Origin of the sequence: Pseudomonas peli (assembly GCF_900099645.1) — a bacterium.
GTDB lineage: Bacteria > Pseudomonadota > Gammaproteobacteria > Pseudomonadales > Pseudomonadaceae > Aquipseudomonas > Aquipseudomonas peli.
Genome location: NZ_FMTL01000002.1, coordinates 1,093,114 through 1,150,784 on the forward strand (window position 1 = coordinate 1,093,114; position 57,671 = coordinate 1,150,784).

The following is a 57,671-nucleotide window of genomic DNA, read 5'->3' on the forward strand; positions in this document are numbered from 1 at the left end:
TGGCAGCGGTTAGCTGTCAGAGGGGCCCGGCGTTGCGGGCGCAAATGTAGACAGGCGCGTGGAGTTTCTCAATCACTCAAGGGTTGCAAGTTATTTCAATTTTAGATGGAGCAGTTGAGTTCAAAACGTCCAATGACAGGCGTTGAATAACCCCGGGTTACCAGGAGAGTTCAAAAAATCGTCGCCAGGCCAGCACACATGAACAGCCACCGACGCTCAACTTGGAAGCGTCGTCCCCGATAAGATGTCATTGCTAAGGCATGACCACTTATCGGGGAAAGGCTGAATATTTCTAAGTGCTTTCGTTACGTATTGGAGGCTGCCGGTAGCACTCGTTTGAGGATATCGGCCAGCGTTACAACGCCAAGCAAGCTATCCGCGTTCATGACTAAAGCGAGTTGAACGCTGGATTTTCGCATTTGCGCAAGTGCTTCGTAGACGGGAGTTTTTGCGTCGAGCACAAAGGCTACCCGCGCAAGCTCATGCGCCGCGCGAGTTTCCGGCTCAAGCAAGGTGTCGCGGACGTGAACCACCGACGGCTGAATACCCTCGGCGCCCAGCACAAGAATGCGCAAGTGCCCAGACTGGATAGCCGCGGCACGAACATCTGCAACTGTTGCGTCCCGCGTAACGTGAACCAGCTCTTCACCTTCGACCAGCAAGGCTTCTACGGGTAGCGTGCCGAGGTCGATCAAGCCTGAAAGCTGCTGCTGCATCTGCGGCATCAACGTCCCGACCTTTGCCGAATGCTCAACCAGTTGGCGGATCGTCTCAATATCCTGGCCGCCCACTGCCGCGCTTTCGACGGGCTCAACACCCGAAGCCTTGACGAGACGGTTGGCGATTCGGTTTACGCAGCTCAACAGCTGACGCAGCGGCCAGATATACATGCGCGAGATAATGCCAATTGCCAAGGCGGATCTTTCCGGGTGAGCAATGGCCCAAGACTTGGGCGCCATTTCACCGACCACCAAGTGCAGGAATGTCACCAGGAACAGCGCAAGGCCAAAAGCTGTGCCTGCCGCAGCCCAATCGGGCAAGCCCCAGGCGATAAACACAGGACCGAGCCAAAGGTCGACCGCAGGTTTCGTCACCGCACCCAAGGCAAAGGTGCAGAGGGTTATACCCAGCTGAGCACCAGCAAGCATCAAGGTCAGGTCATTCATGCCGCGCAGCGCGGCTCGAGCGGACAGACTGTTGACTGCCAGCTCTTCAAGTCGGTGCCGGCGAGCGCCGAGCAACGCGAACTCAATGACTACGAACAAAGCGCTCAGCGCGATCAGTACGACTGTCGCGATCGTAACTATCAGCGGATCATTCATTGCTCTTCCTCCGCCATAGGCACCTTGACCAGTCGCACGCGAACTTCAGTCGGTACGTGTCGTTCAATGCGCAGAACATCGACTTCGAGTCGATACATCACCGGCTCGTCGGAGATCAACTCGCTAGGATCGATAGGCAGGTCAATGGTAACGGTGTCGCCTTCCGCTGGCAGTGCGCCAAGCTCAGCGATGAGCATGCCGGCAACCGTCTCGACATCAACGCGCGGCAGGTCATGGCCAATTATGCGTCTGACCTCGTCGAGGTGAACGTCGCCTTCCATAGTCCAGGTGTCGTTACCCTCGGAGACGATCGCATCGCCGACTTCAGCATCATGTTCATCGGTGATTTCACCAACGATTTCCATGGCGAGATCTTCGATGGTGAGCACTCCAGCGAAACCGCCGTACTCATCGATAACGCAGGCCAACTGGTTGGTTGTTTGCACCAACTGGTCAAGTGCGTCCGGCAGGAGCATCAGTGTTGGCAGTACCTTGGCAGGCCGCATCAGCGACGCAACGGTCTCCTGACCGTTGCCCGCATCGAGGCGCGCGAGCACGTCGGCGAGATGGACAACGCCGACTGGAGCATCATCGTCATCAATCACCGGGTAGCGGGTGTGGGCACGCGCCATCAGGCCGCGCAGCTCTTCGAGCGTCGTATCGGGCTCGACCCAGTCAACTTGGGAACGGGGCACCATTGCGTGCTCGACGTTGCGCTGCGGGAAATCGAGGATGCGATCCATCATGAGCGAAAGCTCAAGTGGCAGATCGCCGCTGTCGCGAGAGTCAGCAATGATGTGCGGCAGATCGGTAGCCGAGGCGCTCACGTCGAGGTCATGAATAGGCTCGATACGCAGTAGCTTCAGGAGCAGGTTGGCCGACTTGTCGAAGAAGCTGATCAACCAGCCGAAGGCCGACATGTAAAAGAGCGTCGAGCGGGCCAGCCCGAGCGACAGCGGCTCAGGGTTGGCGATAGCCAGGTTTTTTGGGTAAAGCTCACCCACGATCATTTGGATAATCGTCGCCGCTACCAGCGCTATACCGGTGCCGACTGCCACTCTGGCTTCAACCGGAATAGCGGTTCCTGCGAGCAGGACGCCCAAAGATTCGCCTACGAGCGGCTCAGCGACATAACCCACAAGCAGACCGGTGACGGTAATGCCCAGCTGGGCACCCGAAAGCATAAAGCTTGTGCGATTCGTGACGGCCAGTGCACGTTTTGCCGACGTATCACCGGCAGCAGCCAAGGCAGCAAGCCGTGTGCGGTCGACCGCCATGTAGGCAAACTCTTGTGCAACAAAGTAGCCATTAGCCGCGATGATCGCGAGGATGACCAGAATGCCAAGAAGAAGGGTAATGATAGGTTCGATCATTTGGCTGCAAGACCAAATTCAGGAAAGGTAAAGCGGCTGTATGTTGCGGGGTCGGGGTCCACGAAGGAGTCCATGCGAATAAGGGACAAGGAGAATACGGGCGATCCTAGAAACCAGTAGTCTTCGATACACGACAAATCACTGAAGCATGCCAAGAGACTAAAGCTCTATGGGTGTTTCAAATCAAACGGCCGCTTTTGGCCCGATCGCTGCCCTCCTCGCCAGCGACTGTGGGTCCAACCCACTCCCTTCGGGCCAAATCTTTTGTGTTCTTACGCTCAACTAGCCTGCACACAACTCGGCTGCCCAGCCGAGTAGCGCACGCCGGGGCTGACGGCGGCGTTGAATTCTTTGAGAGCAGTCGAGCCGATCAGCAGTGGGTATTCAAAGGCACTGCGGTCGGTCAGGTTAACCTCAATGTTCTTCAGTTCATCGCCCACGCAGATGTCCATCTCAACCACCGGGCGCTCGGTGTAGAGCTGCTTGTCACCCGGCTGACGGTCATCGGCACGGCGTTTGATATAGCTCATGCGCGCAAGTGGCTTTTCAATGACCTGTGCGTGCGGAGCGTCTTCCAGGCCAAGCTGAAAGCGCACCCACTCGCCTCCATCACGCTTGAACACCTCGATATTCTTGGCACTGAGCGAAGCCGTTTCGGCGCCCGTATCAAGCTTGGCGGGCAGTTCCAGGTCCAGTTCCTGCAAAGAAACCTTCTCGTGCAAGCCGTAGATTTGCGGCTCGCTGGCCATCGCACCGCTAGCAAACAGTGCAGTGCAGAGTGCGACGGCGGCCGGGACCTGCTTGAACGGTAGGAAGGCGAGGTTCGACATACGGTGACTCCAATAACATGTAGAAAGTGACGCTACGTTAACGTCGCTGGCTGAACTCAAACTTAATCAGGCACGTATAAAAACTTCGCCCCGCCAGGAATGACCATGGCGGGGCGAAGTGGTTTCATGGGAGGTCGTTCAGACCTCAAGGCGGATCATTTGAGATCGAAACGATCCAGGTTCATCACCTTGGTCCAGGCAGCCACGAAGTCCTGCACAAACTTCGCGGGTGCATCGCTGGTGGCATACACCTCAGCCTGAGCGCGCAGCTGGGAATTGGAGCCGAACACCAGGTCAACCTGGGTGGCGGTCCATTTCAGGTCGCCAGTTTTACGGTCGCGGCCTTCCAGTACACCTTCGCTGGCAGACTTCTGCCACTTGGTGCCCATGTCGAGCAGGTTGACGAAGAAGTCATTGCTCAAGGTTTCCGGACGCTTGGTGAACACGCCATGCTGGGCTTTGCCGGCATTGGCATTGAGCGCGCGCAGACCGCCGATCAGCACGGTCATCTCCGGCGACGTCAGTTCCAGCAGCTGCGCCTTGTCGACCAGCAACTCGGCCGCAACGTTTTCGTAACCCTTGCGGGCGTAGTTACGGAAACCGTCGGCCTTGGGCTCCAGCACCGCGAAGGACTCGACATCGGTCTGATCCTGCGTGGCGTCAGTACGGCCTGGGGCAAACGGCACCACGGCATCTACACCGCCCTTCTTGGCAGCAGCTTCCACCGCGGCAGAACCGGCCAGAACGATCAGATCCGCCAGGGAGACTTTCTTACCGCCAGCAGCCGAGGCGTTGAAGTCTTTTTGGATGGCTTCCAACGCTGCCAGCACCTTGGCCAGTTCAGCCGGCTGGTTAACTTCCCAGTCCTTCTGCGGAGCAAGACGAATGCGCGCGCCGTTGGCACCACCACGCTTGTCGCTGCCACGGTAGGTGGATGCTGATGCCCAGGCCGTATTGACCAGCTGAGCAATCGACAGGCCGGACGCCAGGACTTTGGCTTTGAGGCCTGCGATGTCCTGCGCGTCAACCAGCGCATGATTGACCGCCGGAACCGGGTCTTGCCAGATCAGTTCTTCCTGCGGCACCAGCGGGCCGAGGTAACGAGCACGCGGGCCCATGTCGCGGTGGGTCAATTTGAACCAGGCGCGGGCAAAAGCATCAGCGAATTCCTGCGGGTTCTGGTGGAAACGGCGAGAAATCTTCTCGTAAGCCGGGTCCATGCGCAGCGACATATCCGCAGTGGTCATCATCGGCGGGTGTTTCTTCGCCGGGTCGTGGGCATCCGGGATCAAGTGCTCGGGTTTGACGTTTTTCGGTGTCCACTGATGGGCACCGGCCGGGCTCTTGGTCAGTTCCCACTCGTAACCGAAGAGCATGTCGAAATAGCCGTTATCCCAAGTGGTGGGGTTGGGTTTCCAAGCCCCTTCGATACCACTGGTGGTGGTGTGTACGCCTTTGCCAGTGCCTAGCTTGTTGATCCAGCCCAGGCCTTGCTCTTCCAACGGCGCGGCTTCCGGCTCAGGGCCAACCAGGGAAGGATCACCGGCGCCGTGGGCTTTACCGAAGGTGTGACCGCCGGCTACCAGCGCCACAGTTTCTTCGTCGTTCATGGCCATGCGGGCGAAGGTTTCGCGTACATCGCGGCCCGATGCCAGTGGGTCAGGATTACCGTCCGGGCCTTCCGGGTTAACGTAGATCAAGCCCATCTGCACAGCGGCCAACGGGTTTTCCAGCTCGCGATTACCGGTGTAGCGGCTGTGCGGTTTGTCGCTGGTGGCCAGCCACTCGGTTTCCGAACCCCAGTAGGTGTCTTCTTCCGGCTCCCAGATGTCCGGACGGCCGCCGGCAAAGCCGAAGGTTTTGAAGCCCATGGATTCCAGCGCAACGTTACCAGCGAGAACGAACAGGTCAGCCCAGGACAGTTTGCGGCCGTACTTCTGCTTGATTGGCCACAGCAGGCGACGGGCTTTGTCCAGGTTGCCGTTATCCGGCCAGCTGTTGAGCGGCGCAAAGCGCTGATTGCCGGTGCTCGCACCGCCACGGCCATCGTGGATGCGGTAGGTGCCGGCAGCGTGCCAGGCCATACGGATCATCAGACCACCGTAATGTCCCCAGTCGGCTGGCCACCAGTCTTGCGAATCGGTCATCAACGCAGTGAGGTCTTTAATAACGGCATGCAGATCAAGCGTCTTGAATTCCTCGGCGTAATTGAAGCCTTCGCCCATGGGGTCGGACTTGGAGGAATGCTGATGAAGAATTTTCAGGCTGAGTTGGTTAGGCCACCAGTCGGCATTCTTTGGGGCGCCACCCGCCACAGTGTTGGTTCCGGTAGCACCCGAGAATGGGCATTTCGCATCATTTGACATGTCTCTCTCCTGTTGTTTTTCACCTAACGGGGTGGACTCAGCTTGGTAGCTGGACTGCGAACGAGCCAATAGGATTTGGGTATGACCTTTATAGTAGTCCGGGTATATGTCGCCGTGACTATAGAGTCAATGCCGCAAAACAGCTGATAAAGTAACGGCCATCGGCGTCCTATTGGCGCCTTGATAGATCGCATTTATTCCCCCCTATTGAGTGTCGATTCGTGGATGAGACCCGCCAAACAATTGATGCCAGCGACGCCGACGTGCTGGCTTTTATGCAGCGCCAACTGCGCTCTGGCCGAGTAAAAACCAGCGTATTGGTGAGCCTGACGCAAAAGGAATTTGCCGATGTCAGCCATGAGCGCATCGTGCAATGTTTCAATCAGCTGGATTCCACCTTGCTCAAACGCTAAGTGCAAGCCAACGCCGAACAGTGCCCTGTTTGACTTAACCCTCGCTTGCCCGCTCGACCCGACACTGGAAGCAGTTGAACTTGGAGCGGATATGCACGTAGGCCACGTGGGGATCGCTGAGAATCTGCTGACAAACTGCTGTTAATGATTTGCCGGGCACCACCTGACCGGTGTCGTAGCGAATCCAGTCGTCACTGCCATAGCCACGCACAATCGCCGGTTCCAGAAACGCAAACCAGGCAGGCAATGTCGCCTGCTCATACCGTTCACAGGGTTGCTGATGCAGAAAGATCGGCCCAGTTTCGGCATAGGGTTGCAGAGCGGCAAAGGGCCGGTGAGCCAACACCAGCTTGGTTGCACCGGGTGTGATCAGGCTCAGACAATGCCGGCAAGGATTAGCCAGGCCTTCAGCCGGGCGCTGCACCGGTAACTGGCCGTTGGCATCCAGCCCGCCTTGCCAAATATGCATAGCCTCGGCATGGGCTATGCCGTGAACGCGTAACGCAATTGGGGCGGTATCAGTGGGTAAGGTCATCGCAACAACTCCTTGAGTGGGGTGTGCGACACACCTTAGGCAGCCGACGAGGTGCTCGCGATGCAATTCTGACTTTCAAATTTAAGGGCTTTTGTTCAATGTCGGATGCGCCGTTATGCTCGCGGCGATCCAACCCGATTCTGCAGGGAGCGTTAGCCATGCTTGGCAAATTATTAGTAACTCTCGGCATCGTGTTTTATGCCGTGGTGGTGCCGATTTTCGAGTTGAACGACTCGCACGTGTTTAACCCCAGCTGGGAGGCACATGCGCGTTTGCATGAGGTCTGGCAATTGGCGACCAACTGCGCGATTGGTGCGTTCTCGTTCTGGCTGGTGTGGTTTAAAGCCAACCTACGGCTGAGCAGCCTGATGACCTTCTTCGTCACTGGCGGCTTCCTCTTGGCCTATGCCTTGCGTGGCAGCTACGGCGGCTCGATGGTGTTGTCCGATGGTTCGGAAAAAATGATTCTGGGCATCAACCTAGGCTTGTTTGCCTATACGCTGGCAATCATCCTTGCGCTGCTGGCCCTGTATCTGGATCGTTCACACCGGCCTGCAACTTAAATTTGCGCCGAGTATCTGATGCCTCGGCCCAATGTCTGCGTCAGTAAATGCGAACGCCCCTTCCGGAGATTCAGATGTCCCGCACCCCCTCACTCAAGCCCTTACTCGCCCTGATTGCCCTCGCCTGCTTTGCCATGCTCGGCGGCGCCTTGCTGCTGCAGCACCTGGCAGGCTGGGAGCCGTGCACCTTGTGCATTCAGATTCGCCTGTGGCTGCTTTGTGGGGGCGCTCTCAGTTTGCTGATTCTGGTTGCAGAAGCCCTTGGCCTGCGCTGGCTGACCTTGCCGTCATGGCCGTTGCTGCTGGCTGCGGCGGGCATGGCGGTGTATGACAACACGCACTTGGTGCTGATCGAAACTGGCGTGCTGGAAAGCTCCAGTTGCTCGCCCTTCCCCTTCTATGCCTTTTACCTACCGCTGCATGATTGGTTGCCCCGCGTGTTTATGAGTGCAGGTGTGTGCGGGGAGAACGACTACAGCATTCTCGGCCTGTCGTTTACGTACTGGACATTGCTCAGTGTTGCCTTGCTCTTGGCGCTGTGCCTGCTAGCTGCCTGGCGTGCAGTGCGCCGCTGATCCTTTAGCGCAGATCTTTTGCAGGTGGCGGTAAAACGCCACTTGCTCTCTCATAAGCGGCTTTCTGCCGATTTTTGCCCAGAAATGGCGAACTATCGCCACTCACTGTGCGTTTGATCACGCACGTTTTGTGGTTGAACCAGCCCTGCAGCCCTGCTGCCACTCTGGCATACGCATTGCGATATAGCCGGTGCTCTGCGCACAACAACTGAATGTGTCGCCGAATTAATCTGACACGAATGCCAGCCTGCTAAGCCCCATCCTGGCTCGCCGTCAGCACCACAACATAAGAACAACAGGACCATCGCTATGTTGAAGTCGATCTGCGCCCTCGCCGCTGGCAGCCTGCTACTGGCGTCTACCACGCTTCACGCGGCAACCGACAAGGGGCCAATCGTGATCAAGTTTGCCCATGTGGTTGCAGACAACACCCCTAAAGGCCAAGGCGCATTGCTGTTCAAAAAATTGGCCGAGGAGCGCCTGGGCGACAAGGTAAAAGTTGAGGTCTACCCCAACTCCAGCCTGTACGGCGATGCCAACGAGCTCGATGCATTGGCTAAAAACGAGGTGCAACTGCTGGCGCCGTCGCTGGCTAAGTTCGAGAAATACACCAAGCAATTGCAGGTGTTCGATCTGCCTTTCCTGTTCGATGACCTGGACGCCGTCAATCGCTTCCAGAAACGCGCAAAAGGCCGCCAGTTGCTGCGTTCCATGGAAGACCACAACATTGTCGGGCTGGCTTATTGGCACAACGGTATGAAACAGCTTTCGGCAACCAAAGCGCTTCTGGTACCGGGCGACGCAGCCGGTTTGAAGTTCCGTATCCAGCCTTCATCGGTGCTGGAAGCGCAGTTCAACCAGCTCGGTGCCACGCCGCTGGCCATGCCGTTTGCCGAAGTCTTCGACGCGCTGAAAAGCGGCAAGGTCCAGGGTGCGGAAAACCCCTGGTCAAACATTTACAGCAAGCAATTGCACACGGTGCAGCCGTTTATCACCGAGACCAACCACGGCGTACTCGACTACATGCTGGTGAGCAACCCACGTTTCTGGTACGGCATTCCGCACCAGATCCGCATGGAGCTTGAAGGCATTATTGATGAGGTGACCTACGAGGTGAACCGTCAGGCCGAAGCCGCTAACCAGGCTGACCGCGACCGTATCGCAGCGGCTACCGGTACCCAGGTGATCGCATTGAGCGACGAGCAACGCGACGCCTGGCGTAAAGCCATGCAGCCGGTGTGGCAACAGTTTGAAGGGGTTATTGGGGCTGACGTGATGAAGGCCGCCCAAACGGTCAACCGCAACAGCCATAACTGACCCTGCGGTTGACGCTTACTCTCACCTTGCCGCGTCACCAGGCTGCTGGCGGTTGCTGGAAATCCGCCAGTAACTGCCAGGACTCAAGCGCTGTGTCAGTACCAGCATCACAATGATGCAGATGAGCATCAGCAGCCAGGTTGCGGAAAAGCCACCAGTGTATGCCCGCAGCCAGCCACCGGCGGCGGGCGCTAATGCGTTAATCAGGAAGCCAACCCCCTGTACAAAAGCCGCCAATTGGCCAGCGGCAATCGGCTCCTGCACATGATCCAGGCTGAGGAGCAGGCAGAGGGCAAAGCAGGCCCCCAGGCCAAAGCCGATAAAAGCGATCCAAAGACCGGGCAGCTGTTGCGGCGCCAGTAACAACCCGGCAAAGCCTAATAACTGCGCCATCAGGCTGATACTCAGCAAACCACGGCGCTCGCGCATGTGCTGGGCTAGCGCGGGCATGCCCAAGGCGGCGATCACCTGAAATAGCGTCATCCACGCCAGTAACAGCCCACTGTTCTGGCTGCTCCAGCCCAAGTGCTGGTAGTACGCCGGGAGCCAGGCCACCACGGCCATGTAGCCGCAATTGCTGAAGCCGAAATACACCGCCAAGGTCCACGCTCGTTTGTTACGTACAAAACGGCTCAAACGGTGCTCTGCCGGTAATAGCTGAGCGGCACGCCAGGGCGTTCGCACCCATAACAGCAAGCCGATGAGCGCCGGCAGCGCCCATACCTCCAGGCCGATTTGCCAATGGCCAAAATGGCTGCTGAGTTGCGGGCTAAACCAGGCTGCAAGCCCTCCGCCACTCATTAACGCAGCGGAGTAAATGCCCATGGCCAGTGCCACGCGCCCTACAAATCGGCGCTTAATCAAACCAGGCATCAATACCTGAATAAGCGCTATACCCACCCCACTGATTAACGCCGTGAGCAGCAGCACCAGGCTGCTGTGAACCATTCCGCGCAGCGCGCAGGCCAGCAGAATGCACAACAAGCCGAGCGCGATGCCCCTGCCCTCACCCAGGCGGGTCTCTACCTGGGCACTGAACAATGCCAACACCCCCATGCACACCACTGGCAACGTGGTGAGCATCCCCGCCATTTGGAAACCCAGGCCGACGGCGGCGCGAATGTCATTCAGCAAAGGGCTGATGGACGTCAAACTCGGGCGCAGGTTGAGCGCCACGAACACCACAACGCACAGCCAGGCGCCGGTGCGCCAACCGGGACTGACATGCCGTTCAGACCAGCTAAACATGTTGCGCATGCCAGCGTTGATAGAGCGCTGGCACGGCATGGTGCGCCATGTGCTCAATGCAGATGCGTTGTTCTGCCAGTGGCAAACATAGTTGCTGATACGCGTCTGTTGTCGATAAACCTAAAGGCTCAGCGTCTGCGTTGGCGGCGGCAAACACCACCCGGCTGATGCCGCACAGGTGCATCGCGCTCAGGCACATGGGGCATGGTTGCCCGCTGGCATAGATCACACACCCGGCCAAGCGGTTGCTGGCCAGAACCTGACTGGCCTGGCGGATGCACAGCAGTTCTGCATGCGCGGTTGGGTCGTAACTCAGGTGCATCTGGTTGCTGGCTGCGCTGATCAGCGTGCCTTCACGGACCAACACCGCGCCGAAAGGCCGACCGCCCTGCGCCAGGTTGGCAGCAGCCAAGGCGATGGCCTGCTCAAGAAAGTTGCGGTCATTACACACGGCGTACTCACCAGCGCAGGAATCGTGGCGAGGATTATCCTGAGCGGCACAGGTATGCTGAAATTAAATATAAGCATGCCAATCAGTTGATTCAGGAATACCCGAATGCTTGATCTCCTGCTTTTGCGCAGTTTTGTCGCCGTGGCCGACTGCGCCAACTTCACCCGTGCGGCCGAGCGCCTGCACCTTACCCAGTCAACTGTTAGCCAGCAGATCCGCCGCCTGGAGGACAGCCTTGGCTATCGCCTGTTCGACCGCAGTGTGCGGCAGGTGTTGATGACTGCAGAAGGCGAACAACTGTGCAGCTATGCCCGACGCATTCTCGCGTTACACGATGAGGCTGAAGATGTGCTGCGTAACCGACAAAGTGAAGGCGTGCTGCGTTTGGGTGTACCCGAAGACTTCGCCGCCGAACGCTTGATGCCGCTGCTCGCCGACTTTGCCGGCCGGCAAACCAGCGTGCGCTTGGAAGTCAGCAGCGGGCTCAGCCCTGAACTACTGCGGCAGTACCGTGAAGGCCAATTTGATGTGCTACTTAGCAAGCAGATGAACCCCGGCAGCGATTGCCTGGCGGCCTGGCCGGAACCACTCTGTTGGCTCGACAGCCGGCAGCATCCGGCGCTGCAGCGCAATCCTGTGCCGCTGGTGGTATTTGCTCCCGGAGGGCTGTATCGCCAGGAAATGATCCAGACCCTGGAGGTACAAGCTCGGGCTTGGCGCATCAGCTATTCCAGCAGCAGCCTGGCCAGCGTCTGCGCCGCAGTCGCTGCTGGGCTGGGTATCAGCTTGCTGCCGCAACGGGTACTGCAGGCGGATCATCAGCGGATCGACAGCCTGCCGGCAGTAGAAGGTATGCACCTGACGCTCTATGCACGGCACAACCTGGGGCCAGCGGGTACAGCCCTCAAGGAGCGGTTGTATCAGCTGTGCCAGGAGCAGACGCGCTAGCACTAGCTGGTTGCTCTTCCAACAACAGCTGTTGCTGCCAACCACCCCCAAGGGCCGCGATCAGCTGCACGCTGGCGGTCAGACGATTGCCCAGCAAGCTGAGAGTGGTGCGTTCATTGTTCAGCGCCGTGGCCTGCACACTGACCACGCTGTTGAAGTCCACCGTGCCGGCGCGGTACTGGTTTTCGATCAGGCGCAAGGATTCGCGGGCGGCGTCTAGCGCTTCCTGCTGGATCACGGCTTCCTGCTGCAGCACACGCAGTTGCACCAGGTAATCCTCCACCTCGCGGAAGCTGTCGAGCACCGATTGGCGGTATTGCGCCACGGTCTGGTCGTAGGCCGCTTCGCTGCGATCCAGCTCGGCGCTGCGCGCGCCGCCATCGAACAGGGTCAGCGCCAACTGCGGACCGAGCGACCAGAAACGGTTGGGCAGATCGATCCAGTCGGCAAAGCTGCTGCCACGGTAGCCACCGCTGGCGGAAATGGTCAGGTCCGGGTACCAGGCGGCTTCGGCGACGCCAATCTCGGCATTGGCGGCGATCACCCGGCGTTCCGCGGCAGCGACATCGGGACGGCGTTCCAGCAGTTGCGACGGCAAAGCCACGGGGATTGCTGGCAACGCGGGCAACTGCTCGCGTACGGCAATACTCAGCTCGCTCGGCGGCACGCCGATCAGTACGGCAATCGCATGCTCCAGCTGCGCACGCTGCCATTTCAGGTCGATGGCCTGAGCCTGGGTGCTTTTCAACTGGGTCAGCGCCTGGCTGACATCGGACTTCGGCACGATGCCAGCGTTGTACTGGTTTTCCGTGAGCTTCAGCGAGCGTTCATAGGCCGCCACAGTGGCATCAAGTAGGCGTTGTTGATCATCCAGCACGCGCAGTTGCAGGTAGTTCTGCACCAGCTCGGCCTGCAAGCTGAGCTTCAGTGCCGCCAGGTCGGCAGCGCTGGCCTCATAGCTGGCGCGGCTGGACTCCAGCGAGCGGCGCAACTTGCCCCAGATATCCAGCTCCCAGGCGGCATTCAGGCCCAGTTCATAACTCTTGCTGATCCCCCCCGCGCTGCTTGTGGTGCTGACGCTACTGGTATTGGAACCGTTGCCCTGGCTGCTGCGAGTAGCCCCAGCGCTGCTCGAGAGGCTCGGGTAGAACGCCGCACGCGCGCCGCGCACCAACGCACGAGCCTGGCGGTACTGCGCCTCGCTGGCGGCCAGGTTCTGGTTGGAAACATTCAGCCGCTCGACCAGAGCATTCAGCTCGCTGTCGCCATACAACTGCCACCAGCTGCCGCGCTCCAGCACATCACCTGGCTTGGCCTGGGTCCAACCTTCAATCTGTTTGAACTGCACCGGGGTTTGCAGCGGCGGGCGCTGGTAATCCGGGCCAATGGCACAGGCGCTCAGGGCCAGACTCAACGCCAGCAAGGTGGGTAAACGATAGGCAACGAGGGCTTTCATAACGGGGTTTCCAGGGCAGCGTCAGTGCGCACTCCGCGCCAGCGGTTGACCCGGTGGCGCAGGCGGTCGAAATACAGGTAGATCACCGGTGTGGTGTAGAGGGTCAGCAACTGGCTCAATACCAGCCCACCGACAATGGTGATGCCCAGCGGCTGGCGCATTTCCGAGCCTTCGGCGCTGCTCAGCATCAGCGGCAATGCGCCGAGAATCGCCGCCAGGGTGGTCATCATGATCGGTCGGAAACGCAGCAGGCATGCCTGGCGGATCGACTCGTGCGGGCTCATATGCTGCTGACGTTCAAGCTGCAGGGCCAGGTCGATCATCAGAATCGCGTTCTTTTTGACGATGCCGATCAGCAGGAACAACCCCAACAATGAAATCAGGCTGAACTCGATGCTCATCAGCTCCAACGCCAGCAATGCGCCGACGCCGGCCGATGGCAAGGTGGAGAGAATGGTCAGCGGATGGATATAGCTCTCGTACAGTACGCCGAGGACGATATACACCACGACCAGGGCCATCAGGATCATCCATGGCTGATTCTGTTGCGTCTGCTGGAAAGCACCACCGGTACCACCCAGCATGCCTTGAACTTCCGTGGGTAACGCAATGCGCGCAATGGCCCGATCAATGGCCTGGCTGGCTTGATCCAAGCTGACCCCTTCGGCCAGGGAAAAACCGATATTTTCCACGGCAAACTGCCCTTGGTGACTCACCCGGTCTTCTTCCAGGCTGCGCTCCCAGCGGGCAAAGCTGGACAAGGGCACGCGCGCGCCCTCGCTGGTAATCAGCTGAATCTGGTCGAGGGTTTCCGGGTACTCAGCGAACTTCGGATTGATCTCCATGACCACGCTGTATTGATTGAGGCTGTCATAGATGGTCGACACCTGGCGCTGGCTAAAGGCGTTATTCAGCACAGCGGTAATCATGTTCATGTCCACGCCCAGACGCTTGGCCACATCGCGGTCAACCACCAGACGAATCTGCTGAGTGCCTTCAGCCTCTTTGGCATCGATATCGGTCAGCTCTGGCAAGGCTCGCAACGCTTCACGTACGGGGGGCAACCAGGTGCGCAGGGCATCGAGGTCGCCTGACAGCAGCATGTACTCGTTTTCCGAGCTGCGCCCTTCCCGCCCACCGATCTGCAGGTCCTGATCCGGCATCAGGAACATCCGCCCGCCCGGCACTTTCGGTACTGACTGACGCAGGCGGTTGATTACTGCCTGGGCGTCGACCTTGCGCTCAGTAACTGGCTTCAAGCGCACGATCATAAAGGCGTTGTTGATGCCGCCACTGCCGCCAATAAACCCGGCCACGCTTTCCACTGCAGGATCGGCCAGCACGGCACGGCGATAAATCTCCATTTTCGGCTGCATGACCTGGAATGACAGACCGTCATCGCCGCGAATAAAGCCGATCAATTGGCCAGTGTCCTGCTGCGGCATAAAGGTTTTCGGCACGCTGACAAACAGGAAGATATTCAGCGCGATGGTGGCCAGCAGGCTGAACAACATCAGCAGTGAATGCTTGAGAGCCCAGTCCAGCCCCCGTGCGTAAAACGCCAGCACACGTGTCTGCACGGCCGCACCCCAGCGTTGCATGATGCTGGGCGGGCGTTCAACGGTGTCGGCCTTGAGCCAGCGCGCACAGAGCATCGGCGTCAGCGTCAGCGACACCAGCAGCGAGATCACGATGGCCATGGCCAGGGTGATGGAAAACTCGCGGAACAACCGCTCGACGATACCGCCCATGAACAGGATCGAGATAAACACCGCGACCAGCGACAGATTCATCGCCAGCAAGGTGAAGCCCACCTCGCGCGCGCCCTTGAACGCCGCCGCCATCGGCGTTTCGCCGGCCTCGATATGCCGCGAAATGTTTTCCAAAACGACGATGGCGTCGTCCACCACCAGGCCGGTGGCGATAATCAGCGCCATTAGTGACAGGTTGTTCAGGGAGAAATCCAACAGGTACATCACCGCAAAGGTGCCGACCAGCGACACCGGCACGGCCAGGGCCGGAATCAGCGCTGCGCGCCAACGGCCAAGGAAGGCGAACACCACCAGTATGACCAACACCACGGCGATCAGCAGGGTTTGCTCGGCCTCATGCAGGGTGGCGCGAATCACCGGCGAACGGTCCATCGCCACTTCCAACTCGATACTGGCGGGGATCACCGCGCGCAAGGCCGGCAACTGCTCGCGAATGCCAGCAATGGTTTCAATGATATTGGCCCCGGTCTGCCGGTTGATGACCAGCAGCACTGCCTGCTCATCGTTGAAGAAACCGCTGTTGTAGCGGTCCTCAACGCCATCGGTGACGCTCGCGACATCTCCCAGTCGCACGGCTGCGCCGTCCTGGTAGCGAATGATCAGCGGCAGGTAATCGGCGGCTTTCTCCAGCTGATCGTTGGCCTGTACTTGCCAGTGCCGCTCGGCATCTTCCACCGCACCTTTCGGCCGTTTGGCGTTGGCCGCGCTGATGCTCTGGCGCACCTCATCCAGGGCGATGCCGTACTGATCGAGCAAGCGTGGCTCCAGCGCCACACGCACGGCGGGCAAGGAACTGCCGCCGATCTGCACTTCACCCACACCGGTGACCTGGGCGAGCTTCTGCGCCAGGATGGTCGAGGCTACGTCGTACAGCTGGCCCTTGTTGAGCACGTCGCTGGTCAGCGACAGCACCATGATCGGCGCTTGCGACGGGTTGATCTTGGCGTAGGTCGGCATGCTACGCATGCCACTGGGCAGCAGCTCGCGTGAAGCATTGATGGCCGCTTGCACCTCGCGGGCGGCGGCGTTGATGTCCCGATCCAGGTCAAACTGGATCATGATCCGCGTGCTGCCCTGGCTGCTGCGGCTGTTCATCTGGCTGATGCCAGCAATGGTGCCGAGTGAGCGTTCCAACGGTGTGGCCACACTCGACGCCATGATTTGCGGGCTGGCCCCCGGCAGGCTCGCCTGCACGGTGATCGTGGGGAAATCCATCTGCGGCAGCGGCGCAACCGGCAGCAAACCAAAGCTGACGCCGCCGAGCAGCAGAATCGCCAGGCTCAGCAGCAAGGTCGCCACCGGCCGGCGGATAAAGGGCGCGGAGAGGTTCATCGGTTGACCACTAGCCCGGCTGCGCTACGGCCGCTAATGCGCCGCGACAGGCGATCGAAGTACAGGTAAATCACCGGAGTGGTGAACAACGTGAGGATCTGGCTGAGCAATAACCCGCCGACCATCACCAGGCCCAGCGGCTGGCGCAGTTCAGCGCCGGAGCCGGTGGCCAGCATCAGTGGAATCGCGCCAAACAGCGCGGCCAAGGTGGTCATCAGAATCGGCCGAAAGCGCAGCAGCGCCGCCTGGTAGATCGCCGCTTCCGGCTGCATGCCCTGGTTGCGTTCGGCGTCGAGGGCGAAGTCGATCATCATGATCGCGTTCTTCTTGACGATGCCGATCAGCAGAATGATGCCGATGATCGCAATCAGCCCCAGCTCGTTGCCGCTGATCAGCAACGCCAGCAGCGCGCCAACCCCCGCCGAGGGCAAGGTGGAGAGGATGGTGATCGGGTGGATGTAGCTCTCGTAAAGCACGCCGAGCACGATGTACATGGTGACGATGGCCGCGAGAATCAGCAGCAAGGTGCTCGACAAGGACGCACGGAAGGCTTCAGCCGCGCCCTGGAAGCGCGTCTGCACCGCCGGAGGAATGCCGATCTCCTGCTCGACCCGCTCGATCACTGCCACCGCCTCGCCCAGCGATACACCGCTGGCCAGGTTGAATGATAGGGTCGCGGCCGGGAATTGGCCGATATGGTTGATCAACAGGCTGGCGGCACGTTCCTCGACTTGGGCTAAGGTCGACAGCGCGACCTGCTGGCCGTCGGCGGCCTTGACGTGAATCTGCCGCAACGCCGCCGGGCCGATGCTGCCGGCGTTCTCACTCTCCAGCACCACGCGGTACTGGCTGGACTGGGTGTAAATAGTGGAGATCTGCCTCTGACCGAAGGCGTCGTAGAGTGCATTGTCGATATCGGCAATGCTCACGCCAAGGCGCCCTGCCATATCGCGGTCAATCTGCAGAAACACCTGCAGCCCACGGTTCTGCAGGTCGCTGGCTACGTCCGTCAATTCCGGCTGCTCGCGCAACGCGCTGACCAGCTTGGGCACCCACTCTTCGAGCAGGCTGATATCCGGCGACTCCATGCTGAACTGGAACTGCGTGCGACTGACCCGATCCTCAATGGACAGGTCCTGCACCGGCTGCAGATACAGCTCAATGCCAGGAATCCGCGCCAGTTCCGGCCTTAGCCGTTCGATAATCTGGCTGGCACTGACATCGCGCTCGGCCCGTGGCGTCAGGTTGATCAGCAGACGGCCGCTATTGAGTGTCGGGTTGTCACCGTCCACGCCGATGTAGGACGACAGGCTGGCCACGGCCGGGTCCTGCAATATCACTTCGGCCAGGCGTTGCTGACGCTCGCTCATGGCGCGGAAGGAAATCGACTGCGGCGCCTCGGAAATGCCCTGGATCACCCCGGTGTCCTGCACCGGGAAAAAGCCCTTGGGCACGACGAGGTAGAGCACTACGGTCAGCGCCATCGTGCCGATGGCTACCAGCAGGGTCAGCGGCTGATGCTTGAGCACCCAGGTCAGCCATACGCCGTAACGGGCGATCATCCCGTCGATTACCGCTCCAGCGGCGCGGTAGAAACGCCCTTCTTCCTCGGGCTTTTCCGCCTTGAGCAAGCGCGCGCACATCATCGGCGTCAGGGTCAGCGACACCACCAGGGAAATCAGAATGGCCACCGCCAGGGTGATGGCAAATTCGCGGAACAAGCGCCCCACCACATCGGCCATAAACAGCAGCGGAATCAGCACGGCAATCAAGGAAATGGTCAGCGACACCAGGGTAAAGCCGATCTGCCTGGCGCCTTTAAGCGCCGCATTTAGCGGCGTTTCACCCTCTTCCAGGTGGCGGGCGATGTTCTCCAGCATGACGATGGCATCGTCCACCACAAAGCCGGTGGCGATGGTCAGCGCCATTAGCGTCAGGTTGTTGATGGTGAAACCGGCCAGGTACATCACACCAAAGGTGCCGATCAACGACAGTGGCACGACGATGGACGGGATGATGGTCGCCGACACCTTGCGCAAAAACAGGAAGGTCACCAGCACCACCAGGGCAATGGCCAGCAGCAATTCATGCTGCACACCCTTGACCGCTGCCCGGATGGTTTCGGTACGGTCGGTCAGTACACTGACTTCCACGCTGGCCGGCAGGCCCTGGGTCAGATGGGGCAAAAGCGTCTGGATGCGGTCGACCACATCAATCACGTTGGCGCCGGGCTGGCGTTGCACGTTGACCAGCACCGCCTCATTACGGTTGGCCCAGGCGGCCAGGCGCTGGTTTTCCGCGCCGTCGATAATCTCGGCGACATCTTTAAGGCGCAGCGTGGCGCCGTCCTTGTACCCGAGGATCAACTCGCGGTATTCGTCGACGGATTTCAGCTGGTCGTTGGCATCCAGCTGCGACACCCGTGTCGGGCCGTCGAAGTTCCCCTTGGGCTGATTGACGTTGCTGGCGGTGATCAGCGTACGCACATCGCTGAGGTTCAAGCCATAGGAAGCCAGCGCTTCCGGGTTAACCCGCAATCGCACGGCCGGGCGTTGCCCACCGGCCAAGCTGACCAAGCCAACACCGCTGGTTTGCGCGAGCTTTTGCGCCAGGCGGGTATCGACCAGGTCAAACACCTGCGGCAGCGGCAAAGTGTTCGAGCGGATGGCCAGGGTCAGTATCGGTGTGTCGGCCGGGTTGACCTTGTTGTACACCGGCGGCGCGGGTAAATCGTCGGGCAGCAGATTGCTTGCGCCATTGATCGCGGCCTGCACTTCCTGTTCGGCGACATCCAGCTTCACTTCCAGGTTAAAACGCAGGGTGATTACCGAGGCGCCGCCGGAGCTGGTCGAGGACATCTGTTTCAGTCCGGCCATCTGACCGAACTGACGCTCCAGCGGCGCAGTGACTGCACTGGTCATCACGTCCGGGCTGGCGCCGGGATAGAGGGTCATTACCCGGATGGTCGGGTAATCCACCTCCGGCAGCGCCGAGACGGGCAGCAATCGGTAGGCAATCAGGCCGCTCAGGAAGATCGCCAGCATGATCAGCGTGGTGGCGACCGGGCGCAGGATAAACAGGCGAGAGGTGTTCATTGGGCGCGCGGTGCTCGTTTGCCTTCAGGCGTGGCCGGCGCGCTCTGGGCGGCGACCGGTGTGTCGCCAATCACCTCGACCTTATTGCCGGAGCGCAAACGGTCAGTGCCTTCCAGCACCAGGCGATCACCTGCTTTGAGGCCCTGCTCGACCACGCTGAGCTGGCCGTCGCTGGCGCCCACGCTGATCGGCGTCAGCTGCACCTTGTCTTCAGCGTCCACCACATAGGCGAAGGTGCCGCTGGCGCCAAACTGCAGCGCAGCGGCTGGCATCAGGGTGACGTTTTGCAGGGTTTTCACCCGTAGGCGCACGTTGACGAACTGGTTGGGGAAGAGCATTTCTTCAGCATTGGCGAAACGCGCCTTGAGCTTGACCGTGCCAGTGGCGGTATCGATCAGGTTGTCGACGCTCTCCAGCTCGCCTTCGGCCAGTTTGAGTTTTTCACTGCGGTCCCAGGCCTCAACCGCGAGGGTTTCGCCTGCGCGCAGCTGCTGCACCACCGCCGGCAACTCGGCTTCGGGCAGGGTAAACATCACGGCAATCGGCAGGGTTTGGGTAATCACCACCAGCGGCAGTGCATCGCCACTGCTGACCAGGTTACCCACGTCGGCCTGACGGATGCCCAGGCGACCGGTTATCGGTGCACGAATCTGGGTGAACTCCAGGTTCAGCCGCGCGGTGGCGACATCCGCTTGCAGGCTCTTGATACCGCCCCGGTACTGGTTGACCAGGGCTTCCTGAGTGTCGAGGGTCTGTTTGGCAATAGAATCTTCGGCGTACAAACCGCGGTAACGCGCCAGGTCCAACTCGGCATTGCGCAGTTGCGCTTGGCTTTCCTGCAAGGCGCCCTGGGCCTGCTGCAAGGCGATTTCATAGGGACGTGGGTCGATAACCGCTAGCAAGTCGCCGGCTTTGACCTGTTGGCCGTCCTTGAACAGCAGCTTGACTAGCTCACCTTCGACCCGGCCACGCACATTCACTGTGTTATAGGCGGTGACGGTACCCAAGGCCTTGAGCTCAACCGGGAAATCACCTTGCGTCACGTTGGCAACACGCACGGGCACCGGCCCACCATCGCGCCACGGCCCACCGCGTGCGGGCGCTTCCGGCGGGCTGGGCCAGAACCACCACAACAGTAAGGCCAGAACTACCAGCGCAAGCGAGCCGACCAGCCATTGGCGCGACAGGTTACGAGGACGAGTGGTGAGCTGTGTATCAGGCATGGCGACAATCACTTCCTTGGGGAGCGTGAACGATATTCACTATCAGCCACCCTGCAAAGCCTCTTTACCGCCTATTTACCTTTTCCTTACGTAACTAAATGTCTGATCCGAATAGAAAATTGCCGGAACAGTAGTGAACGCTGCGCGGCGATGGCCCGTAAGTGATGGCAGGCAGAAATAAAAACGGCCTGCAAAGCAGGCCGTTGGCACAACGTAAACAGCTGTTACTGAAGTGCAGCCATCGCAGCGGCGTAGTTCGGCTCGTCAGCAATTTCGCCAACCAGCTCGCTGTGCAGCACCTTGTCGTTTTCATCCAGCACCACCACAGCACGGGCAGCAACACCCACCAGCGGACCGCTGGCGATGGCCACACCGTAGCTTTGCAGGAAGTCAGCACCACGCATGGTGGACAGGTTGATCACGTTTTCCAGGCCTTCAGCACCACAGAAACGCGCCTGGGCAAATGGCAGGTCAGTGGAAATGCACAGCACCACGGTGTTGGCCAGTTTGCTGGCACCGGCGTTGAACGTACGCACGGAGGTGGCGCAGGTTGGGGTATCAACACTTGGGAAAATGTTCAGGACTTTGCGCTTGCCGGCCAGGCTGGCCAGGCTCACGTCGCTCAGGTCGCCGGCAACCAGGCTAAACGCCGGGGCTTGCTGACCAACCTGCGGCAGTTGACCGGTAACTTCAACCGGGGAACCTTTGAGGGTGATTTGTGCCATTGGAAACGATCCTTATCAGTGGATTTGAGGGGCGGTGAACAAGTAAGGGCGCGAACCGGCCAAATGGCAAGCACGCGCCCCTGCAAAGAGGGCAAGCAGAGCTGACCGTTGAGTCAGACTACCCTGCGCGCCCAGGCGACACATCAATTTTTTGCGAAGTGATCCTTGGTCAGCTTGACCACGATCGGACTGAGCAACAGCAGCGACAACAGGTTAGGAATCGCCATCAGACCGTTGAGGGTATCGGCCACCAACCAGGCGAAGTCCAGCTGGGCAATCGCACCAAACGGCACGGCCAGCACCCAGAGCACACGGAACGGCAGGATTGCCTTGGTGCCTACCAGGTATTCCCAGCAGCGCTCGCCGTAGTAGCTCCAGCCAAGGATGGTGGTATAGGCAAAGATCACCAGGGCGATGGTAAGGATATAACCGCCGACGCCAGGCATGGCCGACTCGAAGGCCGCTGCCGACAACGCCGCCCCGCTGGCACCGCTGGTCCATACGCCTGAGCAGATGATCGCCAGACCCGTCATCGAGCAGATGATGATGGTGTCAATAAAGGTGCCGATCATGCCGATCATGCCCGAGCGCACCGGGCTATTGGTGGTGCCGGCCGCCTGGGCGATACCGGCAGTACCCAGGCCCGCCTCGTTGGAGAAGATGCCGCGCGCCACACCGAAACGAATCGCCGCCATAACTGCCGCGCCGGCAAAACCGCCAGTGGCCGCAGCAGGGCTGAAGGCATGGGTGAAGATCAGGTCGAAAGCACCGGGAATCGCGTCAGCATGCACCACCAGCACAACGATCGAGGCAATGATGTAGGCCACGCACATAAACGGCACCAGCGACGCCGCCACCTTACCGATACGCTTGATCCCGCCAAGAATCACCAGACCGGTGATCACCATGGTTACCACACCGGTGACCCACAGCGGGATGTTGAAGCTGGCTTGCAGGGCCGATGCCATGCTGTTGACTTGCACCATATTACCGATGCCGAAACCGGCAAAGCCGCCGAAGATGGCGAACGCAGTGCCCAACCACAGCCATTTTTTACCCAGGCCGTTCTTGATGGCGTACATCGGACCGCCGACGTGCTCGCCGCGCTCATCCTTCTCGCGGTAATGCACCGCCAACACCACTTCGCAGTACTTGGTGGCCATACCGACCAGTGCGGTACACCACATCCAGAACAACGCACCGGGGCCGCCGAGGAAAATCGCTGTGGCTACACCGGCGATATTGCCGGTACCGACAGTGGCGGCCAGGCAGGTCATCAGGGCCTGGAACGGGCTGATTTCACCGCTCTCGGCATCACCTTTCTGACGGCCTTGCCACATCAGTTTGAAGCCCGCGCCAATCTTGCTCAGCGGCATGAATTTCAGACGCAACATGAGGAACAGACCGGTGCCGAGAATCAGCACCAGCATGGGCGGGCCCCAGACCACGCCATTGAGTTGATTGACCAGGGTGTTGACGAATTCCATGCTCATTTCCTTATTCTTGTAGTGAACGCGAGGTGGGTAGCCTTCTCTTGTCCGATTGCCGGGTAGGCCAAACTGATGAACAGAACGCGAACCGGGTTGGCGCGCCTGCTAACAGCGGATCGGGCTATACCAGCCAGCACAACGACTGCCAGGTATCAGCGGCGGTCAGTATATGAAGACTGTGATAGTGGTTTTCACTGTTTAGATTTCAACGCTCAGACGTTTTGAGCGAGGGGCGCAATTTAAACGCGAATTAACAGGCTTAATCCAGCGTCCTCCCGCAGAAACATGGCCTAGAAATCGCGCCGATAGAACAAATCCAGAGAGCTCGCCAACCCGCTGGCAGCCTCAAGGTAGAGCCGTCGGCTCAGTTCATAGCGCAAGGCGATGGTATTCGCTGGTTCGAACACCCCCACGCCGTAGCGCAGGCTCAATCGCTCCGAGAGATTGCCGCTGGCGACCACGCTGGTGGTTACCCCAGAGCCCTGGGTGTCGAGTTGAAAATCACTGATACCCAAGCCCTGCGCCAGGTTATTGACCAACGGTGCACTGCCGGCCATCCCCAGGGCCAGCGCAGCTTGTGCCAGCATCGTATTGTCACCACCGCCCTGCCCCAGTGGCCGCCCCATAACCAGGTAAGACAACGCCTGCTCCTGACTCATGGCCGGTTCGGAAAACACCGTACTGGTCGGTTGCGCGGCATTACCACTGAGGCGTAAACCAGCCGTCACACCATCGACCTTGCGCACAGCCTCGATATCAAGAAATGGCTGATCAATCGGCCCGGCGAACAGCAGGCGTGCGCGGCGTATATTCAGGCGCTGGCCGTAGGCGCGGAAACGGCCCTTGTTCAGGCTCAACTCGCCGCGGGTGTCCAGGTCATTGCCAATGTGTACGCGCCCCAGCAGCTCGGCATCCAGTCCAAAGCCGCTGAAGGTGAGGCGCTGTTGACCCACTTCAACGTCAACATCCATGGCGATGGCCGTCGCCTGCTGCTGCGGGCTATCGCGCCCTACTACCTGGGCATCGCTGGAAACCTGCACCGTTGAAGGTGGCAGCTCGCGCACCTCAATCTTGCCGCTGGGGATCAGCACCTTGCCGGCCAGCGACAGCTGCTCATCACGCAGGCTTAAACGCAGATTCGGTTCGACCTCCAGCGCGGAATAGGGCTCAACAGTGACCGGTAGACGACTGCCTCGCAGCTGCATGTTCGCCACCAGCCCATCGGCCCAGCTCAGCTCGCCATTCAGACTGCCCTGCCCTTGCTCACCGCTGCGCCAATCGCCCTCCAGCAGCAACCGCTCGCCTGCGATCTGCGCCTGCAATTGCAGCTGCTCGATGTTCATCGGTAGTTCAGCGCCGCTTATTTCGCCATTCAGCACGCGCAGGTTGCCGTTGATCTGCGGTACCAACAGCCCGCCCGACAATGTGCCCGTGCCATTCAGTTGCCCAGCGATACGCTCGACCATCGGTACAAACGGGCGGGCCAGGGCCAAGTCCAGGCCATTCAGGCGGAAGCTGCCAGACAACGGCTTGCTCGCCGGGCGCGGATCCAGTTGAGCCTGCAGCGACAGCTCGCCAATGGTTGGGCCACGCAGCTCCAGCAGGCTATCGATGCGCTGCGGGCGCAACTGTGTACTCAGGCGCAGGCTGTCGTAGGCAAACTCCAGCCACTGCTGCTGATCACGAATGCGCCAGATGCCGCTGCCGGCATCCAGTTCCAGGCTGCCATTCGGACCGCTGGCCGGCATATCGAGCTGCAGCCGACCATTGAGCTCACCCTGCCAGCTGAAATCCTTCGGCCACAGCGCCGCCAAGCTCTCCATGGGGAAGTTGCTCAGCCGGTAGTTGAGCTTGGGCTGCGGCAGCAGGCGCTGCTCCGTGCCGCACAGACTGGCCTCGCCAGAACGCCAGCAATGCGCGCCCAGGCTGAGGTGCCCATTGGCCAGCCGCACCAGCGTGGCCGGCTGTTGCAGGCGCCAATCTTGGCCACCGCTTTGCACCTCGCCACTACTCAGGCTGCCGCGCCAGTTACCCTTGTCCAGCTTGCCGGCCAGGGCCAGCTGGCTTTGCAACAAGGGACCTTGCAGGTGCAGCTCAAGACTTTGTTGCTGCTGATCACCAGCGGCAGTGACATCCAGGCGCCCCAACTCGGTTTCACCCAGCTGAATACCCAATGCCTCAAGGGTGATTCGGCCACGCTGGGCACTGTTCAGGCTGGCGTCGAGCTTGAGCTGTTGCAGACGTTGATCGTCATAGGCCAGGCGCTCACCTTGCAGCTGCAACTGGCCCTGGGGTGCTTGCAGACTCCCAGCCAGGTCCAGCTGACCATTAAGGTGCCCCTGCAAGCCTGGCCAAAGCTGCCCCAATCGCGGCATCGCTAGTAATAACCGGCCGCTCAGCTGTTGCTGCAAGGCGGCCTGACCGCTGATGCGGTTATCACCCAGGCGGATATCCAGGGCACTCAGCTCGCCCTGCTCCAGGTCACCGGCAAACTTCGCCAGCAGCTTGGCCGGCTGACCACGCAGGCGGCCGGTGAGGTCGATGTCGGCGTTAAGGTTAAGCTGCTGATTGATCAAGCTGCCTGAGCTGTTCAAAGGGCCCGCCAGGCTGCCGGGTAACTCGGCCAGCCAGTAGGCTGGATCAAGCTGACTCAACTGCAGGCGCACATCCCAACTCAGCTGCTCGGCAAAACCCAAGCTGACCTGGCCTTCGGCGCGGCCTTGGCCGGCCTGCATACGCAGCTCTGGCAGATACAGCTTCTGTAGATCGCCACTCAGCGGGCTTTGCAGGCTAAACGCGCCGGCAGGGCCATCCAGCTCGGCAGCGAAATGCCCGAGGTAGTTGCCATCCTGATAAGCCAGCTCGCCATTAAGCACCCGCAACGCCACAGGCGCTGGCTCGTCCAGCGGATAAAGGCGCTGCCAGGGGAAGCTCTGCCAGTTGAAGCGGCTATACAGGCTCAGACCTTGCTGCCAGTTCAGCTCGCCGCTGAGCTGTACCTGCTGCTCCGGTTCGGCGGTCAAGCTCAGGTTGCTGATGGCCGCGCCGTCAGCCTTGAGCAGCCCCGCCAGCGCCATAGCAATAAGCCCTTCAGTTGCTGGCAGGCTGGCACTGCCGATGATCTGATAGCCGGCCTGCAAATCGCCCTGGGCATTTAGCTCAACCTGCTCAAGGTTAAGGGTGTCGGGCAGCTCAGCGCTGGCTTTGAAGCTGGCGACCTGCAAGCGCAGTTGCGCCGGCAGGTGTTCAGCCAAAGGCTGTACCCAACCGCTCAGTTCGCCGGTCAGATAGCCGCTGCTTCTGGCTGTCAGTTGCACCTGCTCGCGCAGCTCACCGTTGAGCTGCAGCGCCACCGGCCAAGCCTGCTGCTCGGGCGCCGGCAATTGCAGTTGTCCGCTCAGTTGCAGCGGCCAGTTGCCGGAGGTTTGCACCTGGCCCTGCAACGCCACCTGCAGATCGGCGGTAGCCAGGCTGAGGTTGTCAATCTGAATACCCTTTGCAGTCCAGCGCGCGGCCAGCTGCAAGCCTTGCAACTGTTCGACGCCATTGAGCTGCAGGCTGTCGATCTGCACCTGCCCCAGTTGCAACGCCAGCGGCAGGCTCAGGTCCGGCAGACTGAATGGCTCGCTGCTGGGCTGTTCATCATCCGGGAAAACCAAGCTGATCGGCCCGCTGCGCAGTTGCTCGATACACAACGTCAAGCGTAACAGGCAGGTAGGCGACCAATCCAGGCTAGGCGCCATTACCTCCACGCTATTCTCGCCTTGTTGCCAGCGCAGCTGTGTCGCGCTCCAGCTACCGCCTAGGCGGCCATCGAAGTCGTCAACCTGCAAGCCCGGCACCTGCGCCAATAACCAGCGGCTGCCGCCCAGGGTGCCCAGTAGCAGGCTCAGGCTGATTGCCAGCACAAGCAGCAGGCCCAGCAGACTGAACAGCCCATAACGTAACCAGCGCATCACAGTTCCGGCCCCATGGAAAAATGCAGGCGCACGCCGCCCTGGTCATCCAATGGATGCGCCAGATCCAGGCGCAACGGTCCGAGTGGTGATACCCAACGCACGCCCAGACCCACGGCACTTTTCAGCGACGGAAGCTGCAGCGAGTCAAAGGTATTGCCCTGATCGAAGAAGCTCGCCAAGCGCCAGCGCTCAGTCAGGCTGTATTGGTATTCCAGGCTGCTGGTAAAGAGGTAGCGCCCACCGATCTTGTCGCCGGCGCGGTTTTCCGGCGACAGGCTCTGGTAGTCATAGCCGCGCACGCTCTGGTCACCACCCGCGAAGAAGCGCAGGGACGGCGGCACCTTGGCAAACCCATCGGATTCAGTGCCACCCACCTGCACCCGCCCCAGCAGTCGATGGCGCTTGAATACGGTGGTCAGACCCTTGAGTTGGATATTGCCGTGCAGCACATTGGCATCGGACAACAACCCCTTGGCCGCGCCGGACAGATCAAACTGCAGGCGGTAGCCGTGGTTGGGGTCGATCTGGTTATCACTCTGCAGGTAGGAATAACTCAGGCCTGGCATCAGCAGCGTGCTGGTCCCCGCGTCATCGCCCAGGTCGTACTGCTCGTGCTGCCATTTCAGCGACAACACGCGCTGCCAGCCGCTGTCGAGCTTGCTGTGCCATTCCGGGCCGACAGTCAGCAGACGGCTGCTGCTGTCGGTATTGGCCAGGTCTTCGGCCTGATAGCCGCCGGCCACCCGCAATTTATCGGTCAGCGGCGGATCGAGCGGCACGTCATACCACAGGCCAACATTCTGCCGCGGCGCTGACAGTTCGAATTCTGCGCCATAGCTATGCCCTTGTGGATTGGCCCAGTGCCGCGTCCAGTTGGCCCGGCCACGCGGCCCCACGTCGGTGGAAAAACCCAAGCCCAGGCCCATGCTGCGTGGCTTGCGCGCCTGCAATTGAACCTGCACAGGGATCTGTTCACCACTGGCAGTACTGGGGTTGGCATCCACCTGCACCGACTCGAAATAACCACTGGAGCGCAGCGCCTGATACAGCTCGGCAATCAGTGCCGAGTCATAGGGCGTATCCGCCGGGAACGGCACCATGCGCTGCAGCAATTGCTCATTAAAGGGCGCATCGCCGACAAAACTCACCGCGCCCAATTGATAGCGTGGGCCGCTGAGATAGATCAGTTCGATATCGGCAACCCCGGCCTCGGGGTCGATTGTGAGTTTTTGACGACTAAAGCGCCCGGCGAAGAAGCCATAACGCGAAGCCTGATTCTGAATTTCGCGCTTCGCGGCGTCGTACTGACCGTGGTTAAGTTGTGCCCCACTCCGCAATTGCGGGTCATAGGGCGTTCGAAAGGCGCGCAGTTGCGCCGCTGGGCCTTCGACGCGCACCACCACATCACGCAAACGCACCGGTTCACCCGGCTGAATGCGTACGGTCAGGCGCGGTGTTGCGCCCTCGCTGACTTCAGTCGTGATCTGCGCCTGGTAGAAACCCAGAGCATGGGCGGCTTTCTCTGCCTGGTTTTCGGCGACCCGACGAAAGCGCTGCAAGGCTTCGGCATCACGCTCACCCAAGCTGCCGATGTAGCCCTCGATATTGCTTTTCAGCGCGCTGTTGGCAGGCTCAACCCGCACACGCAACTGTGCTTCGGCCAGGGCCGTAGCACTCAGCAGCAGAAGAAACAGCGCGGTGAAAAGGTGGAGAGAAACAGGCATGAGGGCGATGCTAGCACGAGCTCAGGGCCGACTTAGAGCACCAGTGCGGGCAAATAGTTGCGACTCGATGTGTCTGTAGACACACCGAGCAGGCCGTTATCAGGCACTGGCCTTGATTGCCAGTTGCGGACTTGGATGGAAGAAAACGTGCTCGATAATCGGGCCGATGGCCACTTCCCCAATCTCTTCGTACCCCTGGCGCTTATAGAAATCCAGGTAATGCGAATTTCCGGTATCCAGCACCACGCCCTGGGAACTGGCGTCTTCGGCGCACCAGTTGTGCAGTGCTTCAAGCAGTTGCTCGCCAAGGTTTTTGCCCTGGTATTCCGGATGAATGCCCAGCAGCGGCAACACGTGGTAGGGCCCCGGCGGCAGGCAGGCGATCACTGCATCGTGGTATTCCAGATAGCGCTTGGTGCAACGGAAGCCGGTGGTCAGCAGCATGCGCATGCGCCAGCCCCAGCTTTCGGTGATGTCCATGCGCCGCTGTGGCGGAGCGATCAACGCCATGCCGATCAGTCGATCGTCGATAAGCAAGCCAATCGCCGGCAGGTCTTCGGCAAAGTGCTGCTGCACCAGCTCACGTACCGTGGCGCGTACGCGCTGGTCATAGCCTGGCCGCTCGGCTTCAAACAGGTAGGCAAAGGTGGGGTCGTGACGATAGGCGTGATACAGCAGCGAGCGTGCTTCTCGGGCATAGCCACTATCGAGCATACGTACTTCGGCGAGACTGTTGGGCATCGAATTGACCTCTGTTGTTCTTGATTTACTGGGCCTGCAGCCACGTTAGCACCGCGCACTCTGCGCCGCCACAGGCTGGCCGGCAGGGCCGCTAATCGGCTAGCATCGCGGGCTTTCCAGAGCCACAGCCAGGACTGCCGCCCATGAAGATCGTCTCCTTCAATATCAATGGCCTGCGTGCACGCCCGCATCAACTGGCAGCATTGATCGAGAAACACCAGCCGGATGTGATCGGCCTGCAGGAAACCAAAGTTGCCGACGAGCAGTTCCCCGAGGCGGATATCCGTGAGCTCGGCTACCACGTGCACTACCATGGCCAGAAAGGCCATTACGGTGTCGCCCTACTCTCGCGCCAGGAACCACTGAGCCTGCACAAGGGCTTTCCCGGCGACGCCGAAGACGCGCAGCGACGTTTTATCTACGGCACCTTCGCCGATGCCCAAGGCAACCCGGTGACGGTGATGAACGGCTACTTTCCGCAAGGCGAAAGCCGCGAACATCCGACCAAGTTCCCGGCAAAACAGCGTTTCTATGCCGACCTGCAACAGCTGCTGCTGAGCCAGTTCAGCCCCGAGCAGGCGCTGGTGGTGATGGGTGATATCAATATTTCGCCGGAAGATTGCGACATCGGCATTGGTGAACCCAATCGTCTGCGCTGGCTGAAAACCGGCAAATGCAGCTTTCTGCCAGAAGAGCGCGAGTGGCTGGCCACCCTAAAGAACTGGGGCCTGGTTGACAGCTTCCGCCACCTCAACCCCACAGTGAATGACCGTTTCAGCTGGTTCGATTACCGCAGCCGCGGCTTCGAAGACGAACCCAAGCGCGGCCTGCGCATCGACGTGATTCTCGCCTCTCAGGCGTTGCAGGCGCGGATCAAGGACGCCGGCGTCGACTACGACCTGCGCGGCATGGAAAAGCCATCGGACCATGCCCCCATCTGGCTTGAATTGGCTCAGTAAGCCTGCAATAGAGCCTTTATATAGATAAGTGACTGTCATATTGCAGTCACTTTTTTGTCTTATCGTCGCGGCACTTTCACTCACCCATATAAGGTGTTTGCCGCATGCTGCGCGCCTCCTCTGCCTTCGAACGTGACACCTGGATTCGCACCGTCAGCTTTTTGCTGCTCGGCTCCATCTGCTACGCCCTGCCCTGGTCAGTATTTGCCGCCCTGCCAGTCCCAAGCGACAACAGCAGCGTATTGCGCATACAGGGCTCAAACACCATTGGTGCGCGGTTGGGCCCGGCATTGGTCAAAGGCCTGCTCGAGGAACAAGGCCTGAGCGCAATCCGCGTCGAAGCAGGCAATGCAGAAAACGAGCAGACAATCATCGGCAAAACCACCGATGGCCGCAGTGTGAGCATCGAGGTAGCGGCCCATGGTTCGGGCACTGGGTTTACCTCACTGGCCGACGGCAGTGCTGAACTGGCGGCCTCGTCCCGGCCGATCAAGGACAGCGAAGCCACTAGCCTGCTGAACTTGGGCGACCTGAAAAGCGCCAGCGCCGAGCAGATCATCGCCCTCGATGGCCTGGCTATTATCCTGCACCCGAATAACCCGCTGGGCGCGCTGAACACGGCACAACTGGCACAGATATTCGCTGGCGAGATCAGCAACTGGTCGCAACTCGGCGCTCCGGCTGGCGCCATCACCCTGTACGCCCGAGATGACAAGTCCGGCACCTTCGACACGTTCAAGGAGCTGGTGCTGAGCGCCAACGGTAAAGCCTTGGCGGCCAGCGCCAAACGCTTTGAGTCGAGTGAAAAACTCTCCGACGCGGTCAGCCAGGACCCTAATGGCATCGGCTTTATCGGCCTGCCGTATATCCGCCAGGCCAAAGCGCTGGCGATTGCCGCGGGTGATTCGCAACCCATGCTGCCAAGCCTGACCCTAATCGCCACCGAGGATTACCCGCTGTCGCGACGGTTGTTCTTCTACAACCAGCCAGAGTTGAACAACCCTTGGGGGCGCGCTCTGGTGCAGTTTGCTCATAGTCCGCGCGGCCAGGCGATCGTTGAACAGAGCGGATTTATTGCGCAGACCGTTCAAGCGGTAAAAATCCCCGTAAACCCGCAGATGCCGGCGAATTACCAAGAGCTGGCCGAGCATGCGCAACGTCTGTCGGTAAACTTCCGTTTTCAGGAAGGCAGCGCCACTCTCGACAATAAAGCCCTGCGTGATCTCAACCGGCTGATGACCTACCTAAACGAGCAGAACAAGCTGCGCGATAAAGTGGTGCTGGTTGGGTTTGGCGATACCAAGGCTGACACCGCCCGCGCAGAACTGCTGTCGAAACTGCGCGCTATGGCAGTGCGCCGTGAACTGAACAAAGGTGGCGTGATCTTCCGCGACATCATCGGCCTGGGTGATGAGCTGCCAGTGGCCGCCAACAGCGGTGATGATGGGCGGATCAAGAACCGCCGGGTAGAAGTCTGGGTTTATTGAGCCTGGCTCAGCCCCCGCGTTGTTTGCAGGTATTGCTGCATTAGGCAGTGATTAACAACGCCGAGTGGCTAAGCTGAACAAACTTTCTCGCCTCTACTTGAGGTTCTGCCATGCTCGCTACACCTCTGCGGTTGATCCTGCTACTGGCACTGCTGGTCGTACAAACCGTCCAGGCCGAGGTGTTCCGCGTGTTTGGCGCACACGACGGCTTCCCCAAATACTTTGAGGAGGATGGTGAGGCCAAGGGCATTGTCGTGGACATCAGTAAACACTGCCTGAACCAGATGCAGGTGCCCTACCAGATCCAGCTGCTGCCATGGAAACGCGCCTACACCATGGCCGAACGCAGCGACGGCGGTGTAATTGGTTTGTCGATCAGTGATGAGCGCCTGGCTCTGTTCGACTTTTCCGAAGCAATTTTCACCGAACATATCGTGCTGGTGGTGCAGAAAGGCCGCGAGTTTGCCTACCAGAACATCACTGACCTGAAAGACAAGCTGATCGGCGCCACTATCGGCACCAGCTATGGCACTGCCTATGACGAAGCCGTGGCCAACGGCACCCTGACCATCGTCGGTTTCAATGACACTCGCAGCGGCCTTGGCATGCTGCAGCGCGGGCGCATTGATGCGATCCTGGTCGGTTCCAGCGTTGATATCAGCCGGCTCGCCCAGAGCTGGCCTGGCTTGCAGCCCGATGCCTTCACAACGTTGCCAGTGCCGTTCAAGAGTGACAGCAAGCACATGGGCATCGCCAAAACGCTGAAGATGGGCTGGTTCCTCGAGCAGTTCAATCAGTGCCTGAAGAATGGCCACGACACGGGCATTTTTGCCCCAATCATCTACCAATACAGCAATTAAATCGCCCGCTCAGGTGCTTGCCAAGTTTGCTGCGAGAGCCTAATGCTTAGGCCATGTCTGTGTTGGTGATTGCCGACATACACAGCCCTTTCAGGAGCATTAATCGTTTGAGCTCACCGAGCATTGTTATCGAGCCGCTGGCGCAGCGCGGCAAGCTGCGTTGGCAAGTGCGCATGGGTCGACGTAGCCTGATCTTCCATGAGGAGCACGCCGCCCGTGCCTTCGCTGCGCAACTGCATATGCGTTTGCTCTGGCTGCAAGAGCATGCCAACACGGATGATGAGTTTGCCCCGCCGGGCAAATCATACGAATAGCCTGTGCTTTCTTTGCTAAGGGCTTTAGCCGCGACACGTTCACGATCAATCGCGACTAAAGACCTCCCCACATAGACTGGCAAACAACGACAGAGCATGCCTAAAACAGCACTGCCCACAACGCACAAGGCCCGCAATTGCGGGCCTTGTGCGTTTTCAGTGACGTGCCCGGCGCCTTAGCGGCTGGCTTTCATCACATCCTTGGACACGTACTTGCCGATCTCGAACTTGCCGATCGCCGCGCGATGCACTTCGTCCGGGCCGTCAGCCAGACGCAGGGTGCGCTGCATGGCGTACCAGTAGGCCAGCGGGAAGTCGTTGCTAACCCCTGCGCCGCCGTGAATCTGGATGGCGCGGTCAATCACTTTCAGCGCCACGTTCGGTGCGACCACCTTGATCTGGGCGATCTCACTGGCGGCAATCTTGTTACCAACGGTGTCCATCATGTACGCCGCGTTCAGCGTCAGCAGACGTGCCATGTTGATTTCCATGCGCGAGTCGGCGATGTGATCAATGTTGCCGCCCAGACGCGCCAGCGGTTTGCCGAAGGCGGTGCGGCTGATGGAGCGCTCGCACATCAACTTCAGTGCGCGCTCGGCCATGCCGATGGAGCGCATGCAGTGGTGAATACGGCCTGGGCCAAGGCGACCTTGAGCAATTTCGAAGCCACGGCCCTCACCCAACAGCACGTTTTCGTAAGGTACACGGACGTTTTCGAACAGTACTTCGGCATGGCCGTGTGGCGCATCGTCGTAACCGAACACCGGCAGCGGACGCAGCACTTTCACGCCGGGGGCGTCCATCGGCACCAGAATCATCGAGTGCTGTGCATGGCGCGGGCCATCCGGATTGGTCAGGCCCATGAAGATCATGATTTTGCAGCGCGGGTCGCACGCACCCGATGTCCACCATTTGCGGCCGTTGATCACCCACTCATCACCCTGACGCACAGCGCTGGCCTGCATATTGGTGGCATCGGAGGACGCTACACCGGGCTCGGTCATGGCGAAGGCGGAACGGATGGTGCCGTCCAGCAGCGGCTTGAGCCACTGCTCTTTCTGCGCTTCATTGGCATAGCGCACCAACACTTCCATGTTGCCGGTATCCGGCGCGGCGCAGTTGAACGGTTCAGCACCGATCAGCGAGCTGCCCATGATTTCCGCCAGCGGCGCGTATTCGGTGTTGGTCAGGCCGGCACCCAGCTCGGACTCCGGCAGAAACAGGTTCCACAGGCCTTCGGCTTTAGCCTTGGCTTTCAACTCTTCCATGATCGCGGTGGGCTGCCAGCGGTCGCCTTCATTGACCTGCTGCTCGAACACGGCTTCGGCTGGATAGACATGGGTCTCCATAAACGCGGTGACGCGCTCACGCAGCTGCTGAACCTTGGGGGAGTAGGCGAAATCCATGATGGCTACCTTCTGACGCTAATTTTGGGGGAATTCGGTGAAGTGGAAATGATGCTAGAACAGGGCTTAGGATTTATCTAATCTATTCTCACCGTGTATAAACATTCATCACCGATATATGATCCACTGATACCGACATCCTGCGGAGCGAGCGTGTAATGAATCTGAACAAGGTCGACCTCAACCTCTTTGTCGTCTTCGATGCCATATACACCGAGGCCAATCTAACCCGCGCCGGACAGATCGTCGGTATTACCCAACCCGCCGTGTCCAACGCCCTGGCACGCCTGCGGGAAACCTTCAATGACCCGCTGTTTGTTCGCACCGCCCAGGGCATGGTGCCCACGCCGATGGCGCAGAACATCATCGGCCCGGTGCGCAACGCCCTGCAGCAGCTGCGCATTTCCGTGCAGGAAAGCCGCATCTTCAACCCAGCGCAGGCCAATAAAACCTTCCGCATCAGCATGACTGACCTCACCGAGGCCATCATCCTGCCGCCGCTGTTCCAGCGCCTGCGCCGCATGGCTCCTAACGTAAACATTGAAAGCATGCTCGCGCGGCGCCGCGAAACCACCAAGGAGCTGGCTGCTGGCCGCTTGGATTTTGCGGTGGATGCACCGCTTAATACGGACCCGCAGGTGCGCCACGTCAAGCTGATGGAAGACCGTTACGTCTGCGCCCTGCGCCGTGGCCATCCGCTTGCCAAAGACAAGATCAGCCTCGACGAATACATGGGCCTGACCCATATCCATATTTCCAGCCGGCGCAGCGGCTTGGGCCACGTTGACCTGGCTCTGGGCCGCATGGGCATCCAGCGCAAGATTGCCCTGCGCTCGCAGCATTATCTGATGGCCACCACTGTGCTGCAGAGCACAGACATGGCCATGACCGTGCCGGAGCGCTTTGCCCGTCGCAATGACCTGCATTTTGTCGAGTTGCCGATCAAGGACATGACGCCCCTGGAAACCCACCTGTACTGGCACGAAAGTACCGACCAGGATCCAGCCAATCGCTGGATGCGCGAACAGATCATCGAAATTGCCCAGCAGGCCATTGCCTTGGAGAAAAAAGCCGAGAAGGCTCAGGCCTGATGCCATTGGCCAGCACGCGTACGCCAATGCGGGTGCTGTTTATCTGCACCAAGAACCGCTTGCGCAGCCCCACCGCCGAACAGGTTTTCGCCAATTGGCCTGGGGTAGAAACCGCCTCGGCTGGGGTTAACCGCGATGCTGACAACCCGGTCAGCCCCGAACTGCTCGAGTGGGCCGAGTTGATCCTGGTGATGGAAAGCCGCCATCGGCGCAAACTGGCGGAAAAGTTTCGCCGCCAGCTTGGTAACAAGCCCATCTACAGCCTCAATATCCCCGACGATTACGCGTATATGGACCCCGCGCTGGTGCATGTGCTGCAGCAGCGCGTACCTCCCTACCTTTCTAGATAAGCGCCGTAAGCCTTTATCGAATAACAGTTTTAAGCCCATAAATCCGCATCAGGTTTGATCAACCCGATCACGCAACATGCACTCTGGTTGACTACAGGCGCCGGCAAGCTTACGTTAACGTAAAGGTAAACAAGAGCACTGCTGCATGTCCGCCACCACCTACTCCATTTCCGAACTGGCCCGCGAGCTGGATATCACCACCCGCGCCATTCGTTTCTATGAAGAACAGCAGATGCTCAGTCCCGAGCGTCGCGGTCAGGAGCGCATCTACACCGCCAAGGACAAAGTGACTCTCAAGCTGATCCTGCGCGGCAAACGCATCGGCTTTTCGCTGGCCGAGTGCAAGGAACTGATCGAGCTATACGACCCGGTGCACGGCAATCACAAGCAGCTGCACACCTTTATGGCCAAGATCGCCGAGCGCCGCGCCCAGCTGCAGCAGCAACTGCTGGATATCGAACAGATGCAACTTGAGCTGGATACCGCCGAAGAGCGCTGCCTGGCAGCCCTGGCTGAAACTGATAAAAAACAAACCGTTATCTCCTGAACTTAATTCGAACAATTACAGGTGGAACCATGAGCTACCCATCCCTCAACTTCGGTCTCGGCGAAACCATCGATATGCTGCGCGACTCGGTGTATCAGTTCTCACAAGCCGAACTGGCCCCGCGTGCGGCGCAGATCGACCGCGACAACGAGTTCCCCATGGACATGTGGCACAAGTTTGGCGACATGGGCCTGCTCGGCATGACCGTGGAAGAGGAATACGGCGGCACCAACATGGGCTACCTGGCGCATGTGGTAGCCATGGAAGAGATCAGCCGCGCCTCGGCCTCGGTCGGTCTGTCCTATGGCGCGCACTCCAACCTGTGCCTGAACCAGATCCGCAAAAACGGTACCCACGAGCAAAAGACCAAATACCTGCCCAAGCTGTGTTCCGGCGAACACGTCGGCGCCCTGGCCATGAGCGAGCCGAACGCCGGTTCTGACGTGGTATCGATGAAGCTGCGTGCCGAGAAGCGCGGCGATCGCTATGTACTCAACGGCAACAAGATGTGGATCACCAACGGCCCCGACGCCCACACCTACGTGATCTACGCCAAGACCGACATCAACGCCGGCTCGCGTGGCATGACTGCGTTTATCGTCGAGCGCGACTACAAGGGCTTCTCCCGCCACCAGAAGCTGGACAAGCTGGGCATGCGCGGCTCGAACACCTGCGAGCTGGTGTTCGAGGATTGCGAAGTACCGGAAGAGAACATCCTCGGTGTCGAAGGCGGCGGCGTGCGCGTGCTGATGAGCGGCCTGGACTACGAGCGCACCGTGCTCTCCGGCGGCCCGACCGGGATCATGACTGCCTGCATGGACGTGGTGCTGCCCTACGTGCACGAACGTCAGCAGTTCAAGCAGTCGATCGGCGAGTTCCAACTGGTGCAGGGCAAGTTGGCCGATATGTATGCCGGCATGAACGCGTCCAAGTCCTACCTGTACAACGTCGCCAAGGCCTGCGACCGCGGCGAGGAATCGCGCAAGGACGCCGCCGCTGTGATCCTCTACACGGCAGAAATGGCCACCAAGATGGCGCTGGATACCATCCAGCTGCTCGGTGGCAACGGCTACACCAACGAATATCCAGCCGGCCGCCTGCTGCGTGACGCCAAGCTCTACGAGATTGGCGCCGGCACCAGCGAAATCCGCCGGATGCTGATCGGCCGCGAACTGTTCAACGAAACCAAATAGCCTGACGGAGCGCGCCAGATGGCCATTCTGCACACCCAGATCAACACCCGTTCACCGGAGTTCGCCGCCAATAGCGCGGCGATGCTCACCCAGGTCAACGACCTGCGCGCCCTGCTCGCCCGCGTTCACGAAGGCGGCGGTGCCAAAGCCCAGGAGCGCCACACCTCGCGCGGCAAGTTGCTGCCACGGGAACGAATCAACCGCCTGCTGGACATCGGCTCGCCGTTTCTCGAGATCGGCCAGCTGGCCGCCCATGAGGTGTATGGCGAAGAGGTGCCGGCGGCTGGCGTGGTGGCCGGTATCGGCAGGGTCGAGGGTGTCGAATGCATGATCGTGGCCAACGACGCCACGGTAAAAGGCGGCAGCTACTACCCACTGACGGTGAAAAAGCACCTGCGCGCACAAACCATCGCCCAACAGAATCGCCTGCCGTGCATCTACTTGGTGGATTCCGGCGGCGCCAACCTGCCGCGTCAGGATGAGGTGTTCCCGGACCGCGAGCACTTCGGCCGAATCTTCTTTAACCAGGCCAATATGTCGGCCATGGGCATCCCACAGATCGCCGTGGTCATGGGCTCTTGCACCGCTGGTGGCGCCTATGTGCCGGCTATGGCCGATGAAGCGATCATGGTGCGCAACCAGGCCACCATCTTCCTCGCCGGCCCGCCGCTGGTAAAAGCCGCCACCGGTGAGGTGGTCAGCGCCGAAGACCTCGGCGGCGCCGATGTGCATTGCAAAACTTCAGGCGTGGCTGACCATTACGCCGACAACGACGAACACGCTCTGGCCCTGGCCAGGCGCAGCATCGGCAATCTCAACTGGCGCAAGCTCGGCGTGCTGAACAACCGCACGCCGATCAATCCGCTATACAGCGGCGAAGAACTGTACGGGGTGATTCCGGCAGATGCCAAGCAGCCCTTTGATGTGCGTGAAGTGATCGCTCGCACCGTCGATGGCAGCGTGTTCGATGAGTTCAAGGCATTGTTTGGCGCCACCCTGGTGTGCGGCTTTGCGCATATCCACGGTTATCCAGTGGCGATCCTCGCCAATAACGGGATCTTGTTTGCTGAATCGGCGCAAAAAGGCGCGCACTTTATCGAGCTGGCCTGCCAGCGCGGCATTCCGCTGCTGTTCCTGCAGAACATCACCGGCTTTATGGTCGGGCAGAAGTACGAAGCCGGCGGCATCGCCAAACACGGCGCCAAGCTGGTAAACGCCGTGGCCTGCGCCAAGGTGCCGAAATTCACCGTGATCATCGGCGGCAGCTTCGGCGCCGGTAACTACGGCATGTGTGGCCGCGCCTACGACCCGCGCTTCCTGTGGATGTGGCCGAATGCGCGGATCGGCGTGATGGGCGCCGAACAGGCCGCAGGCGTCTTGGTGCAGGTCAAACACGAACAGGCCGCTCGCGCCGGGCAGAGCTTCTCTGCCGAAGATGAAGCCAAGCTCAAGCAGCCGATCCTCGAACAGTACGAACGCCAAGGCCACCCTTACTACTCCAGCGCCCGCTTGTGGGATGACGGGGTTATCGACCCGGCGCAAACCCGCGACATCTTGGGCCTGGCGCTGTCCGCCAGCCTTAACGCGCCGATTGAGCCGACCACCTTTGGCGTGTTCCGCATGTAAGGCAGCGCCCTGCCCCGGATTCTAGAGCGACAGACCATGACCGACTTCAACACCATCGAACTGCAAACAGACCCACGCGGTTTTGCCACCCTCTGGCTCAATCGCGCGGACAAGAACAACGCATTTAACGCCGAAATGATCCGCGAGCTGATTCTCGCCCTCGACACGGTGATGGCCGACAAAACCCTGCGGTTCCTGCTGCTGCGCGGCCGCGGCAAGCACTTTTCCGCCGGCGCGGACCTGGCCTGGATGCAGTACGCGGCGACCCTGGACTACAACGCCAACCTCGCCGACTCACGCGAGCTGGCCGAGCTGATGCACAACCTGTATCAGCTGAAGATCCCGACTCTGGCCGTGGTGCAAGGCGCGGCTTTTGGCGGCGCACTCGGTTTGATCAGTTGCTGCGACATGGCCATCGGCACCGTTGACGCCCAGCTGTGCCTGTCCGAAGTGCGCATCGGCCTGGCGCCGGCGGTGATCAGCCCCTTTGTCGTGCAGGCCATCGGCGAGCGCGCTGCGCGCCGTTATGCACTGACGGCTGAGCGCTTTAGCGGCCAACGGGCTCAGGAGCTGGGGCTATTTGCCGAATGCTATGCCGCCGACGTCCTGGAGCAGGCCGTGGTCGAGTGGGTCGACACGCTGCTGCTCAACAGCCCGCAGGCGATGCTCGCCAGCAAGGATCTGCTGCGTGAAGTCGGCAGCGGCGTGCTGACCCCGGCGCTGCGCCGTTATACCGAGAACGCGATTGCCCGTATCCGCGTCAGCCCCGAAGGTCAGGAAGGTCTGCGGGCATTCCTGGATAAACGCAAGCCCACCTGGCAGGAGCCGCAAGCATGAGTCTTAAGCCTATCGACACCCTGCTGGTGGCCAACCGTGGTGAAATCGCTTGCCGGGTGATGCGCACGGCCAAGGCAATGGGCATCCAGACCGTGGCGGTACACAGCGCCATCGACGCCAACGCGCGCCATGTGCGCGAGGCCGATCTGGCGGTGAATCTGGGCGGAGCCAAGCCGGCGGAAAGCTACCTGCGGATCGACGCGCTGATCGCTGCGGTCAAAGCCAGCGGTGCTCAGGCGATCCATCCCGGTTATGGCTTTCTCTCGGAAAACGCCGGCTTTGCCCGCGCCATCGAAACCGCCGGTTTGATCTTTCTCGGCCCGCCCTCCTCGGCTATAGACGCCATGGGTAGTAAGTCCGCCGCAAAAGCGCTGATGGAAGCCGCCGGCGTACCGTTGGTGCCCGGTTATCACGGCGAAGCACAGGATGTGGAAACCTTCCGCACTGCCTCGAACGCAATCGGCTACCCGGTACTGCTAAAGGCTGCTGCCGGTGGCGGCGGCAAGGGTATGAAAGTGGTCGAGGTTGAGAGCGAACTGGCCGAGGCTCTGGCCAGCGCCCAGCGCGAGGCGCAATCGTCGTTCGGCGACTCACGCATGTTGGTGGAAAAATACGTCCTCAAACCGCGCCATGTGGAGATCCAGATATTTGCCGACCAGCACGGCAATTGCCTGTACCTGAATGAGCGCGACTGCTCGATCCAGCGCCGTCACCAGAAGGTTGTCGAAGAAGCCCCTGCTCCTGGCCTGTCAGCCGAACTGCGCCGCGCCATGGGCGAGGCAGCGGTCAAGGCGGCTCAGGCCATCGGTTATGTCGGTGCCGGCACCGTGGAATTTCTGCTGGATGAGCGCGGCGACTTCTTCTTTATGGAGATGAACACCCGTCTGCAGGTCGAGCACCCGGTTACCGAGCTGATCACCGGCCTGGATCTGGTCGCCTGGCAGATCCGCGTCGCCCGTGGTGAAGCGCTGCCGATTACTCAGGAGCAGGTGCCGCTGATTGGCCACGCCATTGAAGTGCGGCTGTACGCGGAAGACCCGGACAACGACTTCCTACCTGCCACAGGCGCCCTGGCGTTGTACCGCGAAGCCAATGCTGGCTCAGGCCGCCGGGTAGACAGCGGCGTCAGCGAAGGCGATGAAGTCTCGCCCTTCTATGACCCGATGCTCGGCAAGCTGATCGCCTGGGGCGAAAACCGCGAAGAGGCGCGCCTGCGCCTGCTGGCCATGCTTAAGGAAACCTGCGTCGGCGGAGTCAGAACCAATCTAGCCTTTCTCACCCGCGTGCTGGCCCATCCGGCCTTTGCCAATGCGGAGCTGGATACCGGTTTTATTCCGCGTCACGAAGCGCAGCTGCTGCCTCCGGTAACCGAGTTACCGGCCGAGTTCTGGCAACTTGCAGCCGAAGCCTTTGTGCAAAGCGAAGCGCCGCTGCAGCGCCACGACGACTGCCATTCGCCCTGGTCGCGCAATAACGGCCTGCGTCTGGGGCTGCCGGCGGAAACTGACCTGCATCTAAGCTGCCAGAACGAGCGCCAGGTGGTACGCCTGCGTCATGCCTCGGCTTCCACCCTACAGTTGCAAGGTGAAAGCCTGTCGGTTGAACGCGATGGCCTGCGGCAGCAGCACCTTGCGATTCGCCGCGGCGACAGCCTGTATCTGCACTATGCCGGCGAGCTGCGCAGCATCAAGCGCGTCGACCCGATTGCCGAAGTCGAAGCCAGCCATCAGCATCACGGCGGCCTCACTGCGCCCATGAACGGCAGTATCGTGCGCGTGCTGGTCGAGGCCGGCCAGCAGGTCGAAGCCGGTGCTGCGCTGGTGGTGCTGGAAGCGATGAAGATGGAACACAGCATCCGCGCGCCGCATGCCGGCACTGTCAAGGCGCTGTATTGCCGCGAGGGCGAGATGGTCAGCGAAGGCGCGGTACTGGTGGAGCTGGAAGAAATCAGCGCATAACCTTTTGTAGGAGTGCCTTTAGCCAAGCTCGCCGCTAAAGCGCCTCCTACGACGTTGAGCGCGATACCCATCGAGACGAACAACGAGGCAACGATGAACCTACCCAAACAAGTTCGCCTGGTCGAAGTCGGCCCTCGCGACGGTTTGCAAAACGAGAAACAGCCGATCAGCGTGGGCGATAAGGTCCGCCTGGTCGATGACCTGTCTGCCGCAGGCCTCGGCTACATCGAGGTCGGTAGCTTTGTCTCGCCCAAGTGGGTGCCGCAAATGGCGGGCAGCGCCGAGGTGTTTGCGCAGATCCAGCAGTTGCCAGGTATTACCTACGCGGCCCTGGCGCCTAATCTGAAAGGATTTGAAGGCGCGCTGCAAGCGGGCGTGCGCGAAGTGGCGGTGTTTGCCGCGGCTTCGGAAGCTTTCTCGCAGAAGAACATAAACTGCTCAATTAGCGAGAGCCTTGAGCGCTTTGTCCCGGTAATGGACGCCGCCAAGCAGCATGGCGTCCGCGTGCGCGGCTATGTGTCCTGCGTGTTGGGTTGCCCGTACGACGGCAGCGTGCCACCCGAGCAAGTCGCCAGCGTGGCCCGAGAGCTGTATGCCATGGGCTGCTATGAGGTTTCCCTGGGCGACACCATAGGGGCCGGCACTGCCGGAGCAACCCGTCACCTGTTCAACGTGGTCGGCCGTGAGGTGCCACGTAACTTGCTGGCCGGGCACTTCCATGACACTTATGGCCAGGCTTTGGCCAATATCTACGCCAGTCTGCTCGAAGGCATCAGCGTATTCGACAGCTCGGTCGCGGGTCTGGGTGGCTGCCCTTACGCCAAAGGCGCCACCGGCAATGTCGCGACCGAAGATGTGCTTTACCTGCTCGAGGGCCTGGGCATCGAAACCGGTATCGATATGGGCCGGCTGATCGCCGCCGGCCAGCGTATTTGCGCGGTACTGGATAAGTCCAATGGCTCGCGTGTGGCACGGGCCAAGCTGGCCAGCGCGTAGTTGTAGGTAGTGCGTAAGGTTTTATTTACGCACTGTAAAGCACCGCCGTCAGGCTTACTGCCCGCTGCCTGATGGCGGTGCGAAGCGACTACAGCAGCTGCTGCTAGCGATCAGCGCGAGCGCTAAACAACTCGACGCAAGCCCTCCGCCAGCCAGTAGGCTTTCAGAAATAAGCCGGCTAACCGCGCCGGCATAACAAGAACGATGAGGAAGCACGATGCAACAGCCACTGTGGACGCCTTCTGCCGAACGTATTGCGGCGACACGAATGGACAGCTTCCGCCGCTTCGTCAATCAGCGCCACAGCCTGCAACTGACCGACTATTCAGCCCTGCACGCCTGGAGCGTGACGCAGCGCGAGTCCTTCTGGCAGGCAATTGTCGAGTTCTTTGAAATACGCTTTAGCGCCCAGCCCGAGGCAGTGCTGCAAGAAAGCAGCGCCATGCCCAGCGCTCACTGGTTTCCTGGCGCGACGCTGAACTTTGCCGAACACCTGCTGCGCCGCCGCGATAACTACCCTGCCCTGGTGGCTATCGGTGAAGACGGTTCCCGCGAGCAACTGAGCTATGCCGAACTAGCCGCCCATGTCGCGGGTTTGCAACGCAGCCTGCGCGCTGCCGGCGTGGGTATTGGCGACCGCGTTGCTGCCTTTATGCCCAACACCTGGCAAACCTTGGTCGGCATGCTTGCCGCCAGCAGCCTCGGTGCAACCTGGTCGAGCTGCTCGCCGGACTTTGGCACCCAGGGCGTGATCGACCGCTTCGGCCAGATCGAGCCCAAGGTGCTGATCGCCGCCGCCGGCTATCGCTACGCCGGCAAGAATCTGGATCTGACCGCCAAGCTCAACGAAATCCTCGAGCGCCTGCCCTCGCTTGAGCAGTTGATTGTGGTGCCCTACTCCAACACCCAGACCAAAGCCGACGACTTCCATTCGGAGGCCAAAGTTGCGTTGTGGCAGGACTTCTACCAGGCCGGCGGCGAGCCCGAATTCACCCAGGTACCGTTCGATCACCCGCTGTATATCCTCTACTCCAGCGGCACCACCGGCGTGCCCAAGTGCATCGTTCACGGCACCGGTGGCACCTTGCTGCAGCACGTCAAGGAACTCGGCCTGCACACTGATCTGCATGCCGACGACACGCTGTTCTACTACACCACCTGCGGCTGGATGATGTGGAACTGGCTGGTCTCTGGCCTGGCCCTGGGCGCCACTCTGGTGCTGTTTGACGGCTCGCCCTTCCACCCAGGTGCCGAGCGGCTGATCGACCTGATCGATGCGGAAAACATCAGCATATTCGGCACCAGCGCCAAGTTTCTCGCTGCCCTGGAAAAAGCCGGGGCCAAGCCCGGCAGCACGCACAAACAGCAACGGCTTAAGGCGATTTTGTCGACCGGCTCGCCGCTGTCTCACGAGAGCTTCGAGTACGTCTACCGCGAGATCAAAGCCGATATCTGCCTGTCATCCATCTCCGGCGGCACCGATATCGTCTCCTGCTTCGCTCTCGGCAACCCGGTGCTGCCAGTGTGGCGCGGCGAGCTGCAATGCAAGGGCTTGGGCATGGACGTGCAGGTATGGAACGACGCCGGCCAAGCGGTTACAGGCGAAAAAGGCGAATTGGTCTGCGCCCAGCATTTCCCATCGATGCCGATTGGCTTCTGGAAGGATGTTGATGGCAGCAAGTTCCAGGCAGCCTACTTCGAGACCTTCCCCGGTATCTGGGCCCATGGCGATTACGCTGAAATCACTGCCCACGGGGGTTTGGTAATTCACGGCCGCAGTGACGCGGTACTAAATCCCGGCGGCGTGCGTATCGGCACCGCGGAGATCTACCGCCAGGTGGAAAAGGTCGAAGCCGTGCTGGAGTCCATCGCCATCGGCCAGGAGTGGGATGATGACGTGCGTGTGGTGCTGTTTGTCCGTCTGCGCGAGGGCATCGAACTGACCGACGCGCTGCAAACGCAGATCCGTCACATGATTCGCGCCAACACCACACCGCGCCATGTACCAGCCAAGATCATCGCCGTAGCGGATATCCCGCGCACCATCAGCGGCAAGATCGTCGAACTGGCGGTGCGCAACGTGGTACACGGCAAACCGGTGAAAAACACCGATGCCCTGGCCAACCCACAGGCGCTGGAGTTGTACCGCGACCTAGCAGAACTACGGGACTAAAGTACCAAAAACTCCAGCCGATCCAAGCGCACGGTGCTTATACTCCAAGTCAGTCGTTGCTGGAGTGCTGCCGTGGTTGTGCGCTGGATCTGTCTCGCTGTACTGCTAACCTCGCTGAGCCTAAGCGCAACAGCACAGGAACCGCTGGAGCTGCATATGCCGGACGCGCCACCGCTGACCTTTGTCAGCTTTCAGGGTGGTTACGGCATGGTGGGCGATGTGGCATTGGCCGCCATTGCCCGCGCGGGGTATCTCAGCCATATCCATGTAACCCCCTGGGCTCGGGCCCAGCAGCGGGTCAGCCGTGGCAACAACCTGCTGATCATCCCGCTCTCGCGCACGCCGGAACGGGAAGCGCTGTACACCTGGATCGCCCCGGTCTCACCGCTTGAGCGCGCCTTCTTCAGCCTCGACACGCCAGTGGGCGACTTTGCCGAAGCGCGCCAGCGTTATAAGCGTATCGCCGTCGGCCTGGGCACCGCACAGATGGAAATACTCAAGCGCGAGGGGTTTGCCGATGAGCAAATTGTCAGCCTAAAGCTTGGCGATAACCCCGCACGCATGCTCGAACTGGGCCGCGTCGATGCCTGGTTTACCGGGGTGCCGGAAGGGTTGTACCTGTGGCCGAAAAGTGACAATCGATTGCAGATGAGCCCCGTGCTGGCCAGTACCGATCTGTACCTAGCCTGCTCCAAAGCGTGCGACGCAGACTTGCAGGAGAATCTGCGCAAGGCGGTCGACGCGCTACGTGCTGAAGGCATGATCCAACGTATTCAGGACGCTTACCAACCCGCGCGCTAACAGCGAACATCCGTGTCGCTACCGGTGTTTAAATGCCTTTGCGTCCAGGGTCCTCAGGCAGCTGCTCCTCTTCGATATCCTCCAGCTTCAACTCCAGCCCCCACTCGCCCGCCGAAGCAGCGGGTGTCGAAGGCGCTACGGGTGTTGCTGCGGCGGCCACTGCAACGGGGGCTGCGGCAGGCGCCGAGGCTCCGGGGTTATCACGATAGAGTTTGAGTTTGAGGCGCACGTTGTTCGCCGAATCGGCGTTTTTCACCGCTTCTTCTTCATCAATCGAGCCATCGTTGACCAGGTCGATCAGCGCCTGATCGAAGGTTTGCATGCCGAGGTTTTTCGACTTTTCCATGATCTCCTTGATCTCGGAAAACTCGTTGCGCTTGATCAGGTCACGAATGGTCGGCGTGCCGAGCAGCACTTCCACCGCCGCCCGGCGCTTACCGTCGATGGTTTTGACCAGCCGCTGGGAAACAAATGCCTTGAGGTTGTTCCCCAGATCATTGAGTAGCTGCGGACGCCGGTCTTCCGGAAAAAAGTTGATGATACGGTCCAGCGCCTGGTTGGCGTTGTTCGCGTGCAACGTGGAGATTGCCAGGTGGCCGGTGTCAGCAAAGGCCAGGGCATGTTCCATGGTCTCGCGGTCGCGAATTTCGCCGATCAGAATAACGTCCGGGGCCTGACGCAGGGTGTTCTTCAGCGCCGCATGAAAGCTGCGGGTATCCACGCCCACTTCGCGCTGATTGATTATCGACTTCTTATGTTTGTGCACATACTCAACCGGGTCTTCGATGGTGATGATATGGCCGCCACTGTTGCGGTTGCGGTAGTCGATCAGCGCCGCCAGCGAGGTCGACTTGCCCGAGCCCGTGCCACCGACGAACAGCACCAGTCCGCGTTTTTCCATCACCGTCTTGAGCAGCACTTCCGGCAGTTTGAGATCTTCAAACTTGGGGATATCCATCTTGATATTGCGCGCCACGATCGACACTTCGTTGCGCTGTTTGAAAATATTGATGCGAAAGCGCCCAACACTGGCAATCGAGATCGCCAGGTTCATTTCCAGCTCACGCTCGAACTCCTCACGCTGCGCGCTATCCATCACCGAATCGGCAATCGCCGCCACCTCGCCGGCCTTTAGCGGTTCAGCACTGAGTGCCTTGAGCACGCCATTGAACTTGGCGCAGGGCGGCGCCCCGGTGGAAAGATAAAGGTCGGACCCGTCCTGGCTGGACAGGATTTTGAGCATGGCGTTGAGGTCCATAACGAGCTATCCCGTGAGTTGGATGTATTACGTTAGGCCAAGATTTCACATCGCTCCTGAGAAAATCGGAGCGTGCCTGGTTCAGGCGCTAAGCGGTTGAGAATACTGGCACAATAGGTTGATTGAATTCCGAGGAGCCCGTCATGGCTAAGGCAATGGCCCGCCACATTCTGGTGAAAACCGAAGCAGAAGCCGCTGCGCTGAAAAAACGCATCGCTGCTGGTGAAGCCTTCGATGTGCTGGCACGCAAGTACTCAACCTGCCCCTCCGGCAAGAAAGGCGGCGATCTGGGTGAAGTGCGCCCTGGGCAGATGGTGCGCGCTATTGATCAAGTCATTTTCAAAAAGCCGGTACGTGAAGTGCACGGTCCGGTGAAAAGCCAGTTTGGCTACCATCTGGTGCAGGTCTTCTACCGCGAGTGATCTGCCATGACGCCCGAACACGTTGCTGCTTTTTGCCTGAACCTGCCGGGTGTCCGTGAGGACATCAAATGGGGCGGCGTGCGGGTATTCTCCGTGGCGGAGAGCAAGATGTTCGCCTTGTTTCACTTGGGCAGCCATGACGGCCTGGCCTTTAAGGTCGATGACGATCTCTTCCTTGGCTATTGCGACCGCCCCGGCATCCGCCCGGCTCCTTATCTGGCCCGCGCCCGCTGGATAAGCATGGCCAAACCCTACCCGCTGAGCGAGAGCGAACTGCAAGCCCTGCTAACGCGCTCCCATAAGCTGGTGGTCGGCAAACTACCAAAACGCCTGAAGCTAGCACTGCTGCTTGACTCGCCAACAGCGGACGGATGACTACCGTAGGCTCTGTGCGCGGCTCGGATGCACGGCGCAGAGAGAGCAACGACGATGGCTTGACGGAGCAAGCTGACCGCTCATGTCAGAAAGCTGCCAGCAGTCTTCACTGATCAGCTGAGTTAACCTGCTCAGCATCCCACTGCGATATAAGGCCGCCACGTGTTCTCCTCTGAGCGTTTGAAAGGCATCGATGTTTTCGTCTGCGTCGCCGAACTGGGCAGCTTTACTGCAGCGGCAGAGCGCCTGAGCCTGACCAGCTCGGCGGTGAGTAAAGGTATTGCACGGCTGGAAAGTCGTCTCGATATACGCCTGTTTGAGCGCACCACGCGCCGATTGGCACTGACTGACGCAGGTACAGCCTTCTACAGAACCTGCACCCGCGTGCTCTCAGACCTTGAAGAATCGGAGCTGGCTCTGCATGCCGAGTTCCTCGAACCGCGCGGAAGTATCCGCATCGATCTGCCGGCATCCTATGGACGCTTGCACGTGCTGCCGGTCATCCTGCACTTCGTGAAGCAATATCCACTGTTGACGCCGCATATTTCCTTTACCGACAGCTTTGTTGAACCGGCTGATCAGGGCATCGACCTGCTGGTGCGCATCGGCGGTTCAGACGTGTGGCCGACGACCCTGCGCCACCGCTATCTGGGTGCTGAGCGGTTGATCTACTGCGCCGCCCCCGAATACCTGTCCAGGCGCGGCATACCGACCACTGAAGCCGCGCTTGAAGAGCATGACTGCGTGCTCTACGGCCTCAGTAATGGCCTGGTTAGCCCTTGGTATCGAGAAGGCCCACAGCCCGGCGACAAGAAGCGTCGAATCATGCCGGCACGCATCGCCGTGGGAGATGGCGAGGGTGAAGTACTGGCTGTGCTGGCAGGCTATGGCATTGCGCAATTGCCCACGTGGCTGGTGCAAACGCATTTAGATAGCGGAGCCTTGGTTGAAGTGCTGCCGCAGCTGTCCAGTGATGGCCTGCCGATGAACTTGGTCTGGCTGAAAAAGCGCGAAACACTGCCCAAAGTCAACGCGCTGTTAGAGGTCTTAGCTAAGTGTTTATCCCCCAGTGGCCACACATTGCCGACACCACCAGATAAGTGAATTTAAATCAGTAATTACTAGAAAAAACGCCACAAATAGACCGCTAAAGAATCAATACCATAACGCCCTTCCTAACCAAGAGCGTCGTTATGAGTGCTATCGATTCACCCCGCTCCCAGGTTATGCCTGCGGCAGGCTCTTCACTCAGCATTATCATCCTGGCCATCTCGGCTTTTTTGATCGTAACCACTGAGTTTCTGATTATCGGCCTACTGCCCGCCCTTGCCCGTGACCTCGGCGTTTCAATTGCCGCAGCCGGCCAACTGGTCACGCTGTTCGCCTTTACAGTCATGCTCTTCGGCCCCCCTCTTACCGCCGCCCTCGCCCACTTGGACAGAAAAAAGCTGTTTATCGCGATTCTGCTGGTCTTCGCATTCGCCAATGCTCTGGCGGCACTGTCTTCGAACATCTGGATGCTGGCCGTCGCACGTTTCATCCCCGCGCTGATGCTGCCGGTCTTCTGGGGCACGGCCAGTGAAACGGCAGCCCAGCTGGCCGGCCCAGCCAAAGCAGGCCAGGCCATTGCCCGGGTCTACCTGGGCATTACCGCTGCGCTGCTGTTGGGTATTCCATTGGGGACGCTGGCGGCTAACGGGATTGGCTGGCGAGGCGCCTTTGCGCTGCTGGCTGGGTTGTCACTGCTTATGGCGGTGGCTGTACTGGTCTGCATGCCTACTGTCGCGCGTAGCGAGCGGGTCGACTTCCTGAAACAGGCACGCATTTTCAAGGAGCCGTTGTTTCTGGCCAATGTCGCACTGTCGATCCTTATCTTCAGCGCCATGTTCGTTGCGTACACCTACCTGGCCGACATGCTGGAACGCCTGGCTGGTGTGGCGCCAGCAGATGTCGGGTGGTGGATGATGGGGTTTGGCGCCGTCGGCCTGATTGGCAATTGGATAGGCGGCAAAGCGGTGGATCGCTCACCACTCAACGCCACGGCTTTGTTTGTGGCACTGCTTGCACTGGGAATGGCAGCGGTGACGCCTCTGGCAGGAGCAGGCGTACTCGTGTGTATCGCGCTCGCGCTGTGGGGCATTGCCAACACGGCGCTGTACCCGATTTGCCAGGTTCGGGTCATGAACTCGGTGGCGCATTCTCAGGCGCTGGCAGGCACAACCAACGTGTCCGCGGCCAACGCCGGGATAGGGATCGGCGCGCTGGTCGGTGGCCTAACCATCCAAACCGCTGGTATCGGCTATGTCGGCTATGTCGCGGCAGCCGTTGCCGGTGTGGCGTTATTAATGATTCCGTGGGTCCATCGCCTGGCAACGCGCGCAACCCACTGCACTGAGTAACGTGCTGCCAGCCGTCGACGATCACAAAGTGTACGCATGAGTGGCTGATACTCGTCGCGCTCAAGGGCAATCGCAGCAGACAACCGCGTCGAACAGACACTCCGCCTGTCCATCCGCTGCCTTTTGCGGCCGTAAACCGCTACAATCGCGCCCCTTTCGCGCCCGTGCGCCCGTTTATCTGGACCAAGATTCGTGATCTCCACCGCCAACATCACCATGCGAGAAATTGTGTGTTTGGGTGAGTACCTATGTGTAGGAAACATGCGGCTTTCAGCCACTTGAGTACCCAGTAAAACTCACTGTTTGGTATCAAAATTGGTATCGGATTTGGTTACTTACTACCCCTTTTGATTATCTCGAGGGATCACCCCTCCCCCCCAGCAGCAAAGCTGTATTTCGGACCCTCAGCCTACCTCTCGACCTCGACTTGCAGTTTTCAGAATGAATGGAAACTGGAACTGCCAGACCAATCTGGCTACCCACGCAAGTGGGCCTTCCAGTCGAGGTGTAAGTCATGCTGAATACTCTGATCGCCACACTCACCAAATCCCTGCTCCGCCCAAAATTCAATCCTGTCTACCAGACCAGGGTTTATCCGCGATTGGGCGAGATGGTCATCGTCCATGACTCGCTGGACTTTGGCCCCATCGCGACAGCAGACGATCTAAAGCCGATCGACGACTTCTGGCTAACCGATGAAATGCCTATCACCGGCCTGCTCACCCATAACTACTGCGAAAACGTGTTTGCCTTCGACTCGCTACCAGGCATCAATCCCGCAAGCGGGTTGCCTATGATGGATGGGCTTCTGGACGTAGCGGGAAACCTCTACGGGATGAGTGATTTTCATTGCGAAAGCGATTTCACCAACACGTCATTGGGCACCGACACTTTTATTTAAAAATGCGCAATCGGTGTTGCCCTAAAGGCGCTTGAACCACCTGGATAATGCGATTTGGCTTTTTCCACCTGAATACAAGAGGTAGAAACGATGAATACAGCTGACGGTTTGAGTGACGAGGAGCTCGACACTTGGGCAGACATTTTCTACCAAGCAAAAATTGGCGGAGTTACAGAGGTCACGTTCAGTCAATTCCTCAGCTGCCCGTTTATGCACCTGAGCTCAGCGTTTCACAAGGTGGATAGGCCCGAGAACGGAAAGTCGCACCTCCGCCTGGCATACTCGAATGCCCCATCACCAAAGATCAGTCAAGCGCCGAGTATGGCGAAACCTTTGCAATGTGGGCTACCCCCGATCCGGTAGACATCCCCGGCCTATGCGAAAGCCTCGACGACTACGTCAGCGATACCAATCCAGTTCGGGTGGTTGACGTTTTCGTCGATGAACTCGACTTGGTCAAGCTAGGTTTTGATGGCGTCATTCCAGCCGAAACCGGCAGACCTGCCTACCACCCTGCGATCCTGCTGAAGATCTACATTTAAGGTTACCTCAACCGTATTCAATCGAGCCGACGTCTTGAGCGAGAAGCCCAGCGCAACGTCGAAGTCATGTGGCTAACCGGGCGTTTGATACGCGATTTCAAGACCATCGCCAACTTCCGAAAAGACAACAGCAAGGCCATTCGCGGCGTCTGCCGCCAGTTCGTTTTGCTCTGTCGGCAGTTGGGGTTGTTTGGCGAAACTTGGTTGCCATCGACGGCAGAAAATTCAAGGCAGTGAACAACCGTGACCGCAATTTCACCAGCGCCAAACTGAAGCGGCGCATGGACGAAATCGAGGCGAGCATCAGCCGTTATTTGGCTGCACTCGATGCGGCTGATCGAAAGATTCCTAGCGCCTCCGCGCCAGATACTGCCAGCCTGGAAGATAAAATCGCCAAGCTCAAAACGGAGATGAAAGAGCTTCAGGGGATCGAAACTCAACTCAACGATCCCCTGACAAACAGGTTTCGCTGACCGGCCCGGATGCCCGTTCGTTGATGACGCGCGGCAGCGGTATCGTCGGCTACAACGTTCAGACGGCTGTCGATACGTAGCACCATTTAATAGTTGCTCACGAGGTCACCAACAGCGGTTCCGACCGTGACCAACTCTGTTCAATGGCGAAGCAGGCTCGTGAAGCCATCGCCTTGAACTTGCTTCCATCAATGGCAACAAGCGCTTCCGAGAACAAGCCAAGCTGCTGGCACAGCACCACGAACTGCCGACAGACACCGCAGATTGCCTTGCCGTTATCCTTGCGGAAGCTAGCGATGGTATTGAAGTCCGGCATCAAACGTCCGGTCAGCCACATCAACTCAACGTTGCACTGAGCCTCGCGTTCGAGACGACGACTGGACTGGATGCGGTTGAGGTAACCGTAGATGTAGATCTTTAGCAGGTCGGCAGGATAGTAAGAACGGCACTTCGAGGAACGTCGAGAAAGGGATGTCGAGTATCTCAGCGACTTTGGCCTGCGCGAACATGTCGGCCCAGGTATCCAGCTCTTCGTTGCTCATGAGGTGGGTGACTTGCTATTCGTTCATGGAGTTGCTCCAAGTGGTGATAGCTCAACTCTACCCCCACTTGAAAATATGCAGCCCCGCTTAGATCGGGGAATCAACCACCTCCATCTAGGTCGCCTTAGCAAGGTATTCCAGCTTGGTAATGATCACCCGAGCATCGCCGATCAAATCAGCTTTTTCTCGGATAATCATCAGCAGCGGATCGAGCCGGGTCAGAACTAAACTATGAAAGGAATCGACCCTTCCGAACGCGGTAGTGCTCTGCTTGTAGCTTTTGCGATTCTTGGAGGAATTGTTCAGCGTGAGGCGCTCGAAGGCCACACAAGCGACACCATTCGCTGTGTAGTGCTTCATTTTCTGCCAGTCGACACGAAGACGATTGGGCGCTTCACGAACAGCAAATGTACGGTACAGGGTAATCTTGCGATCAGCAGCCTCTTTCCAGAGACCATCCCGAAGGTCTTTAACCTCATTCCTGAGGATTTCATCGGCGGCATCCAGCATCCCCCGCTGTGTTGCGCAATAGCTCTCAATTGTTTGCAATATGATATTCCTTCTTAATGCACCTATTTAACGGCGGTGCTATAGCAAGCACGATGTCTAGAAGCCCCTGAAATCGCTGCACTGGTGGGCTCTTGGCGGCCCAGCTGGAGCCAATGTAATTGGCAGGGTTGTGGAGGCTGATATTAGAAAGCACAGTCAAAATCCTGAAGCACCCCCGCCGATGTTTTCTTTGTGTTTAATTGCATATTCTCTGCAAGAACACCACCTACAGCCCAATTTATTCGAGCCCTGTAGCGCTTTTAAAGAAACATCAAAAAAGCCATTCACGACAATAAATCCAGTCAGGATTTCGCCACTTACCTCATAGCGACGCTCTTTTCAAAGAAATAGTGCGGAACACCAAACCCCGCGAATTTAAAGGGCTGCTGCCAAAATCGATAGATTCGAACAGTCCTTGTAAATCGCTATCCCTGACCAGGTTTTGACGTGCTCGAATCTCAGATTTATGGCGCAGAACCTCAAACATGTCGCTTCTATCCCGCGAAAGGGTGATTTTTTGGGTTCTGTCGCGCCAGCAAGCCAAGATAACGGTCGGCAGCCTCCTCGCCGCAAAGTGCATTTATCTTGGAGAAACTATCCAAGTCCAATGAAATCAGAGCTGCTTCACCCTTGCGTGAATAGTTGAGCTGTAGGGTTGTCTTGATCGCACGAATGATGCCGTTGCGGTTCATCAAGCCCGTCAATGGGTCGAAATAGGCAAGGAATTCAAGCTGTTGTTGATACCCGCTTGCCTGTTCTTCCAAGACCTGGCGAACATGTTGCTGCTGCATGAGAGCCAGTTCTTCCTCGGCTCTCAACCGTGCATTTTGCTCACACACAAGCTGGATAGCTGAGGCCGAGAGCTTGCCGTAAATGTCCAGTAAGCCTGCAACCAGAATCGAAGTGGAGTTGCTGAGTTGCTCATCAGCCCAGCATCTGGCTCGTTCTAGGGTTGCTCCGCCTTCAAAGGCTTGCAGCGCTAAAGCCATTTTGCGGTCTGAATCCAATATGTGAAACGCCAGCCAGCGAGTGAGATATTTTAGAAGCTGTGTCAAGACCTCGTTTTGCGGCGCCTGGCGGCTATAACAGCTCACGAATGTTGGCAATGAACAATTGATGGTCGTCGCTATGATCGCGCGTTTGCTGACTATCAGAGAACGCATAATGCCAAATTTGCTCCTCAGCCTCGAAATGAAACTCTGCATAATCCAGCAGCTCATCCAGAATCCCATTGCAGCAACTGTCCGAGAGGTTGGAGGCGAAGTGCCGAGCAAGTCGGTTAACAATTTCCACCAAAACTTTATGCTGTTGGTCGATTGAGGCGATGCCCGTTTCGAAATTCCGGTTCCATGGAAATATTTCAAATAATGAATTTTCGCTGTTGTTTTCTAGCATCTAGGGATGCCTCGTTTGCGCGAGCGCCATATAAAGCTGTAACAGGATTATTGCTGCTGGCTGGTGTGTAACCGAGCAAACAGCCAACCCAGTGTTTAGCCAGACAGGGGGCAGATTCTCCCAAAAGCGTTTCTGGTTAATGTCTCGCGCTGAGCGCTCGGCGCTTTGGCTGGAGAGGCATCAAACCAATCGTAAAAAATGAATTAATGGCAGTTTTAAAACTGCCTTCATCCGAAGCGGCCCGTACCATAAGCACGAAATCTGTGTTGAATGAAGGCTAAATCGTCATTGCAAGAACCCACCTAGACCGTGCGCGAGAAACGCTCAGCACTCTCCATACTTAGGTACGCATCGAAGGCCATGGCCACACTGCGCATCATCAGATGGCCTTGCGGCAGCAGCGTCAAATGATCGTCAGTCAGCAGAACCAGACCATCGTCGACATGGCTTCGTAACTGCTTTAGCGCATCGGCAAAATAGGCGCAAAAGTCGATGCCGTGTAGCGCTTCGATCATGGCGAACTCCACCCGGCCATGGCACATCAGGGCATTGATCACGTCGCGGCGCAGGCGATCATCCGCATTTAATTGATAACCGCGGTGGACCGGCAGCAGTCCTTCATCGAGGCGGGCGTAATACTGCGAGAGTTCCTTGACGCTCTGGCTGTAGGTATCGCCCACCTTGCCGATGGAGGACACGCCCAAGCCAATCAAGTCGCAGTCGGCATGGGTGGAATAACCCTGAAAGTTACGCTGTAGCGTGCCCTGCTCGCGAGCCAGACTGAGCTCGTCATTGGGCAGAGCGAAGTGATCCATACCGATGTAAACGTAGCCCGCTTCGGTCAGGCGTTCGATGGTTAGTTCCAGTAGCTCCATTTTCCGCTCAGGCGGCGGCATGTCTTCACGCCGGATCAGCCGTTGTGCTCGCACCCGCTCAGGCAAATGGGCATAGCTGTAAGCAGCGATACGATCCGGGAGCAGGTCGATAACCTTGTTGAGGGTCACGCCGAAGCTGGCGCGTGTTTGCAACGGCAGGCCATAAATCAGGTCCACACTCACAGACTTAAATGCGGCCTCACGGGCCGCTGCTACCAGTTCGCGCACTTGCGCTTCACTCTGCACGCGGTTGACCGCCGCTTGTACGGCCGCATCAAAATCCTGCACGCCAAAGCTCAGACGATTGAAGCCCAGCGCACGAAGCTGGTGAATTTGCCCAGTATTGACAGTGCGCGGGTCAACTTCGATGGAGAACTCGTGATTATCGCTGTCATCCAAATTGAAGGCCTCATGCAACGCAGCCATCAGTTCAACCAGTTGCTCATGGGTCAGATAAGTGGGCGTACCCCCCCCTAGATGCAGCTGTGTGAGCGTACGCGAGGGCGCGAACAAAGCACCTTGCATGGCGATCTCACGCTTTAGGTATTCCAGGTATTCGACTGCACGATGGGTTTTCTGGGTAATGATTTTGTTGCACGCGCAGTAGTAACAAAGGCTTTGACAAAAAGGGATGTGAATATAGAGCGACAATGCTTTGGCGGCGCCTGTGTTGCTGAGGCGAACTGCAGTTTGATAGTCATCTAAGGCAAAGGCGGAATGGAACTGAGGCGCGGTGGGATACGAAGTGTAACGCGGACCCGGCCGGTCGTACTTTTCGACCAGGGCGCGGTTGAAAGTCACTGGCTGGTTCATGATTGCTCGCTGGCCGGCAGACATTCAAGCAGGTCTTGCAGGCGACCGTTGATTTGTAGGGCATTACGTGTCAGCAAAGCCATATGCGGCTGCAACCCTAGGGTCAGTTCGTTAAGCCCCTGGTGCTGGCACCAAGCTGAAATGAACTGGATAGACTCACCTAGAGCAAGCTGGTTCTGGTGCATTAGGGCCAGCGTATTAGCGATCATATGGCGTTGCGGCATCGACTAATTCCCGCGCTTTAAATCAGGACTTTATGCGTATTAGGCTCAACCATTTAATCGGTGTGCGCCATACCTCCAGTTAGGTATCTCCTCCGCGCTAGCGATTGCTGATAAAAATTGACGAGAATCATTATTGATTGCGTTTCTTATGCATATCCTTCGGTCAACTTAAACACCGAAGGAAACCTATAAATGAAACCTCGCTTCATATTGGCTCTGGCAAGCCTATTGGCCGTCATCAGCGCTCAGGCCAAGGAATACCCGATTGGTGAACCCCAGCAGTGTGCGGGCATGGAGGTCGGTGCGGTGTACCTGCAGCCGATCGAAATGGACCCGCCCGGCATGATGCGCCCTGCGATCGACTCCGACGTGCACATGGAAGCCGATATTAGCGCCCTAGAAAACAACACCCACGGCTTTCAGGAAGGCAGCTTTGTGCCTTACCTGAGTGTGCGCTATCGCCTGACTAAAGACGGCAGCGACCAGGTACTTGAGGGCGACTTCCATGCCATGGTGGCCAATGACGGACCGCATTATGGCGACAACCTCAAGCTATTCGGGCCTGGCCGCTATCTGCTGACTTATTGGGTCAGTGCCCCTGGTAGCCACGGGCAGCACTTCGGCCGGCATATCGATAAGGAGACCGGCGTAGCCCCGTGGTTCACCACATGCGAACTGAGCTACAGCTTCATCTTCGCCGGCATCGGCAAAAAGGGCGGTTACTGACCTATGCGGCGTATCTGCACAGGCCACCTTACCCGGGAGAGTTGCATGCACTATCCAGCCCTATGCCTGCTGCTCGCCGCCCTGCCCTACGGGTTGTTAGCTGCACCGCTACCGAGTTACG

The 57,671-nt window shown here is 59.1% G+C and carries 49 protein-coding genes and 2 pseudogenes (1 of these 51 running past the window's edge); 27 read left to right on the forward strand and 24 right to left on the reverse strand.

Features of this window, described 5'->3' with window-relative positions; genetic code table 11:
- Positions 1 to 305 precede the first annotated feature (305 nt).
- From BLO50_RS13925 to katG, 4 genes are all read right to left on the reverse strand, one after another.
- The gene (locus BLO50_RS13925) at positions 306 to 1,322 is read right to left on the reverse strand and encodes a CNNM domain-containing protein (protein WP_090253815.1); all 1,017 of its coding nucleotides are present in this window, start codon (positions 1,320 to 1,322) and stop codon (positions 306 to 308) included.
- Complete coding sequence (locus tag BLO50_RS13930; protein ID WP_090253817.1) at positions 1,319 to 2,695, reverse strand: hemolysin family protein; 1,377 nt, start codon at positions 2,693 to 2,695, stop codon at positions 1,319 to 1,321. The genes BLO50_RS13925 and BLO50_RS13930 overlap by 4 nt, the downstream gene beginning before the upstream one ends.
- A gap of 278 nt (positions 2,696 to 2,973) precedes the next feature.
- Positions 2,974 to 3,444: an ATP-dependent zinc protease family protein gene (locus tag BLO50_RS13935; protein ID WP_090254116.1), complete on the reverse strand. Its 471-nt coding sequence runs from the start codon at positions 3,442 to 3,444 to the stop codon at positions 2,974 to 2,976.
- A gap of 236 nt (positions 3,445 to 3,680) precedes the next feature.
- Positions 3,681 to 5,891, reverse strand: a complete 2,211-nt coding sequence (gene katG / locus BLO50_RS13940) for a catalase/peroxidase HPI (RefSeq protein WP_090253819.1) — start codon at positions 5,889 to 5,891, stop codon at positions 3,681 to 3,683.
- A 221-nt stretch (positions 5,892 to 6,112) separates the two neighbouring features.
- Between katG and BLO50_RS13945 the strand changes: the two genes are divergently transcribed.
- On the forward strand, positions 6,113 to 6,304 hold the full coding sequence (locus tag BLO50_RS13945; RefSeq protein ID WP_090253822.1) for a hypothetical protein: 192 nt from the start codon (positions 6,113 to 6,115) through the stop codon (positions 6,302 to 6,304).
- A 34-nt stretch (positions 6,305 to 6,338) separates the two neighbouring features.
- On the opposite strand, the gene BLO50_RS13950 is transcribed toward BLO50_RS13945, so the two are convergent.
- On the reverse strand, positions 6,339 to 6,839 hold the full coding sequence (locus BLO50_RS13950) for a DUF1203 domain-containing protein (protein WP_090253823.1): 501 nt from the start codon (positions 6,837 to 6,839) through the stop codon (positions 6,339 to 6,341).
- 158 nt (positions 6,840 to 6,997) lie between these two features.
- On the opposite strand from BLO50_RS13950, the gene BLO50_RS13955 reads away from it, so the two are divergent.
- The 3 genes from BLO50_RS13955 (at position 6,998) to BLO50_RS13965 (ending at position 9,294) form a co-directional block, all read left to right on the forward strand.
- A complete protein-coding gene (locus BLO50_RS13955; protein WP_090253825.1) occupies positions 6,998 to 7,402 on the forward strand; it encodes a hypothetical protein in 405 nt (134 codons plus the stop codon).
- Positions 7,403 to 7,476: 74 nt separating this feature from the next.
- Positions 7,477 to 7,977, forward strand: a complete 501-nt coding sequence (locus BLO50_RS13960; RefSeq protein ID WP_090253828.1) for a disulfide bond formation protein B — start codon at positions 7,477 to 7,479, stop codon at positions 7,975 to 7,977.
- A 309-nt stretch (positions 7,978 to 8,286) separates the two neighbouring features.
- Positions 8,287 to 9,294: a TRAP transporter substrate-binding protein gene (locus BLO50_RS13965; RefSeq protein ID WP_090253830.1), complete on the forward strand. Its 1,008-nt coding sequence runs from the start codon at positions 8,287 to 8,289 to the stop codon at positions 9,292 to 9,294.
- A gap of 21 nt (positions 9,295 to 9,315) precedes the next feature.
- On the opposite strand, the gene BLO50_RS13970 is transcribed toward BLO50_RS13965, so the two are convergent.
- Entirely contained in the window at positions 9,316 to 10,542 is a 1,227-nt protein-coding gene (locus BLO50_RS13970; RefSeq protein WP_090254118.1) for a CynX/NimT family MFS transporter, read from the reverse strand.
- Entirely contained in the window at positions 10,535 to 10,993 is a 459-nt protein-coding gene (locus BLO50_RS13975) for a nucleoside deaminase (protein WP_090253832.1), read from the reverse strand. Before BLO50_RS13975 ends, BLO50_RS13970 begins: the two co-directional genes overlap by 8 nt.
- A 105-nt stretch (positions 10,994 to 11,098) precedes the next feature.
- Here BLO50_RS13975 and BLO50_RS13980 point away from each other — a divergent pair, with 105 nt between their 5' ends.
- The gene (locus BLO50_RS13980) at positions 11,099 to 11,941 is read left to right on the forward strand and encodes a LysR family transcriptional regulator (protein ID WP_090253833.1); all 843 of its coding nucleotides are present in this window, start codon (positions 11,099 to 11,101) and stop codon (positions 11,939 to 11,941) included.
- Here the strand turns inward: BLO50_RS13980 and BLO50_RS13985 are convergent.
- From BLO50_RS13985 to BLO50_RS14025, 9 genes are all read right to left on the reverse strand, one after another.
- The gene (locus tag BLO50_RS13985; protein ID WP_090253835.1) at positions 11,898 to 13,397 is read right to left on the reverse strand and encodes an efflux transporter outer membrane subunit; all 1,500 of its coding nucleotides are present in this window, start codon (positions 13,395 to 13,397) and stop codon (positions 11,898 to 11,900) included. The genes BLO50_RS13980 and BLO50_RS13985 overlap by 44 nt on opposite strands.
- Complete coding sequence (locus BLO50_RS13990; RefSeq protein WP_090253837.1) at positions 13,394 to 16,501, reverse strand: efflux RND transporter permease subunit; 3,108 nt, start codon at positions 16,499 to 16,501, stop codon at positions 13,394 to 13,396. Before BLO50_RS13990 ends, BLO50_RS13985 begins: the two co-directional genes overlap by 4 nt.
- A complete protein-coding gene (locus BLO50_RS13995) occupies positions 16,498 to 19,596 on the reverse strand; it encodes an MdtB/MuxB family multidrug efflux RND transporter permease subunit (RefSeq protein WP_090253839.1) in 3,099 nt (1,032 codons plus the stop codon). The genes BLO50_RS13990 and BLO50_RS13995 overlap by 4 nt, the downstream gene beginning before the upstream one ends.
- Positions 19,593 to 20,819 (reverse strand): MdtA/MuxA family multidrug efflux RND transporter periplasmic adaptor subunit, encoded by a 1,227-nt coding sequence (locus BLO50_RS14000; RefSeq protein WP_090253842.1) that lies wholly within the window; start codon positions 20,817 to 20,819, stop codon positions 19,593 to 19,595. Before BLO50_RS14000 ends, BLO50_RS13995 begins: the two co-directional genes overlap by 4 nt.
- Before the next feature lie 224 nt (positions 20,820 to 21,043).
- Positions 21,044 to 21,544 (reverse strand): thiol peroxidase, encoded by a 501-nt coding sequence (gene tpx, locus BLO50_RS14005; protein ID WP_090253845.1) that lies wholly within the window; start codon positions 21,542 to 21,544, stop codon positions 21,044 to 21,046.
- 143 nt (positions 21,545 to 21,687) lie between these two features.
- Positions 21,688 to 23,031, reverse strand: coding sequence for an alanine/glycine:cation symporter family protein (locus BLO50_RS14010; RefSeq protein WP_090253847.1), 1,344 nt, complete (start codon positions 23,029 to 23,031; stop codon positions 21,688 to 21,690).
- 293 nt (positions 23,032 to 23,324) lie between these two features.
- A complete protein-coding gene (locus tag BLO50_RS14015) occupies positions 23,325 to 26,993 on the reverse strand; it encodes a translocation/assembly module TamB domain-containing protein (RefSeq protein WP_420875461.1) in 3,669 nt (1,222 codons plus the stop codon).
- Complete coding sequence (locus BLO50_RS14020; RefSeq protein WP_090253852.1) at positions 26,990 to 28,717, reverse strand: autotransporter assembly complex protein TamA; 1,728 nt, start codon at positions 28,715 to 28,717, stop codon at positions 26,990 to 26,992. The genes BLO50_RS14015 and BLO50_RS14020 overlap by 4 nt, the downstream gene beginning before the upstream one ends.
- Before the next feature lie 99 nt (positions 28,718 to 28,816).
- The gene (locus tag BLO50_RS14025; protein ID WP_090253854.1) at positions 28,817 to 29,458 is read right to left on the reverse strand and encodes a GNAT family N-acetyltransferase; all 642 of its coding nucleotides are present in this window, start codon (positions 29,456 to 29,458) and stop codon (positions 28,817 to 28,819) included.
- Positions 29,459 to 29,601: 143 nt separating this feature from the next.
- Between BLO50_RS14025 and xthA the strand changes: the two genes are divergently transcribed.
- The 4 genes from xthA to BLO50_RS14045 all read left to right on the forward strand — a co-directional run bounded on the left by xthA (position 29,602) and on the right by BLO50_RS14045 (position 33,078).
- Positions 29,602 to 30,417 (forward strand): exodeoxyribonuclease III, encoded by an 816-nt coding sequence (xthA, locus tag BLO50_RS14030; RefSeq protein ID WP_090253856.1) that lies wholly within the window; start codon positions 29,602 to 29,604, stop codon positions 30,415 to 30,417.
- A gap of 104 nt (positions 30,418 to 30,521) precedes the next feature.
- Positions 30,522 to 31,904 carry a substrate-binding domain-containing protein gene (locus tag BLO50_RS14035; protein WP_090253858.1) on the forward strand — a complete coding sequence of 461 codons (1,383 nt, stop codon included), beginning with the start codon at positions 30,522 to 30,524 and terminating at the stop codon, positions 31,902 to 31,904.
- Between the two features lie 110 nt (positions 31,905 to 32,014).
- Complete coding sequence (locus tag BLO50_RS14040) at positions 32,015 to 32,764, forward strand: substrate-binding periplasmic protein (RefSeq protein WP_090253860.1); 750 nt, start codon at positions 32,015 to 32,017, stop codon at positions 32,762 to 32,764.
- A gap of 107 nt (positions 32,765 to 32,871) precedes the next feature.
- Positions 32,872 to 33,078, forward strand: coding sequence for a hypothetical protein (locus BLO50_RS14045; protein ID WP_090253862.1), 207 nt, complete (start codon positions 32,872 to 32,874; stop codon positions 33,076 to 33,078).
- A 176-nt stretch (positions 33,079 to 33,254) separates the two neighbouring features.
- Here the strand turns inward: BLO50_RS14045 and BLO50_RS14050 are convergent, their stop codons facing one another.
- A complete protein-coding gene (locus tag BLO50_RS14050) occupies positions 33,255 to 34,484 on the reverse strand; it encodes an acyl-CoA dehydrogenase (protein ID WP_090253864.1) in 1,230 nt (409 codons plus the stop codon).
- A 158-nt stretch (positions 34,485 to 34,642) separates the two neighbouring features.
- On the opposite strand from BLO50_RS14050, the gene BLO50_RS14055 reads away from it, so the two are divergent.
- The 10 genes from BLO50_RS14055 to BLO50_RS14100 all read left to right on the forward strand — a co-directional run bounded on the left by BLO50_RS14055 (position 34,643) and on the right by BLO50_RS14100 (position 46,056).
- Positions 34,643 to 35,575, forward strand: a complete 933-nt coding sequence (locus tag BLO50_RS14055; protein ID WP_090253866.1) for a LysR family transcriptional regulator — start codon at positions 34,643 to 34,645, stop codon at positions 35,573 to 35,575.
- Positions 35,575 to 35,925 carry a low molecular weight protein tyrosine phosphatase family protein gene (locus tag BLO50_RS14060; RefSeq protein ID WP_244152888.1) on the forward strand — a complete coding sequence of 117 codons (351 nt, stop codon included), beginning with the start codon at positions 35,575 to 35,577 and terminating at the stop codon, positions 35,923 to 35,925. The genes BLO50_RS14055 and BLO50_RS14060 overlap by 1 nt, the downstream gene beginning before the upstream one ends.
- Positions 35,926 to 36,070: 145 nt before the next feature.
- Positions 36,071 to 36,472, forward strand: a complete 402-nt coding sequence (locus BLO50_RS14065) for a MerR family transcriptional regulator (protein ID WP_090253868.1) — start codon at positions 36,071 to 36,073, stop codon at positions 36,470 to 36,472.
- A 29-nt stretch (positions 36,473 to 36,501) separates the two neighbouring features.
- Positions 36,502 to 37,665: an isovaleryl-CoA dehydrogenase gene (locus tag BLO50_RS14070; protein WP_090253870.1), complete on the forward strand. Its 1,164-nt coding sequence runs from the start codon at positions 36,502 to 36,504 to the stop codon at positions 37,663 to 37,665.
- A gap of 18 nt (positions 37,666 to 37,683) precedes the next feature.
- The gene (locus BLO50_RS14075) at positions 37,684 to 39,291 is read left to right on the forward strand and encodes a carboxyl transferase domain-containing protein (RefSeq protein WP_090253872.1); all 1,608 of its coding nucleotides are present in this window, start codon (positions 37,684 to 37,686) and stop codon (positions 39,289 to 39,291) included.
- A 36-nt stretch (positions 39,292 to 39,327) separates the two neighbouring features.
- A complete protein-coding gene (locus BLO50_RS14080) occupies positions 39,328 to 40,128 on the forward strand; it encodes a gamma-carboxygeranoyl-CoA hydratase (protein WP_090253874.1) in 801 nt (266 codons plus the stop codon).
- Positions 40,125 to 42,086, forward strand: a complete 1,962-nt coding sequence (locus BLO50_RS14085; RefSeq protein WP_090253876.1) for an acetyl/propionyl/methylcrotonyl-CoA carboxylase subunit alpha — start codon at positions 40,125 to 40,127, stop codon at positions 42,084 to 42,086. Before BLO50_RS14080 ends, BLO50_RS14085 begins: the two co-directional genes overlap by 4 nt.
- Before the next feature lie 93 nt (positions 42,087 to 42,179).
- Positions 42,180 to 43,082 (forward strand): hydroxymethylglutaryl-CoA lyase, encoded by a 903-nt coding sequence (locus tag BLO50_RS14090; protein ID WP_090253878.1) that lies wholly within the window; start codon positions 42,180 to 42,182, stop codon positions 43,080 to 43,082.
- A 217-nt stretch (positions 43,083 to 43,299) separates the two neighbouring features.
- Complete coding sequence (locus BLO50_RS14095) at positions 43,300 to 45,255, forward strand: acetoacetate--CoA ligase (RefSeq protein WP_090253880.1); 1,956 nt, start codon at positions 43,300 to 43,302, stop codon at positions 45,253 to 45,255.
- Between the two features lie 156 nt (positions 45,256 to 45,411).
- The gene (locus BLO50_RS14100) at positions 45,412 to 46,056 is read left to right on the forward strand and encodes a substrate-binding periplasmic protein (protein ID WP_090254121.1); all 645 of its coding nucleotides are present in this window, start codon (positions 45,412 to 45,414) and stop codon (positions 46,054 to 46,056) included.
- A gap of 28 nt (positions 46,057 to 46,084) precedes the next feature.
- Here the strand turns inward: BLO50_RS14100 and BLO50_RS14105 are convergent, their stop codons facing one another.
- Positions 46,085 to 47,314: a PilT/PilU family type 4a pilus ATPase gene (locus BLO50_RS14105; protein WP_169852844.1), complete on the reverse strand. Its 1,230-nt coding sequence runs from the start codon at positions 47,312 to 47,314 to the stop codon at positions 46,085 to 46,087.
- Positions 47,315 to 47,457: 143 nt separating this feature from the next.
- On the opposite strand from BLO50_RS14105, the gene BLO50_RS14110 reads away from it, so the two are divergent.
- The 6 genes and pseudogenes from BLO50_RS14110 to BLO50_RS14140 form a co-directional block, all read left to right on the forward strand.
- On the forward strand, positions 47,458 to 47,736 hold the full coding sequence (locus tag BLO50_RS14110) for a peptidylprolyl isomerase (protein ID WP_090253882.1): 279 nt from the start codon (positions 47,458 to 47,460) through the stop codon (positions 47,734 to 47,736).
- A 6-nt stretch (positions 47,737 to 47,742) separates the two neighbouring features.
- Complete coding sequence (locus BLO50_RS14115; protein WP_090253884.1) at positions 47,743 to 48,111, forward strand: MmcQ/YjbR family DNA-binding protein; 369 nt, start codon at positions 47,743 to 47,745, stop codon at positions 48,109 to 48,111.
- Between the two features lie 162 nt (positions 48,112 to 48,273).
- Positions 48,274 to 49,215, forward strand: coding sequence for a LysR family transcriptional regulator (locus BLO50_RS14120; protein ID WP_090253885.1), 942 nt, complete (start codon positions 48,274 to 48,276; stop codon positions 49,213 to 49,215).
- Between the two features lie 89 nt (positions 49,216 to 49,304).
- On the forward strand, positions 49,305 to 50,510 hold the full coding sequence (locus BLO50_RS14125) for an MFS transporter (RefSeq protein WP_090253887.1): 1,206 nt from the start codon (positions 49,305 to 49,307) through the stop codon (positions 50,508 to 50,510).
- 514 nt (positions 50,511 to 51,024) lie between these two features.
- Entirely contained in the window at positions 51,025 to 51,411 is a 387-nt protein-coding gene (locus BLO50_RS14130) for a hypothetical protein (RefSeq protein ID WP_090253889.1), read from the forward strand.
- 338 nt (positions 51,412 to 51,749) lie between these two features.
- Positions 51,750 to 52,623: pseudogene (locus BLO50_RS14140) on the forward strand (transposase); the annotation flags it as partial.
- Here the strand turns inward: BLO50_RS14140 and BLO50_RS14145 are convergent.
- The 6 genes and pseudogenes from BLO50_RS14145 to BLO50_RS14170 all read right to left on the reverse strand — a co-directional run.
- A pseudogene (locus tag BLO50_RS14145) lies at positions 52,584 to 52,868 on the reverse strand (transposase); the annotation flags it as partial. The pseudogenes BLO50_RS14140 and BLO50_RS14145 sit on opposite strands and share 40 nt — an antisense overlap.
- Positions 52,869 to 53,082: 214 nt before the next feature.
- Positions 53,083 to 53,517: a hypothetical protein gene (locus BLO50_RS14150; protein ID WP_143003826.1), complete on the reverse strand. Its 435-nt coding sequence runs from the start codon at positions 53,515 to 53,517 to the stop codon at positions 53,083 to 53,085.
- Between the two features lie 494 nt (positions 53,518 to 54,011).
- Positions 54,012 to 54,572: a GGDEF domain-containing protein gene (locus tag BLO50_RS14155; protein ID WP_167354463.1), complete on the reverse strand. Its 561-nt coding sequence runs from the start codon at positions 54,570 to 54,572 to the stop codon at positions 54,012 to 54,014.
- Positions 54,573 to 54,597: 25 nt separating this feature from the next.
- Complete coding sequence (locus BLO50_RS14160; protein WP_090253897.1) at positions 54,598 to 54,912, reverse strand: bacteriohemerythrin; 315 nt, start codon at positions 54,910 to 54,912, stop codon at positions 54,598 to 54,600.
- Between the two features lie 302 nt (positions 54,913 to 55,214).
- On the reverse strand, positions 55,215 to 56,600 hold the full coding sequence (gene hemN, locus BLO50_RS14165) for an oxygen-independent coproporphyrinogen III oxidase (protein ID WP_090253899.1): 1,386 nt from the start codon (positions 56,598 to 56,600) through the stop codon (positions 55,215 to 55,217).
- Positions 56,597 to 56,824, reverse strand: a complete 228-nt coding sequence (locus BLO50_RS14170) for a hypothetical protein (protein WP_090253901.1) — start codon at positions 56,822 to 56,824, stop codon at positions 56,597 to 56,599. The genes hemN and BLO50_RS14170 overlap by 4 nt, the downstream gene beginning before the upstream one ends.
- A 192-nt stretch (positions 56,825 to 57,016) precedes the next feature.
- Here BLO50_RS14170 and BLO50_RS14175 point away from each other — a divergent pair, with 192 nt between their 5' ends.
- Both BLO50_RS14175 and BLO50_RS14180 read left to right on the forward strand, forming a co-directional pair.
- Positions 57,017 to 57,550, forward strand: coding sequence for an iron transporter (locus BLO50_RS14175; protein WP_090253903.1), 534 nt, complete (start codon positions 57,017 to 57,019; stop codon positions 57,548 to 57,550).
- Between the two features lie 45 nt (positions 57,551 to 57,595).
- Positions 57,596 to 57,671, forward strand: partial view of a cupredoxin domain-containing protein gene (locus tag BLO50_RS14180; RefSeq protein ID WP_090253905.1) — the start only. It continues 251 nt past the right edge of the window; only the first 76 of its 327 coding nucleotides appear in the window; its start codon is at positions 57,596 to 57,598; the stop codon falls past the right edge of the window.

What these genes read in the sequence shown, in the direction of transcription:
- BLO50_RS13925 (WP_090253815.1), bottom strand. Translation starts at nt 1,322, where the DNA reads ATGAATGATCCGCTGATAGTTACGATCGCGACAGTCGTACTGATCGCG.
- BLO50_RS13930 (WP_090253817.1), bottom strand. Translation starts at nt 2,695, where the DNA reads ATGATCGAACCTATCATTACCCTTCTTCTTGGCATTCTGGTCATCCTC.
- BLO50_RS13935 (WP_090254116.1), bottom strand. Translation starts at nt 3,444, where the DNA reads ATGGCCAGCGAGCCGCAAATCTACGGCTTGCACGAGAAGGTTTCTTTG.
- katG (WP_090253819.1), bottom strand. Translation starts at nt 5,891, where the DNA reads ATGTCAAATGATGCGAAATGCCCATTCTCGGGTGCTACCGGAACCAAC.
- BLO50_RS13950 (WP_090253823.1), bottom strand. Translation starts at nt 6,839, where the DNA reads ATGACCTTACCCACTGATACCGCCCCAATTGCGTTACGCGTTCACGGC.
- BLO50_RS13955 (WP_090253825.1), top strand. Translation starts at nt 6,998, where the DNA reads ATGCTTGGCAAATTATTAGTAACTCTCGGCATCGTGTTTTATGCCGTG.
- BLO50_RS13960 (WP_090253828.1), top strand. Translation starts at nt 7,477, where the DNA reads ATGTCCCGCACCCCCTCACTCAAGCCCTTACTCGCCCTGATTGCCCTC.
- BLO50_RS13965 (WP_090253830.1), top strand. Translation starts at nt 8,287, where the DNA reads ATGTTGAAGTCGATCTGCGCCCTCGCCGCTGGCAGCCTGCTACTGGCG.
- BLO50_RS13970 (WP_090254118.1), bottom strand. Translation starts at nt 10,542, where the DNA reads ATGTTTAGCTGGTCTGAACGGCATGTCAGTCCCGGTTGGCGCACCGGC.
- BLO50_RS13980 (WP_090253833.1), top strand. Translation starts at nt 11,099, where the DNA reads ATGCTTGATCTCCTGCTTTTGCGCAGTTTTGTCGCCGTGGCCGACTGC.
- BLO50_RS13985 (WP_090253835.1), bottom strand. Translation starts at nt 13,397, where the DNA reads ATGAAAGCCCTCGTTGCCTATCGTTTACCCACCTTGCTGGCGTTGAGT.
- BLO50_RS13990 (WP_090253837.1), bottom strand. Translation starts at nt 16,501, where the DNA reads ATGAACCTCTCCGCGCCCTTTATCCGCCGGCCGGTGGCGACCTTGCTG.
- BLO50_RS13995 (WP_090253839.1), bottom strand. Translation starts at nt 19,596, where the DNA reads ATGAACACCTCTCGCCTGTTTATCCTGCGCCCGGTCGCCACCACGCTG.
- BLO50_RS14000 (WP_090253842.1), bottom strand. Translation starts at nt 20,819, where the DNA reads ATGCCTGATACACAGCTCACCACTCGTCCTCGTAACCTGTCGCGCCAA.
- tpx (WP_090253845.1), bottom strand. Translation starts at nt 21,544, where the DNA reads ATGGCACAAATCACCCTCAAAGGTTCCCCGGTTGAAGTTACCGGTCAA.
- BLO50_RS14010 (WP_090253847.1), bottom strand. Translation starts at nt 23,031, where the DNA reads ATGGAATTCGTCAACACCCTGGTCAATCAACTCAATGGCGTGGTCTGG.
- BLO50_RS14020 (WP_090253852.1), bottom strand. Translation starts at nt 28,717, where the DNA reads ATGCCTGTTTCTCTCCACCTTTTCACCGCGCTGTTTCTTCTGCTGCTG.
- BLO50_RS14025 (WP_090253854.1), bottom strand. Translation starts at nt 29,458, where the DNA reads ATGCCCAACAGTCTCGCCGAAGTACGTATGCTCGATAGTGGCTATGCC.
- xthA (WP_090253856.1), top strand. Translation starts at nt 29,602, where the DNA reads ATGAAGATCGTCTCCTTCAATATCAATGGCCTGCGTGCACGCCCGCAT.
- BLO50_RS14035 (WP_090253858.1), top strand. Translation starts at nt 30,522, where the DNA reads ATGCTGCGCGCCTCCTCTGCCTTCGAACGTGACACCTGGATTCGCACC.
- BLO50_RS14040 (WP_090253860.1), top strand. Translation starts at nt 32,015, where the DNA reads ATGCTCGCTACACCTCTGCGGTTGATCCTGCTACTGGCACTGCTGGTC.
- BLO50_RS14050 (WP_090253864.1), bottom strand. Translation starts at nt 34,484, where the DNA reads ATGGATTTCGCCTACTCCCCCAAGGTTCAGCAGCTGCGTGAGCGCGTC.
- BLO50_RS14055 (WP_090253866.1), top strand. Translation starts at nt 34,643, where the DNA reads ATGAATCTGAACAAGGTCGACCTCAACCTCTTTGTCGTCTTCGATGCC.
- BLO50_RS14060 (WP_244152888.1), top strand. Translation starts at nt 35,575, where the DNA reads ATGCCATTGGCCAGCACGCGTACGCCAATGCGGGTGCTGTTTATCTGC.
- BLO50_RS14065 (WP_090253868.1), top strand. Translation starts at nt 36,071, where the DNA reads ATGTCCGCCACCACCTACTCCATTTCCGAACTGGCCCGCGAGCTGGAT.
- BLO50_RS14070 (WP_090253870.1), top strand. Translation starts at nt 36,502, where the DNA reads ATGAGCTACCCATCCCTCAACTTCGGTCTCGGCGAAACCATCGATATG.
- BLO50_RS14075 (WP_090253872.1), top strand. Translation starts at nt 37,684, where the DNA reads ATGGCCATTCTGCACACCCAGATCAACACCCGTTCACCGGAGTTCGCC.
- BLO50_RS14080 (WP_090253874.1), top strand. Translation starts at nt 39,328, where the DNA reads ATGACCGACTTCAACACCATCGAACTGCAAACAGACCCACGCGGTTTT.
- BLO50_RS14085 (WP_090253876.1), top strand. Translation starts at nt 40,125, where the DNA reads ATGAGTCTTAAGCCTATCGACACCCTGCTGGTGGCCAACCGTGGTGAA.
- BLO50_RS14090 (WP_090253878.1), top strand. Translation starts at nt 42,180, where the DNA reads ATGAACCTACCCAAACAAGTTCGCCTGGTCGAAGTCGGCCCTCGCGAC.
- BLO50_RS14095 (WP_090253880.1), top strand. Translation starts at nt 43,300, where the DNA reads ATGCAACAGCCACTGTGGACGCCTTCTGCCGAACGTATTGCGGCGACA.
- BLO50_RS14100 (WP_090254121.1), top strand. Translation starts at nt 45,412, where the DNA reads ATGCCGGACGCGCCACCGCTGACCTTTGTCAGCTTTCAGGGTGGTTAC.
- BLO50_RS14105 (WP_169852844.1), bottom strand. Translation starts at nt 47,314, where the DNA reads ATGGACCTCAACGCCATGCTCAAAATCCTGTCCAGCCAGGACGGGTCC.
- BLO50_RS14110 (WP_090253882.1), top strand. Translation starts at nt 47,458, where the DNA reads ATGGCTAAGGCAATGGCCCGCCACATTCTGGTGAAAACCGAAGCAGAA.
- BLO50_RS14115 (WP_090253884.1), top strand. Translation starts at nt 47,743, where the DNA reads ATGACGCCCGAACACGTTGCTGCTTTTTGCCTGAACCTGCCGGGTGTC.
- BLO50_RS14125 (WP_090253887.1), top strand. Translation starts at nt 49,305, where the DNA reads ATGAGTGCTATCGATTCACCCCGCTCCCAGGTTATGCCTGCGGCAGGC.
- BLO50_RS14130 (WP_090253889.1), top strand. Translation starts at nt 51,025, where the DNA reads ATGCTGAATACTCTGATCGCCACACTCACCAAATCCCTGCTCCGCCCA.
- BLO50_RS14160 (WP_090253897.1), bottom strand. Translation starts at nt 54,912, where the DNA reads ATGCTAGAAAACAACAGCGAAAATTCATTATTTGAAATATTTCCATGG.
- hemN (WP_090253899.1), bottom strand. Translation starts at nt 56,600, where the DNA reads ATGAACCAGCCAGTGACTTTCAACCGCGCCCTGGTCGAAAAGTACGAC.
- BLO50_RS14170 (WP_090253901.1), bottom strand. Translation starts at nt 56,824, where the DNA reads ATGCCGCAACGCCATATGATCGCTAATACGCTGGCCCTAATGCACCAG.
- BLO50_RS14175 (WP_090253903.1), top strand. Translation starts at nt 57,017, where the DNA reads ATGAAACCTCGCTTCATATTGGCTCTGGCAAGCCTATTGGCCGTCATC.